This is a genomic window from Sphingomonas sp. NIC1 (genome assembly GCF_001638925.1).
GTDB classification, from domain to species: domain Bacteria; phylum Pseudomonadota; class Alphaproteobacteria; order Sphingomonadales; family Sphingomonadaceae; genus Sphingomonas; species Sphingomonas aquatilis.
This window is the reverse complement of record NZ_CP015521.1, coordinates 1021081-1076835: the sequence shown is the minus strand read 5'-3', so window position 1 is coordinate 1076835 and position 55755 is coordinate 1021081. Positions and strand designations below refer to the sequence as shown.

Below are 55755 nucleotides of genomic sequence, written 5' to 3'. Positions count from 1 at the left end.
TGGTCGCCGCGCATCCCAGCGCGAACACCATCCGCAACTTACTCATCTGAACCCATCCTCGCCGAAGCAATATCGGGCAATTCTAGATGGTTTTGGCGGGCGACCCAATCCCTGATTAAGCATGTTCCGGCAAATTTCGTCGCGAATGCGCCAAAGCGTTGCCCCGTTCAGCCATGGGTCTGTGCCAGAGCTACCGCAGGGCAGGCCGATACGAAAACGGCCGCCCGGTTGCCCGGACGGCCGTTTCGCAAATGAAATAACCCGAAGCGGGAAATTACATCGCGTTCGTGGTCGTGGTGGTGTTCGACGTCATCATGGTGTCGTTCGCCATCATGGTGTCGTTCGCCATCATGCCACCGTTCGACGCGCCGTCGACGGCGGTCATGTTGTCGCTCATGGTGCCCATGTCGTCGGTCGAGTTCATGTCGGTGACCATGGTGTTCTCGGTGGTCGTCTCGGTCTTCGGGCCGCAGGCCGACACGGCGAGAGCGGCGCCGGCGATCAGCGAGCCGGTCAGGATCTTGGAGATGGTTGCACGCATTGGAAGCTCCCTAGAATAGGATTTGGACGGCTTGCTGGCCCTTTAATTCCCAAATCACGGTAGACATTAATCGCATAACGGCCCGCCCTCAAGCCTCGTTTTCTCCCCGGGGGGATGCGGGGCAGGCGAGGGAGGACAGGAAGGCCGGGGCGGTCAACGCGAGCGCGGCGTCAAAGGTTGCGAGATCGGCGTTGCGTTCCAGGGCCTTAAGGCTGGTGACGGGGAATTCCGGCAGGCCGCAGGGCACGATCCCCCCAAAATGGGACAGGTCGGGCGCGACATTCACCGCCAGGCCGTGCAGCGTGATCCAGCGGCGCACGCGCACGCCGATCGCGCCGATCTTCGCTTCGGGGCCGCCGTCCGTCGTCCATATGCCGACGCGCCCCTCGACGCGGAACGCCGAGACGCCCAGTTCCGCGAGCGCCGCGATCACCCAGCCTTCGACGCCATGGACGAAGCAGCGCACGTCCTTCCCGCGCTGGCCGAGATCGAGCACCATATAGACGATGCGCTGACCCGGCCCGTGATAGGTGTATTTGCCGCCGCGGCCCGTCGCGACGACGGGAAAGCGCGCGTCGATCAGGTCGCCGGGCGCGGCGCTGGTGCCGGCGGTGTAGACCGGCGGGTGTTCGAGCAGCCAGATCAGCTCGCGCGCCTCGCCCGCCAGGACGGCGGCGGCGCGCGCCTCCATCTCGGCCAGCGCCACGTCATAGGGGGTGAGGCCGGGCGACACGCGCCATTCGATGCGGCCCCCGTCTATAGCGTTGGAATGCATCGTGCCGACGTCGATCTCGCTCATTGTCGCCATGTGTGGCAGCGGCGGCACGCTGGCAAGTCGTGCGGGACCGGTTGCGAGTGGCCAAGCCGCGGACGTTGGGCTAGTCCGGCGCGCGAACCGCGAAGGGGGCGAGCCGATGGTCAAGATGGGTGACGTGTGGGACCGGACCAGCGAGGTGCTGGGCGGGCGTGGCGGCATGCTGGCCGGCATCGCGATCCTGACCGTGTTTGTGCCGGGCGTGATCAATGCGGCCTATACATCCTATGCCCCGGCCGGCGGCCTGCGATCGGCGATCGTCGTGTTGCTGCTGATCGCGGTGACGATCGCGTCGATCTGGGGGCAGCTGGCGATCATCGCCGCCGCCACCGATCCGGCGACGACGCGCCCCGCGGCGCAGCGGCAGGCGACCGAACGGCTGCTGCCCGCGCTGGGCGTGATGCTGGTGCTTGGCATCGTCGCCACCATCGCCTTCCTGCCGGCGATCGGGCTGCTGGTGATGTCGCACCTGGACTTTGCCGCCATGGCGAACGGCACGCCGCCGGCCAGCCCCGAGGCGTCCGGGCCGCTGTTGCTCGCCGGCCTGTATATGCTGGTCGCCTTTGTCGTGCTGCTGTTCGTCGGCGCGCGGTTGCTGCCGCTGTACGCGGTGGTGCTGCGCGAGCGGCTGGGCCTGGGCGCGATCGGCCGCGCGTGGCGGTTGACGCGGCGGCATACGTGGCGGCTGGTCGGCGCGGTGCTGCTGTTCATGATCGTCGTGATGATCGCAGGCTGGGCGGCGCAGGCGGTCGCGGGCCTCGTCACCGCGCTGGTGCTGGGCGGCGATGCCGCGGCGACGGTCCGATTCGTCGGCACGGTGGCGGCACAGGCGGCATCGACGGCGCTCACCCTCGTGGCGATCGTCTTCTCGGCGCAGGCCTATGTCGCGTTCGTCGCGCGCGACGCGATGCTGCGGGCGCGGGCCGCCGCGTGAAGATCACGCTTGCCGCCTTGCTGAGCGATGCCTGGGCGCTGTTCCGGCGTGAGGCCGACGTGCTGGTGCGCGCCGCCGGCCTGTTCCTGTTCGTGCCGACCTATGCGCTGTTGCTGCTGGTCGGGCCGCTGCCGTTCCCCGATCCCGACATTGCCGACACGCAGGCGCGCGCGCAGGCATGGATGGACAAGTTGGACGTCTGGGTCGGCGATTACGGGCTGGGGTCGGTCGTCGCCTATGCGATCACCTATTTCGGTACGGCGCTGCTCTATTGCCTGCTGCTCGACCGTGCCCGACCGACGGTGGGCGAAGCGTTGAAGCGGACCGCGGTGATGTTTCCGCGCTACCTGCTGGCGATGGTGGTCGTGTCGATCCCGTCGGGGGCGGGCATGTATCTGCTGCTGCTGCCCGGTCTGTGGCTGATGAGCCGATTCATGCTGGCTGGCCCGATCCTGTTCGCCGAAGCGCCGGTGGGGGCGATGGCGGCGGTCGGTCGATCGTGGCGGCTGACGCGCAAGGCGCAATTCTCGCTGCTCGGCGCGATCGTCACCGTTTATCTGGGTGCGGTGCTGGCGGGGCAGCCGTTCATGCTGGTGGCACGCTGGCTGGGCGGGACGGCGGCGGAGGGTGGCGGGGCCAATCCGCTGGCCGTCGCGATCGTTCATGCGTTCGCGGCGGGCGTGGCGACGCTCGCGCAGATCGCGGGGGTGCTGATCGCGGTCGCGGCGTATCGGCGGGTGTCGGTGGCTGACTAACCTGCCCTGAGCGGCCACGCCCTCACCCTTCCCACGACCTTCGGTCGCGGGCCCCCTCCCTCTCCCGGGGGGGAGGGAGGGAGCGGCGCCGCCGCGGAAGGGTGAGGGCGGTAGCCTTAGGTTTGGGTCTTTATGCCGCGGTGAACACGCCGCACGCGATGCGGCCGCCGCTGTTGCCCGACGGATCGGTCATCAGATCGTCGGGGCCGGCGTGGACGACGATCGCGGCGCCGTCGGCATCCAGCATCTGCGCCATGGTCGCGCCGGGCACGGTCATGCCGATCGTGCCGCGGCCGGCGCTGTCGACGATCAAATTGGGCAGGTCGCCTTCGTGGGGCCCCTGCGGGTTCATGCTGCCGTGCTTCATCGCAGTCGGGTTCCAGTGGCCGCCTGCCGTGGTGAAGTCGGGCGCGTCGCAGCGGCCGACCGTGTGGATATGCGCGCCATGCGTGCCGGCGGGCAGACCCTTCACGTCGAGCGTATAGCGGATGCCGCCCGCCACTTCGGTCGCGGTCGCGCGGCCGGCATCGGCGCCGGTCGCGGTCTTCAGCATCGCGACGGCGCGCGCGCCACCGGCGACCGGGCTGCCCACCGCCACCTCGTCCTTGGGGGCACAGGCGGCCAGCGCCGCCGTGGACAGGCCGAGGATCAGCATCGTGCGCATCGGAAATCTCCCTGAAAGTTGTCCGGTTCTTACCCGGCCGAACCCGGCAGCGACAGTGCCGGTTCCGCCGCCGTCACCAGCGGCCAGCGCGCAACGGGTTCGTAACTGGCGCCGCCATGGCCAAGATGGCTCTGGTACAGCACGATATGCGGGCAGGCGAAGTCGACGCTGGCAAGGCCTGCATGCACCGCTAGCCAGCCCTCGATCTCGGGCGCCATGCCCGCACTGCGCGGCAGCCGGGCGAGTGTGATGTGCGGCAGATAGGCGCGGCGTTCCGGCTCCAGCCCGGCGCGCACGCACGCCTGATCGACCTTGCGCGCCAGATGGCGCAGCGCGTCGTGCGGGGCGAGGCCGGCCCATAAGGTGTCCGTCCGCCCCTTGTGCTCGAACCGCCCGACGCCCGCGATCCGCACCACCGGCGCGGGCGCGTGGATGCTGCCGAGCGCCGCCGCGACGTCTTCCGCCTGCGGCCGGTCGACTTCGCCTAGGAAGCGCAGCGTGCAGTGCAACTGCTCGTCGTCCTGCCAGCGCGCGTGCGGCACGCCGCCCATCGCGGCGATCAGCGATTCACGGATGGCGCGGGGCGGGCGGAGCGCGACGAAGAGACGCAACATGATGAACGAAAAGCCCTTTGTAATGTTCTGTTGCCGTATCGATCGATCCTAGCCGGTTTCGCTTGAAATGGGACGGGTCGGGGCCGATATTTCGGACAGCCGGCAGTGTCGCCGGCAAAGGAGTTTTGGATACCATGGCCAACTGGTCCGACCCCCGGCAGAGCGCCGCGCCGTTCGGGGCTTCACGCGCCGATGCCGCGCGCAGCGGCGCATATGACGCGGGTCTGCGCTCGTACATGCTGTCGGTGTACAACTACATGGCTTCGGGCGTGCTGCTGACCGGCATCGTCGCCCTGTTGTTCGCCACCAGCGGCGCGGTGAACGCGCTGGTCGGCCCGACCGGCCGTACCAACGGCCTGGGCTTCATCGTCGCCTTCTCGCCGCTCGCCATCGTGTTCGCGATGAGCTTCGGCCAGGGCCGCATGAAGACGCAGACGCTGCAGCTGCTGTTCTGGGCGTTTGCGGTGTTGATGGGCATGTCGCTCTCGACGATCTTCCTCGTCTACAGCGGCACCTCGATCGCCGGTGCGTTCTTCGCAACCGCGGCGGGCTTCGCAGGGCTGAGCCTCTACGGCTACACCACGAAGCGCGACCTGTCGGCGTTCGGCACGTTCCTGATCGTCGGCCTCGTCGGCCTGATCGTCGCCAGCCTGATCAACCTGTTCCTGCAGTCGGGCGTCATGAGCCTGGTCATCAGCGCGGTCGGCGTGCTGATCTTCGCCGGCCTGACCGCCTACGACACGCAGCGTACCAAGAGCCTGTATTTCCAGGTCGCGGGTACGGACATGGTCGGCAAGGCCGTGATCATGTCGGCGCTGTCGCTGTACCTCGACTTCATCAACATGTTCCTCTTCGTCCTCCGCCTGTTCGGTTCGCAGCGCAACTGATCGACGGTCCGGCGTAACGGATACGAGCCCGGTGGCGCTGCCGCCGGGCTTTTCTTTTGGGTGAAGGACGCCAAGCCATGCGGCTCACTATCGCCGTCGATCTCGATTATGCGATCATCGGCCCGCCGACCGACGTACTGTTGCAGATCGAGGCGGCGGCAACGCCCGACCAGCGTATCGTCGACGAACGGCTGACGATCTGGAGCGACCATCCGATCGCCGCGGTGGCGGGCGAAGATGGCGTCGGCCAGCGCTGCTGGATCCGCGCCGAGCAATGGCTGAAGGCGGAATATCGCGCGACCGTGGATGTGGAGCGGGCGCCGGTCGACCTCGCGCCGCTGCGCGCAACGCCGGTGCGGGAGCTTGCGGGCGCGCTCGTCCCCTATCTGCTGCCCAGCCGCTATTGCCAGTCGGACCGGCTGGAAGGCTTCGTCCGCCGCCGTTTCGCCGGGCTGGAGGGCGGGGCGCTCGCCGCCGCGCTCGCCACCTGGGTGCAGGCGGAACTGGAGTATCGCAGCAATACCAGCAGCGGCGAAACGACGGCGCTCGATACCTTCGCCAGCCGGTCGGGTGTGTGTCGCGATTATGCGCATCTGCTCGTCGCATTGGCGCGGGCGGGCGAGATTCCGGCGCGCTGCGTCGCCGCCTATGCACCGGGGGTCGATCCGCCCGATTTCCATGCGGTCGCGGAACTGTGGCTGGACGGCGCGTGGCGGCTGGTCGATGCGACCGGCATGGCGACGGCTGACACGATCGCGCGCGTGTGCGCGGGGCGCGACGCCACCGACATCGCCTTCATGACCGTGTTCGGCACCGCGCAATTCGTCGCGCAGACCGTGCGGGTGACGCAGGGCTGACGGTCCGCCGGCTAGGAACGGAAACGATCGGGCAATCGTTCTTCCCCTGTACTCACAGGAGGATGGGATGACGAACGGGATCGATGAGCGCGCGCTCGACAGCCTGTCTGTGGCGCCGGACGGCGAACAGGCAAGCAACCAGGAACGCAATCCGCGGCAGGATGCCGGGCAGGACGAAGCCATCAACGCGCGTCTGGAAGAGAATCCGGAAGACCAGGACGCACGGCTCGACGCCGGGCTGGACCAGTCGATGGACGCGAGCGATCCGCTCTCGTCGACGCAGCCGGTCCACAGCCAGGACCCCGCGCCCTCGTCGGGCTATGACGAAGACGCGGAGCGCGCGCGGCAGAAGTGACGCGGTTTGCTTTGGTGTAAAGAGCGGCGGTCCCGGAAGGGGCCGCCGTTTTGTATTCGGGACCTCGCCCCACCCACTCCGTCACCCCGGACTTGTTCCGGGGTCCACTCTGCGGCGAGGGGGGGGGGTGGAGACTCTTGCCGTCCCCCTGCGGCCCGGTGGACCCCGGAACGAGTCCGGGGTGACGGAAGAGGGTGTCACGCACGATAATTACGCCACGGCGACACAAACCTGCTTTTGCGACGAGCCGCACTCCACCCATCGCAAAGCATGTTGCGATGCAGCGCGTTTCATGATGCTTTTGTGACTGCTTCGACCCCCGCCATTCATCGGGTTGTTAACCAACCTGTGGCAAGGTCGGGCGATTGGTAAGGCATGGGGCGGGGTAGACGGATCATGGGTGCCAAGAGAGCCGAAGGCGCGATGACGCTGGCTGAAATGAAGGAATTCGCGAGCTTTCCGGCCGCGACGCAGCGCTACATCCGGCGCAGTCTCGATATCGGGCTGGACCGCGACGACGCCATGGCGCGCTGGTCGCGCGATGTGGTCGAGGCGGCGAGTATTCGCGCGCAGGCGCGGTTGTATCGCGGGCTGCCGGCGCTGCGCCAGATGGTGCCCGACGATGCCGATCTCGCACTCGTTGAACCATTCCTCGCGCCGCTGGTGACGCTGGCCGGGTTCGACCTGGGGCAGGGGCGGCTGACCAGCTTCTCGGCGTTCCGCTTCCTCTACGAACGGCTGATCGGCGCCGAGGCGCGGCCGTGGCTGCCCAGCGCCTTCTGCGCGGCGGCGGCGCTGCCGCACCTCCATCCCGAATTGCGGCGCAAGCTGCTCCAGTCGATCAGCGAGGCGGCGGCGACCGCATCGGGCTGGTCGAACCGGCAGCCGGCGTTCTTCCCGCATTGGGTGGAAAAGGTCGACAACGGCTCCGCCGCGCTACCGCACTGAAGGCCGGTAACGGCCTCAGCGGCAGGCCCGCCAGCCCATCGCGCCGCGATCCGCCTGATCGAGGTGCAGGTGATCGCGGTGCGCGGCGTTATAGTCGGGGGACAGCGTCGTCGCGAACAGCCGGCACGCCCCATCGCGTACCTCGCGCAGGAAGGCGGGCTTGTCCCCCGACCCCGTCCAGTCGCCGACAACGGTGATCCGCCGGCCATCGGCGAGCCGGAAGCCGGCGATATCGACCGCATCGGCAGTGGCATGTTCGCTCCACGTACCCGCGTCGCGCCCATAGATGCGGCGGCAGGAATAGCTGCCGAAATGGTCGATGGCGGTGACCCGGCTGCGCAAATGCCGTTGTGCCGCGGGCTGCACCACCTGCCATTCCCACACCGACAGTGCCGCCGCGACCGGGCAGGCGATGCCCAGGCCCGCCGGGCGAAACCTGATCTGCCGCGCGCCGCCCGCGGTAAGGCGCACGCCATCGTCATAACCGCATTGCGCGCCGTCGCGCCGCGGCGGCAGGGCGGTGTAGCGGACGCCCGCCGCGTCCAGCTTGGCGCGGCACTGCGGGAAGTCGCGGCCCAGCGCGGTGAGCTTCGCCCCGGTGAACATCCCGATCGGCGCCCCCAGGTCGAGCGGCGTCCACGGCAGGTCCTGTGGCCGGCCCCGCGCCATGCCCCAGAGCAGCAGCGCCACCGTGCCGATCACCGCGATCGCGGCGATCCAGCCGATCGTACGGCGGAGGGCGCGCTGCGCGCTCACCCGCGCCGCACCGCCTCGATCGGTTCGGCGGTGACGGGATAGCCGCTATCGTCGGGCAGGCAGAGGTGCGGCACGCCGTCGCGCACCTCCATATGCGGCGTGATCGTCCGCACCGGATAGGCGCGGGCATTCGCCACGGCGGCATCGAAGCTGTCGAATTGCGCCAGGCGTTCGAGGTTGCGACGCGTCGGGAAGATGATCGCGGCATCCCCTCTGTCCGCCGCCGCCAGCATGTCCGCCGCGGTCGTCCAGAGCAGCCGCACCGTTTCGGTGGCGTCCACCTTCGGCGCGGCATCGTGCGGCGCGCGGGCGAGGAAGAAGAGCGTGTCGAAAATGCGGATGCCGGGATGGTCGGGCAGCCAGCGCGCGAACGGCACCAGCGCCTCGAGGTCCAGCGTCAGGCCCGCCGCGTGCAATATGTCCGCAAACGCCTCGCCCGCATGAAGCCCCGCGCGCATCGTCGCGAGCCGTTCGGCCGATGGCGCCGGCGTGACGCCTACCGCAACGCCCGCCTCCTCGATCGTCTCGCGGATCGCGGCGATTCGCGCGGCGGCATCCGCGCCCCCGCCGATCAGCGTCGCGAGCGCGTGGTCGCCCGGATCGATGCGCCCGCCTGGAAACACCATCGCGCCGCCGGCAAAGGCCATCGCCCGCGCGCGTTCGGTCATCAGCACTTCGGGCGGCGCCCCAGCCCGCTCGCGGAATAGGACAAGGGTAGCGGCGGGAATGGAAGTGTCGGCCATCGCGTATCCTAACGCGTCATGCGTGCGATGGGAGCCGGCGATCGTGGGATAGCGAGAAACGGGGTGGTGGTGGAGCTGAGGGGAATCGAACCCCTGACCTCTGCAGTGCGATTGCAGCGCTCTCCCATCTGAGCTACAGCCCCGCACCCCGGGCCCGGGTCGTGCCCGGGAGCGCTGCCCTTAGCCGCCCCATTCGGGCGATGCAACAACGGCGATACGTGTCCCCACAAAAAATGCGGTCGATCCCGCCTGCGGCAGCCCGTTCGTCCGGCACGACGCAAAGTCGTTCCGCAGGTTTAATGACAGGAACGAAGCCCTCTCTTGATGCTTGTTAGGTCCGGAGCAGGCGCACGCGATACGATGTGCCCACCCCGCAGGATGTTTGCTTTCAAGGAGACGATCATGGGTTACGACCGCTATCCCGGCGCCAGTTTTTCCGGTGGTGACGACTACACCCGGGACTATGGCTCAGGCCGCGACTACACCTATTCGAGCGCACGCGATTACGAATCCGCAGGCATGATGGGCAACCGCGATCGCCAATCCAGCGATGATCGTCCCTATGGCGGCCGCGACTATGGCAACCAGCGCTACGGCCAGCGCGATCGGCAGTCGCGCTACGAAACCGGCCGCAGCGGTGGCGGCTATGGTATGCAGAACGACCGCTACGGCGAGCGTGGCCGCTATGGCGCGGACGCGAGCCGCGGCTATTCCAGCGAATATCACGGCAGCTACGGTTCGGGTGGCCGCCGGTTCGAAGACTTCGGTGCCTCGAAGCATGCCGACGATGACAATTATCGCGACCGGTATAGCCGCGACTATCGTGGCGACCGCGGCGATCGTGGTCAGCAGGCCTATGGCCGCTCGCAGCAGCAGGGTTATGGCCGTCAGCCGCAGGGCTATGACTATGAAGAGCGGGGCTTCTTCGCGCGCGCCGGGGACGAGGTCCGCTCGTGGTTCGGTGACGAGGAGGCGGAGCGTCGCCGCGAATATGATTCGCGCATGGACGAGCGTTCCTATGGCGCGCAGGACGATGATTACCACAGCTGGCGCCGTGGCCAGATCGACGCGCTGGACCGCGACTATCACGAATATCGCCAGGAAAACCGCACGAAGTTCAGCAATGAATTCAGCGCGTGGCGCACCGGCCGTCAGGGCCAGCGCGACCTGCTGAACAAGGTCGACGAGCATATGGACGTCGTCGGGTCCGACGGCGAGCATGTCGGCACGGTGGACAAGGTGCGCGGCGATCGCATCATCCTGACCAAGAACGATCCCGCTGCCGGTGGTCATCACCACTCGATCCCGTCGAGCTGGCTCGACTCGGTCGACGGCAAGGTGACGCTGCGCAAGACCGCCAGCGAGGCGAAGGCCGCGTGGCGCGATGAAGAGCGCAACGGCGCCATGTTCGGTGACGATCGCGACCGCGACCAGAACCGCACGACCAATCCGTATGGCGGCCAGTCGACCGGCTCGACCAGCACCACGACGTCCAGCGCAACGACCACCGGCACGACGGGAACGAGCGGTTCCGCCGATGCCGATGGCAAGACGCTCAACCGGAGCTTCTCGGGCACCTACTGATCCCGAGCGGTAACGACGGAAAAGGCCTGGGAGCGATCCCGGGCCTTTTTGCGTTGCATATTGCAACTTGTTGCGCCAGATCATGCTGAGATTCTTGCAGGAGAGACATGATGGCCCGTGCCTGGACGCTGACCTCACGCCCCCAGGGGCTGCCGACGATGGACAATTTCGCGCTGGTTGATCTGCCCGCGCGTGACCTGAACGATGGCGAGGTACGCATCGCCAACACGTGGCTGTCGGTCGATCCCTACATGCGCGGCCGGATGAACGACGTGAAGAGCTACACGCCGCCGTTCGAACTCGACCAGCCGATGCAAGGCGGTGCGATCGGCACCGTCGTCGAAAGCCGTTCCGACCGGTTCAAGCAGGGCGACACCGTCCAGCATTTCGCCGGCTGGCGCGACGAAGCGATCCTGCCCGCCGAACAGGTGCAGGCGCTGCCCCAGCTCGACGTCGATCCGCAGGCGTTCCTGGGCCAGCTCGGCATGCCCGGGATGACCGCCTATTTCGGCCTGCTGGAGGTCGCGGGCGCGAAGGAAGGCGACACCGTCTTCGTCTCGGCAGCGGCGGGCGCGGTCGGGTCCACCGTGGTGCAGATCGCCAAGGCCAAGGGCTGCCACGTCATCGGTTCGGCCGGTGGCGCGGACAAGTGCGCCTGGGTCCAGTCGCTCGGCGCGGATGCGGTGATCGACTATAAGAGCGGCACGCCGGTGGTGAAGGCGCTGGGCGAGGTCGCGCGCAACGGCATCGACGTCTATTTCGACAATGTCGGCGGCGACCATCTCGACGCCGCTTTGGCGCACGGCAACCTGCACGCCCGCTTCGCGATCTGCGGCATGATCGACGTGTACAACAGCGCCAAGCCGACCGAGCTGCGCTATCTCGCCCGCCTCATCGGCATGCGGATGCGCATCCAGGGCTTCATCGTCAGCGATTACATGGGCCGCGCGGGCGAATTCTACCGCGACATGGGCGGCTGGCTGAAGGACGGCAAGCTCAAGCGCAACGAGACGGTGTTCGACGGTCTGGAGTCGACCCCCGACGCCTTCCTCGGCCTGTTCTCGGGCGGCAACACCGGCAAGATGCTGGTGCGGGTTTAATCCACCCGACGATACAGCTGGTCGACCCGTTCCGAGAGCGCGAACTGGTCGACCAGCCGGTAATGGCGTGCAAGCTGCCGCATCACGAAGTCGCGCGCCTCTCTATCCGTGGCTTCGGGATCGACGCTGCTGATGACGACATAGGCTGGGCGGGCGGCCATGACGCGGGCGAGTTCGGCATGCGGATCGATGCCCAGCGTGCGGCTGTCGCCCATTTCGCTGAGGAAGGTCGTGAAGTTGTACGCGGTCGGCACGCAGGCGTTGGTCAGCTGATACAGGATCGGATCGCCCTGAAAGACGAACAGGCAGCCATCCGGTGCCCGGCCGATCGTCGCGGCGAGGCGATAGGCTCCGCGGCCATCGCCGCGCGTGCCGCGCAGCACGATGGTATTGACCAGCACATAGCACAGGCCGACCGCCAGCACGGGCACAGCGACGGGGACGGAACGGCGCAGCGCTCGGATCGGTCGCCCGAGTACCGGCGCGGCGAGCACGGCCAGCGGCACGACCAGCGGCAGGGCGTAATGGTCGAAATAGGTGCCGAACAGCAGCAGTCCGGCGATCGCCGCCCCAGCCCAGCCGATCAGCAGGCGTCCCGCCGGCCTCAGACGCGTGACGCCGGTCACGCCAAGTCCCGCGACGATCAGCAACGGCAGCAGGTGCAGCGCGATCATCCCTAGTCGCTCCGCCATCAGCGCGCCTTCTGGTGCCTTGCGCAGGAACACCGACTGGAAATTGGCGAAGATCAGCGCGTCGACCTCGTCCACATGCCAGTAGAGCGCGAACACCGCTGCGGTCGGCAGCAGCGCCAGCAAGCACCATAGAAGCGCCCAGCCCGCGATCCGCAACACCGGCAGTCTGCGAGCCGCGACCAGCAGCGCGACGCCGAAATAGACGCCTTCGAACAACACGGAATATTTGATCTGTAGCGCTACGCCGAACAGCACCATCGCCAGCGCGGAAAATCCGGCCGCCGTGCGATCGAACGCGGACCGTTCGTAGACGCGGACCACCGCCCAGGCCGCCAGCGCGACCGGCAGATTGTAGAAGACCGGGCTCTGCCCGCCATCGCCACCGTTGACCGACAGATAGACGAGATAGGCGATCCCGGCGAACAGCGGGCCCCAGCCGTCCGCGATCCGGCATGCCAGCCGCTGCACGACCCACGCCGTTGCTGCCGCACACAGCGTCGCGGCCAGCTGATAGGCGATCACCGCATCGCCACCGAACATCCGGGTCGCCGCATAGACCAGAAACAGGCCGAACGGCTTGCGATCCCAGAAATCGACGAAGGGCAAACCGCGCCCTTGCCACAGCCGGTCGCCGACCAGCAGGTAGAATTGCTCGTCGATATGAACCACCGGATTGCCGAACTGCCACGCCCGGATGGCGAGGGCGACGGCAAGCAGGATGGCGGCGGTCGCCGGTGGGGATCGCAGGGAGGAAGGCAGCGTCATGAACCGCCACCCTCGCAAGGGGGCACCGCGGCGTCCAGTCTTCGTCGCACCACCCCCTCGGCAAGCGTCCGTCGCGCCCTATATTGGCGGCGATGACTGCCTGTCCCGTCGCCGCATGACCGCGCTCACCGCCCGCATGGTGGAGGGCGTGCGCGCCATTCCGGCCGCGCAATGGGATGCGTGCGCCGGCACTGCCAATCCCTTCGTGTCCCACGCGTTCCTCGCCGCGCTGGAGGAATCGGGCAGCGTCGGCGGGCGATCCGGCTGGCAGCCTGTGCCGATCGTGGTCGATGGGGCGGACGGCGCGCCGGTCGCCATCGCGCCGGCCTATGCCAAGAGCCACAGCCAGGGCGAATATGTCTTCGACCATGCCTGGGCGGATGCGTGGGAGCGGGCGGGCGGGGCCTATTACCCCAAATTGCAGGTCGCCGCGCCGTTCAGCCCGGTGCCGGGGCCGCGCCTGCTGCTGCGCGATCCCGCCGCCGCGCCCGCGCTGATCGGCGCGCTGGAGGCGGTGACCGAGCAGAACGGCCTTTCCTCCGCGCATGCCACTTTCGTCGCGCCCGATCAGGTGGCGGCGTTCGAGGCGGCGGGCTGGCTGATCCGCGAAGGCACGCAATTTCACTGGGCGAATCAGGGCTATGCCAGCTTCGACGATTTCCTGGGGCAACTCGCCAGCCGCAAGCGCAAGGCGATCCGCAAGGAGCGCGCGGCGGCGGTCGAGGGCCTCACCATCCGCCACCTGACCGGAGCGGACATCGGCGAGGCGGAATGGGACGCCTTCTGGACCTTCTACCAGGACACCGGCAGCCGCAAATGGGGCCGGCCCTATCTGACGCGCAGCTTCTTCCCCTTGCTGGGCGAGGCGATGGGGGATCGCGTCCTGCTGATCCTCGCGATGCGCGACGGCGAGCCCATCGCGGGCGCGCTCAACCTGATCGGCACCGACACGCTCTACGGCCGCTATTGGGGCTGCACCGAGGACGTGCCCTTCCTCCATTTCGAACTCTGCTATTATCAGGCGATCGACGCCGCGATCGCACGCGGGCTGAAGACGGTCGAGGCGGGTGCGCAGGGCGAGCACAAGCTCGCACGCGGCTATGTGCCGGTGCCGACCTGGTCGGCGCATTATCTGCCCGATGCGGGGTTCCGCCGGGCGGTCGCCGATTTCCTGGCGCGCGAGCGCGCCGCCGTCACCGAGGAGCAGGCGTATTTGGCGGAGCTCGCCCCGTTCAGGAAGGGCGGGGCGTAAGCATCGCCCGGCGGCGCGGCGGCAGCAGCGCCGGGTCCAGCGTCACGGCCGGCGGCGTGCGATCGTCGATCCTATAGAGCACGTCCTTGCCGCTGCGCCAGATCGGCGTCAGGCCGGTCAGGAACTCAGGCCCCACGGGCGGCGGATTGACCAGCCAGACGTAATCGAATGCCTGTCGCGGCAGGAAGGCGAGCGACACCTTGAGCGGCCGCCACCATTCGCCGCGGCAGCGCCGGTCTGTGACGAGCTGCGAGGGATCGTGCGCGAAGGCGCCGGCCGGCGTGTAGCGCACGGTCAGCAGCTGCCCGCCCGCCATCGACCATTGGTCGTTGGCGTAGGCGAGCTTCCGCTCCAGCGCGATGCCGGCGATATGCTCCTCACGCGAATAGAGCCATTCGTCATGGCAGGTACGGCCGACCATGGTCAGCAGCCGCGCGCCCTGGGGCACATGGTCCAGCGCGGTCAGCGTGCGGTCGTATTCGCGGCTGAACTGCCAATAGCTGATCGTCGTCGCCGCGAGCCGTACGCCGAAGAAGGCGAGGCCCAGGGCCGCCAGCGTCGCGGCGCCGCGGAACGACAGGCCGCGCTTCGGCCGCAGCGCGATCAGCAGGATGGCGAGCACGAACGGCGCGAGCCGCATGTCGGCATAGGCCGATCCGAACACGATCCGCGGCAGCACGACGTAGATCACGGACAGGAACAGCGCCGACAACAGCAGGTTGCGCGAATATTCGATCCGCTCGTCGCGCACGCCCTTCAGCAGGATGACGAACAGCACGGTGACGGAGGCGAGGTCGAACGCCATCCAGCGGTCGCGGAGGGACATGATCACCCAGCCCACCTTCGCGCGCCAGTTGAACCAGTCCATCGTCTTGCCGGTGACATGGTCGCCCGAGCGCCACAGCACCATCATCAGGAAGGGCAGCGCGAGCGGCAGGCAGCCGATGCCGGCGCGCACCCAGCTTTCCAGCCAATGGCCGCTATGGCTGTCCTTGCGCCGGTCGTGCTGGCGGATCATCTCGGCCGAGAAGGCGAGGATGCCGAGCACGCCCCAGCCGAAGGTGTGGCAGATCCACAAGGCGCACGACAGCGGCACGAACAGCACCGCGCGCAGCCGCACCTTGCCCAGCCGCCCCATGCGCAGCCACAACGCGAACAGGTTGAGCGCCAGCGCCATCGACAGCGCGAAGTTCACGAAGCCGAACTGGAAGGGGTAGCAATAGGCGAGGGGGAGGGCGAACAGCGCGGTCGCCGGGATGCGCCCGTGCACCTCGCGCGCGATCCACAGCAGGCCCGACACGGTGAGCGCCGGGATCGCCATCACGATCAGCTTGACCGCCAGTTCGAGGCCGAAGATCGGCGCCAGCGGCTCGATGAGCAGATCGACGCCCAGATTGCCGATCATCGACCACTGGAAATTATACCAGTCGTACAGCCAGCGATGCGCGCCGTCGTCCAGCTGCACGCGATAGCGGCCCATATGGCCGGGCAGATCGACCAGCGGCGGGATCGTCGGCCACACGAGCGGGATCATCGTCGCGATCACCACCGCCACGACGAACGTTCGCGTTTGCCACCAGTGCAGCCTAGGCCCCTGCATCGCGCCGCCTTAGGGGCTACGGGGTGGCCACGACAAGCATTGTCGCAAAAAGTTCCCGCACGCGTGCGATGAAGCGAGGATTTTGTTGATCTGCGTTGGGGGGACGCGGGCCTCCTCCGTCACCCCGGTCTCGAGCCGGGGTCCCGCTTCTTTCCGCCGGCGAACTCCAAAAAGCGGGACCCCGGGTCAAGCCCGGGGTGACGGGAGGGGGAGGGCATGCGCCTCGCCCCAGTTACACCGTCACCCCGGACTTGGTCCGGGGTCCACTTCGCGGCGTGGGGGGGGCAGAGGCTGCAGCCGCGCCCTCGCGGCGCGGTGGACCCCGGAACGAGTCCGGGGTGACGAGGAATGAGAGGCGAACGCCCACCCCCAACCGTCATTCCCGCCTTCGCGGGAATGACGGTAAAGGGCGTCGAAGCGAGAGGTCGTTAGGCGTCCCGCCGCCCCAGCAGGCGCAGGCGCAGCGCGTTCAGCTTGATGAAGCCGGCCGCATCGCGCTGGTCGTAGGCGCCCTGATCGTCCTCGAACGTCACGACCTTTTCCGAATAGAGCGAATTGGGCGACTTGCGGCCGACAATGTACACGCCGCCCTTGTACAGCTTCAGGCGCACGGTGCCGCTGACCTTCGCCTGGCTGTGGTCGATCGCGGCCTGCAGCATCTCGCGCTCGGGCGAGAACCAGAAGCCGTTGTAGATCAGCTCGGCATAGCGCGGCGCGAGCTCGTCCTTCAGATGCGCGGCGCCGCGATCCAGCGTGATCTGCTCGATGCCGCGGTGGGCGAGGTGATAGATGGTGCCGCCCGGCGTTTCGTACATGCCGCGGCTCTTCATGCCGACGAAGCGGTTCTCGACCAGGTCGAGCCGGCCGATGCCGTGGCGACGGCCCAGCTCGTTGAGCTTGGTCAGCAGCGTCGCCGGGCTGGTCGCCTCGCCGTTCAGCGCCACACCGTCGCCGCGCTCGAAATCGATCGTGATGTACTCGGGCGCGTCGGGCGCGTCCTCCGGGTTCACGGTGCGCGAATAGACGTAGTCGGGCACCTCCTGCCACGGATCCTCGAGCACCTTCCCCTCGGACGAGGTGTGCAGCAGGTTCGCGTCGGTCGAGAAGGGCGATTCGCCGCGCTTGTCCTTGGCGACGGGGATCTGATGCTGTTCGGCGAACTCGATCAGCTTGGTACGGCTGGTGAGGTCCCACTCGCGCCACGGCGCGATCACCTTGATGTCGGGGTTGAGCGCATAATAGCCCAATTCGAAGCGGACCTGGTCGTTGCCCTTGCCGGTCGCGCCGTGGCTGACCGCGTCGGCGCCCACCATCTTCGCGATCTCGATCTGGCGCTTGGCGATCAGCGGGCGCGCGATCGACGTGCCGAGCAGGTACAGCCCCTCGTACAGCGCGTTCGAGCGCATCATCGGGAAGACGTAATCGCGCACGAATTCCTCGCGCAGATCGTCGATGAAGATGTGCTCGGGCTTGACGCCCGCCATCTGCGCCTTCTGGCGCGCCGGCTCCAGCTCTTCGCCCTGGCCCAGGTCGGCGGTGAAGGTGACGACTTCGCAGTTATACGTCTGCTGCAGCCATTTCAGGATCACGCTCGTATCCAGACCGCCCGAATAGGCGAGGACGACGCGGTTGATCTGATCGGTCACGGCACGGGTTCCTTGGACCATGGAATGGATGGCCGCGCCCCTACGGCCCACAGCGCTGCGGTGCAACGTCTGCGTTCACCGCGGGTTTAGGCGCGGCGGCCTACAGGCCCGTTTCGAACATGTATTCCGGAGTTCCCATGATCCGCACCGCACTCGTCATCCTGCCGCTGCTCGTCGCCACCCCGGCGCTCGCCGCGGGCAAGGCCGATCCCAAGGCGGCAGCGAAGATCGATCCACGTATCAAGGCGGATTTCGATAAGACCGACACCAATCACGACGGCTTCATCAGCCGCGCCGAGGTCGACGCCCGCGTCGCGCGCATGGATGTCGGCAAGACGCAGATGCCCGCCGCCAAGGCGAAGGCGATGGCGGATGCGTGGTTCAACACCGCCGATGCCAACCATGACGGCAAGGTGTCGCCCGCCGAGATGCAGGGCCTCTTCCGCGCGATCGCCTCGCGCTACGACCTCAACCACGACGGCGTCATCAGCCTCGACGAACGCGCCGCCGCCCGCGCCGCGGTGATGGGCGGCCCCGCCAAGGCGCTGCCGCAGGGGCGGTAATTCCAGTCTATCCGTCACCCCGGCTCAAGGCCGGGGCGACGGGAAGGGTAACGTGCCCACCACACCCGTCATTCCCGCGAAGGCGGGAATCCATAACCTCTGACGTCTCGGCAAGAGGCGCGACGGTAGCGCGTCTGGATGCCCGCCTGCGCGGGAATGACGACCGTTGGGAGAGGGCGCGTTACCGCCCGCGGAGCGCCCGCTCGCCCTCGACCATATAGTCCCGCACGATCGGCAGCTCCGTCCGGCTGCGGCTGAACTGGATCTGGAAGTTGCACAGCCCGCCATTCTCGAACGCCATCGCGGCGCCGGCGAGATAGAAGGTCCACATCCGGTAGAAACGCTCGTCGTACAGCGCGACGATCGCATCGCGCGCCTTCAGCGTCCGCGCATACCATTCGTGCAGCGTATAGGCATAGTGCAGCCGCAACACCTCGACGTCGGTGAGGAACATCGACAGCCCCTCGAACGCCGCGATCGTTTCCGACAGCGCCGGGTTGTAACCGCCGGGGAAGATGTACTTGGTCGTCCAGTCGTCGGTGACGCTCGGCGGCCCGAACCGGCCGATCGTGTGGACCAACGCAACGCCGTCGTCGGTCAGCAGATCGCGGCACTTGCGGAAGTACGTCTTGTACTGCGGCGGCCCGACATGTTCGAACATGCCGACCGACACGATCCGGTCGAACCGGCCTTCCACACGACGGTAATCGATCAGCTCGAACTTCACCTTGTCGGCGACGCCGGCCGCCGCGGCCCGCTCCCGCGCGATCTTCAGCTGTTCCTCGGACAAGGTGACGCCCAGCACCTCCACGCCGAAATGCCGGTTGAGGTATAGCGCCATCCCGCCCCAGCCGCAGCCGATGTCGAGCACGCGCATGCCTGGCCGCAGCGCCAGCTTGGCGGCGATATGCGCCAATTTGTCGCTCTGCGCCTGCTCCAGGTTGTTGTCGGGGTCGGTGTAATAAGCGCAGCTATATTGTTTGTCCGCGTCGAGGAACAGGTCGTACAGCCGCGCCGACAGGTCGTAATGGTGCGCGACATTCTGCTTCGATCGCCGCTCCATGTTGATCCGGTCGAGCCGGTGCTTCACCGCGCCCAAACCCCGCACGAAGGCGGAGGGCTGCAAGGCGTTCTGCCCGCGCTCCCAGGGCGAATTGCCGGTCATCAGCTTGACCAGCCCCATGATGTCGTCGCCGTCGACGGTCAGCCGCCCGTCCATGTACATCTCGCCGGCGGCGAGCGCGGGGTTGCGGATGATGCGGCCGGCGACGCCCGAATCGGCGAAGCGGATGGTGATGTGCCCGAACGCCGGGTCGGGCGTTCCGAAGGTCGCGGGGGCCTTTCCGGGCCGGTGGAGGGTGAGTTGGCCACGCTTGACGGCGCGGCTGAGGAACATGTCGATCAGCGCCATGAGGAAGCTACTATGCCCTAGATGCCGGCATACCAATCGTAATCGACATTGTCCTCCCAATAGCCGCCTTTGCCTTTGCCTATGCTCTTGAGATCGCTGACCGCGGTGATTCCGGTGACGTATTTGGCGTGCTTGTAGCCCAACTGCCGCTCGACGCGCAGCCGCACCGGCGCGCCGTGCGGCACGGTCAGCCGCGCGCCGTTCATCTTCAGCGCCAGGATCGTTTGGGGGTGGAAGGCGTCGATCGTGTCGATCGATTCGTAATAGGGTTCGCCATTGTACAAATCGGCGCAGGTGAACACGACGTAGCGCGCGCTCTGGCGCATCCCCGCCGCCTTCAGCACGGTGCCGAGCATCGGCCCCTGCCACTGGCCGATCGCGCTCCACCCCTCGACGCAATCGTGGCGCGTGATCTGCGAGCGTGACGGCATCGACGCGAGCTGCGCGAGGCTCAAAGACAGCGGCCGGTCGACCAATCCGCCGACCTGCAACCGATAGCTCGCGAACCCGTCCGCGACCATCGCCGCATAGGCCGGCGTCCCCGGATCGCGCGTGCCGTTGGCGCGGAACACCGGCGACATCTGATCGCGCGTGAACTCGGGCGCCAGCGCGCCCCGGTTCATCAGCGCACGCTGCAAGCCCTTGTGCATGTCCTCGCCCGCAAACAGGATCTTGCGCGCCTGCGGGTTCGCCACGATCTTGTCGCACCCGGCGAGCAGCAGCCCCGCCGACCCAACGATCAGATTGCGCCGTGCCAGAATCATTCCGGCACCCGCCATTTACCGGTCAGCATCGATCGCACCTCGTTCCACGCGCCCGCCAGAATCACGAGCACCAGATGGACGACGATGAACCCGCCGATCAGGCTCGCCGCGATGAAGTGGATCGAGCGCGCCGACTGCCGCCCGCCGAACACATCGAGCAGCCACGGCCACGCCGCATCCATCCCCGGCGACAGCGCGAGACCGGTAAAGATCATCACCGGCAACGCGACGAACAGGACGAGGATGTAGCTCCATTTCTGCAAGCTGTTGTACGCCTTGGGATCGTCCGCATCGTGGAAGCGGAAGTTCCAGTGATCGCGCACGTCCGCGGCCAGGTGCGCGGCGCTTACGTCCTTGCGGGTCAGCTTCAACCGCGCGAAATGCCGGTTGAGCAGGCTTACGATCATGAACGCCAGCAGCCCGAACGCGAACACCAAGGCGAAGAACAGGTGCCAGCGCCGCGAGATCGCCAGATTGTAGTTCGCCGGAATCGTGATCCACGCCGGAAAGCGGGGCAGCTGCGCCCAGGCATGGTCGAAGTTGGCGCCGTATCGTCCCCAATACAGCCGCGGATGGGCGTTGGAGATGCCGAGACCGCTGCCCAGCAGGATGAACACGGACACCGCATTCACCCAATGCCACAGCCGCGTCGCGAGCGCGTGGCGCAGGATCGTCGTTCCGGGCGTTTGCGCAGCCATATCATCCGTGTAGCAGGGGCAGCACCATGACGACTAGCTGGCATTTCTACGAACCCGCAAACGGCCATGGCTTGGCCCACGACCCCCTCAACGCGATCGTCGCGCCGCGCCCGATCGGCTGGATCGGCAGCGTGTCGGCGGACGGCGTGCCAAACCTCGCGCCCTACAGCTTCTTCAACCTGCTCAATTATCGTCCCCCGCTGATCGGCTTTTCGTCGATGGGGTGGAAAGACAGCGTCGCCAATATCGACGCGACGGGCGAGTTCGTCTGGAACCTCGCGACGCGTGACCTGGCCGAGGCGATGAATGCGACCTCGGCCGGCGTCGGGCCGGAGGTGGATGAACACATGCTCGCCGGGCTGGAGACCGCGCCCTCGCGCCTCGTCGCCCCGCCGCGCGTCGCGGCCAGCCCGGTCGCGTTCGAATGCAAGCTGACCCAGATCGTCCGCCTGCAGACCAAGGAAGGGCGCGAGCTCGACCAGTATCTGGTCATCGGCGAAGCGGTGGGAATCCACATCGACACTGCGCTGCTCGACGACGGCGTCTACCAGACCGCCCGCGCGCGTCCGATCCTGCGCGGCGGCGGCCCGGCGGACTATTTCGAGATCACCGAGGCCAATCGCTTCGCCATGCGCCGGCCGGGGTAGGGGCGACGCTCTTCCCAAGCGCACCGCCACCGCTTACGCACGCACGACGAGAGGGGAGAGCCGCGAGTTGACCAAGAGCGAACGGCGCGAGCCGTCCCACACGCTGATCGCCCGCGACCTCGGCATCGCGATCGTCACCGGCCGCTATCCGCCCGGCGGCATCATCCCCGGCGAGGTCGATCTCGCCGCGCAGCGCGGCATCTCGCGCAGCGTCGTGCGCGAGGCGTTGCGCATGCTGTCGGCCAAGGGGCTCGTCGAAAGCCGTCCCAAGGCCGGCACGCGGGTGCGCGAACGTGCGCAGTGGAACCTGCTCGATCCCGACCTGCTCGCCTGGATGTTCGAAGGCGAACCGCCCGCCAGCTTCGTGCGCAGCCTGTTCCAGTTGCGCATGATCGTCGAACCCGCCGCCGCCGAAATGGCCGCGACCTTCCGCACCGACGAACAGCTCGCGCGGATGGCGGCGGCGCTCGACGGGATGCGGCGTCATGGCCTCGGCACGGCGGAGGGGCAGGCGGCCGACCAGAGCTTCCACAATACGATCCTGGAGGCGACCGACAACGAACTGCTCGTCAGCCTGTCGGGCAGCATCGGCGCTGCGGTGCGCTGGACGACGATCTTCAAGTTCCGCCGCCGCACCAAGCCGCGCGATTCGATGCCGCAGCACCACCGCCTGTACGAAGCGATCCGCGCCCGCGACACCGTATCGGCCCGCGCCGCGACGCTCGTCCTGCTGGAACAGGCGCACGAGGACACGGAACGCTCGCTGCTGGAATAGGGGGCGGCTATCCTCCCGCCGAATGTCGGGATGGCGGAAAGAGAGGGCGCACAGCCCAACCCACCCCCGTCATTCCCGCGCAGGCGGGAATCCATAACCGCTACCGCTAGTAATTGAGCTGAAACGGTAGCGCGTCTGGATTCCCGCCTGCGCGGGAATGACGGGGGTAGGGGTCTGCCGCCGCACCGCCTAACGGCGGGCAGCCTGCCGTGGTTAAGGAGGTAGAGGCCGCCACCCCTATTCGTCATCCCGACGAACGTCGGGATCCATGGACGCGGTGAACTATCGTCGCTGCACAACCATGAGCCGAGCGTATCCAGGGATCCCGGCGTCCGCCGGGATGACGATGGAGGAGCGGGATGCGCTTCCCAATCGTCATTCCCGCGGAGGCGGGAATCCAGATGCGCTACCGTTCCGGCTCCATCAGCAGCGGTAGCGGTTATGGATTCCCGCCTGCGCGGGAATGACGAAGAGGGTAGGGGGCGTGTCCTCCACACCCGCATCAATGATTGTCGCGCGGCAGGCCCATCGTCTGCGCGATGCGTTGGTACTTTTCCGCACCTTCCAGGATCGCACCGGTGTTCATCTGACCGACGACGGCGCGCTGGATCTCCTGCCACGGCGTTTGCGACGCGGGATAGGCATAGCCCCCCGCCGCCTCCAGCGCGGCGCGGCGTTCCATCAACTCCGCGTCCGAAATCAGCACGTCGGCGCTGCCGGTGTTGAGGTCGATCCGCACCCGGTCGCCGGTCTTGAGGAGCGCGAGGCCCCCCATCGCCGCCGCTTCAGGCGAGGCGTTAAGGATCGACGGCGATCCGCTCGTCCCCGATTGGCGGCCGTCGCCGATGCACGGCAGCGCATGCACGCCCTCGGTGATCAGATACGCCGGCGGCCGCATGTTCACGACCTCGGCCGCGCCGGGATAGCCGATCGGCCCGGCGCCGCGCATGAACAGCAGTGTCTCCGGCGTGATGCCGGTGGCGGGATCGTCGATCCGGTGGTGGTAATCCTCCGGCCCGTCGAATACGACCGCCGGCCCCTCGAACGCATTGGGATCGTCGGGGTTGGAGAGGTAGCGGTCGCGGAATTCCTTCGAGATCACGCTGGTCTTCATCACCGCCGCGTCGAACAGATTGCCCGACAGCACGATGAAGCCCGCGTCCTTGACCAAAGGCTGGTCGAACGGGCGGATGACCTTTTCGTCCTCGATCGCGACGCCGCGGCAATTGTCGCCCATCGACCGGCCGTTGACGGTCAGCGCGCCCTCGTGGATCAGGCCCTGGCCGATCAATTGGTTGACCACCGCGGGCACGCCGCCGGCGCGGTAATAATCCTCGCCCAGATATTCGCCAGCCGGCTGCAGATTGACGAGCAGCGGCACCTTATGCCCCTCCGTCTCCCAATCCTTGATCGGCAGGTCGACGCCGATATGGCGCGCGATCGCCGCTAGGTGGATCGGCGCGTTGGTCGATCCGCCGATCGCCGAATTAACGCGGATCGCGTTGTGGAAGGCCTCCTTGGTCAGGATGTCGGACGGCTTGAGGTCCTCCGCCACCATTTCGACGATGCGCTTGCCGGTGAGGTACGCGACCTCTTGCCGGTCGCGATACGGTGCGGGGATCGCTGCCGATCCGGGCAGCGACATGCCGAGCGCCTCGCACAGCGAATTCATCGTCGTCGCGGTGCCCATCGTGTTGCAATAGCCCGTCGACGGCGCCGAGCTGGCGACCAGGCGGATGAACTCGGCATCGTCGATCTCGCCCGCCGCCAGCAGCTGCCGCGCCTTCCACACGATCGTGCCCGATCCGGTGCGCTCGCCCTTGTGCCAGCCGTTCAGCATCGGCCCCACGGACAAAGCGATTGCCGGGATGTTCACCGTCGCGGCGCCCATCAGCATGGCGGGCGTCGTCTTGTCGCAGCCGATCGTCAGCACCACGCCGTCCAGCGGATAGCCGTACAGCGTTTCGACGAGGCCGAGATAGGCGAGGTTGCGGTCCAGCCCCGCAGTCGGGCGCTTGCCCGTCTCCTGGATCGGATGGACGGGGAATTCCAGCACGATGCCGCCCGCCTCGCGCACGCCCTCGCGCACCCGCTCCGCCAGCACCAGATGGTGGCGGTTGCACGGGGACAGGTCGCTGCCCGTCTGCGCGATGCCGATGATCGGCTTGCCCGAGCGCAGTTCATCGAGGCTAAGGCCGAAGTTCAGATAGCGCTCCAGATACAGCGCCGTCATGTCGATATTGTCCGGATTGTCGAACCAGGCGCGGGACCGCAGGGCGCTGGGGCGTTTGGGCGTGTCGGTGGTCATAAAAGCTCCGGTCAGCGCGCCACGGAGACGCGATAGATCATCTGATGGTGATATGGCTTGCCCGGATCGACGCGCGCCGATCCGAACGCGGGCTGGTTGGGCGTGTCCGGAAAGGTCTGCGGCTCCAGCGCGAAGCCATCGCCCATCCGATAGACGTGGCCCTGCTTCCCCACGAACGTCCCGTCGAGGAAGTTGCCCGAATAGAATTGTACGCCCGGCTCAGTCGACAGCACTTCGAGCACGCGGCCCGATACCGGATCCTCGACACGCGCGGCGAGCTTGGGCTGCGCGGTTCGGCCAGCATCGAGCACGAAATTATGGTCGTAGCCGCGGCCGATCACGATCTGCGGATCGCGGCCGTCGCGGATGCTCTGGCCGATGGCGCGCGGCTTGGTGAAGTCGAACACGCTGCCCGCCACCGGTTTCAGCTCGCCGGTCGGGATCAGCGCAGCATTGACCGGCGTGTAGCGCGCGGCGGGGATCGTCATCCGCTGGGCGTAGATGCCGCCCGCCGATCCCTCGCCCGCCAGATCGAACAGCGCATGGTTGGTCAAATTGACGATCGTCGGCGCGTCGGTCTTCGCGGTGAAATCGATCGTCAGCGCGCCCGCGTCGTCCAGCGCATAGGTCACTTCGACGTCGAGTTTGCCCGGATAGCCCTGGTCGCCCGCGGGGCTGGTCAGCGCCATCGTCACGCTCGCGCGGGGGCCGCTCGGCGTGACCGAGACGATCCGCCACACCGCCTTGTCGAAGCCGGTGGTGCCGCCATGCAGCGAGTTGGTCTTGTCGTTGAGCGGCAGCTGATACGTCTTGCCGTCCAGCGTGAAGCGGCCGCCGGCGATCCGGTTGGCGTAGCGGCCGACGGTCTGGCCCCAGAAATTGGGCTGCGTGACATAAGCGGCGGCGGTGTCATGGCCCAGCGTGATGTCGGCGAGCCTGCCGTTGCGGTCCGGCGCCTCGAACGCCTGCAACGTCGCGCCCAGCGTCATCACCCGCGCGCGCACGCCATTCGCACCGGTCAGCGTCACCGCCTCGATCCGGGTGCCGTCGGGCAATCGGCCGAAATCGGCGCGCGTCGCGGTCGCGGCGCAGGCGGCATCGGCCGCCGCGATCGTCAATATCCCCGCACAGGCCATCTGGAACGCGAAACCCACTTTCATGTTGCGCCTCTCCCCGTTCGTCCCCGGCATTGACCCGGTGGTTCTTCGCTATATAGTCAGACAAATAGCCGGGGCGCAAGGCAGCCTGTGGTAGCGATACAAATAGGGGAGAGGACATGGCTGGACCGATGATGGCACCACCGCCCGCGGCCGCAGGCAGCGGCGTGGCGGGCGGACGCAAGGCGGGCGTCGCGCTCGCGCTCGTCTATGTGACGACGCTGTTCTTCATCTGGGCGTTCGTGACGAACCTGATCGACCCGCTCGTGAAGAGCATGAAGGTCATCTACACGCTCAGCGACTTCGAAACGCAGCTCAACCAGTTCGCCTTCTTCATCGCTTATGGCGTCATGTCGATCCCGTCGGCCTGGTATCTGTCGCGCCGCGGCTACGCCAATTCGATCGTCCTCGGCCTGCTGGGCGTCGTCGCCGGCTGTCTCGTCGCCTGGTCGACCGCCTGGTCGAACAGCTTCGTCACCGTGCTGCTCGGGCTGTTCGTCGCCGCGTCGGGCGTCACCTTGCTGCAGGTCGCGGCCAACCCGCTGATCGCGTCGATGGGCGACCCCAAGGGCTCGCACTTCCGCCTCAACCTCAGCCAGGCGTTCAATTCGCTCGGCGCCTATGTCGGCGGCACGTTCGGCGCGGCCTATCTGCTGCGCGGCGATCTGTTCGCCAAAGATGCGGTGCTGACGCCGGCGCTGAAGGCGGACAGCCTCGGCTTCGTCACCCACGTCTATCTGATGATCGCGGTGATCCTCGCCGTCTTCACCGGCCTCGTTTTCTTCGCCAAGCGCACGATCAACGCGCACGCGCCGGCGCTCGCCACCAACGTCGAATCGCCGCTGTCGGCGCTGCGCTCGCGCTGGGCGAACCTCGGCTCGGTCGCCATCTTCCTGTACGTCGGCGCCGAGGTCTGCGTGATCTCCGGCATGATCTTCTTCCTCGAACAGCGCCACATCCTCGACGTGCCGGCGCAGATCGCCGGCTATATCGCGCCGCTGTTCATGCTGCTCGCGATGATCGGCCGCTTCGGTGGCAGCGTGTTGCTGCGCTATGCCAAGGCGACGACGCTGCTGACGCTGGTCGGTGCGGGCGCATCGATCCTGTGCCTCGTCATCATCGCGACCTACGACATGGCGGCGACGCCGCTCGGCGGCACGATCACATTGCCCGGCGGCTATGTCGCGCCGCTGACGATGGGCTTCGTCCCCGCGGTCGCGGCGCTGCTGCTCGGCCTGATGAACTCGATCATGTTCCCGACGATCTTCACGCTGACGCTGGAGCGGTCGACCGCGCCTGCCTCGGCGACGTCGGGGCTGATGTGCATGGCGATCTGCGGCGGTGGCTTCGTGTCGATCCTGTACGGCGCGGTGATCGACGCCTTCACCGGCTTCGCACCCGACGGCGCCCGCTCGCTCGCCTTCGTCGTGCCGCTGGTCTGCTATCTCTACGTCCTCTGGTATGCGCGCGCGGCGCTGAAGGCCCCGACGCACGTCATCGAGGAAAATGTCGAGCCGACCGTCTGAGGCGATGACGCAGGGCATGACCAACGGCGCGGTGATCGCGATCGACTGGGGCACGACCAACCGGCGCGCCTATCGGATCGAGCCCGATGGCCGCATCGGGGACCGTGTCGAGGGCGGGGTAGGCGTGCTCGGGTTGGCGCCGGGCGACTATGCCCCGGCGCTCGCCGATCTGCGCGCGCGGCTCGGCGACCTGCCGGTGATCGCCGCCGGCATGGTCGGCTCGACGCGCGGCTGGCACGAAGCACCCTATGCGGCCGCGCCCGCCGATCTCGCTGCGCTCGCCGCCGCGGCGCTGCGTATCGAGACCGAGCGCGCGACGATCGTCCCCGGTGTCGCGCTGCTGGACGGCCCGCGCGCCGACGTGATGCGCGGCGAAGAGGTGCAGGTGCTGGGCGCGATCGCCGCCGGCCTCGCGCCCGCCGACGCGCTGTTCTGCCAGCCCGGCACGCACAACAAATGGGTCGCGACCGACGGCGGCCGTATCACCGACATCGCCACGGTGATGACCGGCGAACTGTTCGGGCTGCTGAAAAGCCACGGCATCCTCGCCGGCATGCTCGACGGCGCGGTGACGGACGGGCCGGCCTTCCGCGACGGCATCGCGCGCGGGGCAGGGGCGTGCGACCTCGGCGCCGCAGTGTTCGAAGTGCGCAGCGGCGTGCTGCTCGGCCGTAGCCCGGCGGAGGAGGCCGCCGCCTATGCCAGCGGCGTGCTGATCGGCAACGACGTCGGCGCCCGTGATGTGGCCGGCCGCGCGGTCCACCTGCTCGCCACCGGCGCGCTGGCCGACCTCTACGCCGCCGCGATCGTGACGCGTGGCGGCGCGGTGGTGCCGATCGACGCGACGGCGGCGTTCGTCGCCGGCATCCACCACTTGCGGGCGTTTCTCGCGTGACGCTCCCCCTCCTCCCGTCGTCATCCCGGCGGACGCCTGGATCGATGGTCCCGGCACGGCCAGCGATAGCGCGCTCCTTCGGCGGCCCGCATCCATGGATCCCGGCTTTCGCCGGGATGACGAAAGAGAGGAAACACCGTTCGCCCCACCCACATCGTCACCCCGGCCTTGAGCCGGGGTCCCGCTTTTCTCACCACCGCCCGGATGAAGCGGGACCCCGGCTCGAGGCCGGGGTGACGAAAGGGTGGGTCACCCGCCCCGCATTCCACCCGGAGCCCCAAGCATGACCGACCCCGCCACCCGCTTCGCCGAGGCCTTCGCCGCCTGCCCGCTCGTCGCGGTCCTCCGCGGCCTCACGCCGGACGAAGCCGCCCCTATCGGCGACGCTTTGGTCGATGCCGGCTTCACGCTGCTCGAAGTCCCGCTCAACTCGCCCGACCCGCTCGCCAGCATCGCCGCGATGGCCAAGCGCTACGCCGGGCGCGCGATCGTCGGCGCGGGCACCGTCCTCACCCCGCAGGACGTCGCCGCCGTCGCCGACGCGGGCGGCGCCCTCATCGTCTCACCCAACACCGACGCCGCCGTCATCCGCGCGTCGGTGGAGCGGGGCCTCATCTCGCTCCCCGGCTATTTCACCCCCAGCGAAGCTTTTGCCGCGCTCCACGCCGGCGCGCACGGCCTGAAGCTCTTCCCGGCCGAAGGCGCCGCGCCAGCCTTCCTGAAGGCCCAGCGCGCCGTCCTGCCCAAGGCGACCAAGGTGCTCGCGGTCGGCGGCATCACCCCCGACACGATGCCGCCATGGCACGCCGCGGGTGCGGACGGCTTCGGCCTCGGCTCCAACCTCTACCGCGCCGGCAAGTCCGCCGCCGACGTCGCGCGCGATGCCGCGGCGTTCGTCCAAGCCGCAAAGGATCTCGCATGACTGCTGCCCGCCTGCTCCAACAGCGCCTGCCCGACGGCACGCGCCGCGTGATCCTGGCCGAGGAGGCCGCCCACGTCCTGACCGGCGTCGCCACCACCCGTGACCTCGCCCAGGCGGCGATCGCCGAGGGCGTCAGCCTGCTCGACGCCGCCCGCGCGCGCCGCTCCGACGACAGCGTCGATCTCGTCGCCGCGCTGGAGGCGGGCGAACTGCTCCCCGCGATCGACCATCTCGACAGCGCGCGGCTGATGCTCGCCGGCACCGGCCTCACCCACTTGGGCTCCGCCGCCGGTCGCGATGCGATGCACAAGGCCGCCGCCGAGGGGAAGCAGACCGATTCGATGCGCCTGTTCCTCGAAGGCATGGAGGGCGGTCGCCCCGCCGCGGGCGTGATCGGCGCGCAGCCCGAATGGTTCTACAAGGGCGACGGCCAGGGCCTCGTCGCGCCCGAAGCGCCCTTCGCCTCGCCTGCCTTCGCGCAGGACGGCGGCGAGGAACCCGAACTCGCCGGCATCTATCTGATCGGCGACGACGGCACACCCTTCCGCCTCGGGATCGCACTCGCCAACGAATTCAGCGACCACGTCACCGAACGCCACAATTACCTGTGGCTCGCGCATTCGAAGCTGCGTCAGGCGTCATTGGGGGCGGAGCTGCTGCTTGGGGAGCCGCCGGCCGATATCCGCGGGACCAGCCGTATCATCCGCGATGGCGAAACATTGTGGGAAAAGCCGTTCCTCACCGGCGAAGCGAACATGTCGCACAGCCTCGCCAACCTCGAACACCATCACTTCAAATACGCCGCCTTCCGCCGGCCGGGCGATATCCACGTCCACTTCTTCGGCACCGCGACGCTGTCGTGCGCGGACGGCGTCCAGACGCAGGACGGCGACGTCTTCGAAATCGAGGCGGCACCCTTCACCTTGCCCTTGCGCAACGCCCTTGCCACCGCCCCGGCCGACACCGTCACGGTGAAGCCGCTGTGAGCGCCCCGATCCGCCTCGCGCTGATCGGCATGGGCAAGATCGCCCACGACCAGCACGTTCCCGCCATCGCCGGCGAGCCCGCCATCGCGCTCGCCGCGACCGTCAGCCGCAACGGCGAAGGCGTCGAGGGCGTGCCGCACTTCCACGACATCGCCGATCTGATCGCGAGCGGGCAGGGGATCGATGCCGTCGCGCTCTGCACGCCGCCGCAGGTGCGCCGCGCCATCGCGATGCAGGCGATCCAGGCCGGCTGGCACGTCTTCCTCGAAAAGCCACCCGGCGCGACGCTGGCAGAGGTCGCCAATCTCGAAGCCGCCGCGCGGGCGGCGGGCGTCACCCTCTTCGCCAGCTGGCATTCGCGCTACGCCCCCGGCGTCGAACCCGCCCGCGCCGCATTGGCTGACGCGCGGATCGACCGGGTCACGGTGACGTGGCGCGAGGACATTCGCGTCTGGCACCCGGGCCAGGCATGGATCCTCGACGCGGGCGGCTTCGGCGTGTTCGATCCCGGCATCAACGCCCTCTCGATCGTCACCCGCATCCTGCCGCGCCCGTTCTTCGTCACCGAGGCGGAGCTGGATTACCCCGAAAACCGCGATTCCCCGATCGCCGCGCGCATTGCCTTCACCGACGATGCCGGCCTCAACATCGTCGCCGACTTCGACTTCCGCCAGCAAGGTCCGCAAAGCTGGGACATCGTCGTCGAGACGGACAGGGGCACGCTGACGCTCCACGACGGCGGCGCCCGCCTGATCCTGCCTGACGGCAGCTCCCCGACGACGGCGGCCGCGCTTCACGGCGAATATGCCGGCCTCTACCGCCGCTTCGCCGAGATCGTGGCAGCGGGGGAGAGCGACGTCGACATCGCCCCTCTGCGCCACGTCGCCGACGCATTCCTCCGCGGTAAGCGCAACGTGGTGGATGCATTTATCGAGTAGGTTTTCACGCGAAGACGCGAAGGCGCGAAGAAGGTTGGTTCACGCGGAGGCGCGGAGACGCGGAGATGTCGTTCCTGCGGCGAAGCCGCTTTCTCCCACGGACGCTCGGCCAAGCGGAACGGTTGGTGAGGAAGGGCGCCGTCGGCGCCGGACGAAACCCCTCCGCGTCTCCGCGTCTCCGCGCGAACCAACCTTCTTCGGTTCGCGGCTTTGCGCGAACAAAAAACCGCTGGCAATGTTGGAACAGCTATGACAGCCCGGCAGTATGCCGCGCGCGTCCTCACCCGCCGCATCCTTCCAGCAATCGGTCCGAACATTCACCCCGCCCCACCAAAGGGTGACGTGCCGTCAACATCGTCCACTTTGGAAACCGCGGTATGTCGCGACTCGGGGCTCACGCCAGCGCCGCTGCCTCGCCGATCGCCGCATAGATCGCGTCCAGATCGGCATCCTCGATGCAATAGGGCGGCATCACGTACACCGTATTCCCCAGCGGTCGCAGCAGCAGGTCGCGCTCCCGGAAAAACGCCAGCAAGCGCGGCCCCAGCGTCGACAGATAGGCCGCCGCCTCGGTCCCCAGGTCGATCGCGGTGATCGTGCCCAGCGCGCGTGCGTTGCGCACGCCCTCCAGCGCCGCCAGCCGCTCGGCCTGCCGCGCCGCCAGATCGGCGACGCGCGCCAGCACCGGCTCGTCCTCCCAGATCGCGATATTCGCCGCCGCCGCCGCGCAGGCGATTGGGTTGGCGGTGTAGCTCGACGAATGGAAAAACATCTTCGCGCGATCATCAGAATAATGCGCCTTATAGATGTCCTCGCGCGCCATCGTCACCGCCAGCGGCACCGCGCCGCCGGTCAGCCCCTTCGACAGGCACAGGATATCGGGCACGACATCGGCCTGTTCGCAGGCGAGCAGTGTGCCCGTCCGACCCCAGCCGGTCATCACCTCGTCGGCGATGAACAGCACGTCGTGCCTCGCGCAGATGCGCCGCATCTCGGCGAGCACCCAAGGCGGATAGATCAGCATGCCGCCCGCACCGACGATCAGCGGCTCGACGATCAGCGCCGCCGGCCCCGCGCGGCATGCCGCCTCCAGCGCGTCGAGCGTCGCCTGCTCCGCGCCTGCGCCAGGGAAGGGGATCGTCTCCACGTCGAACAGCAGCGGCTCATACGCGCGGTTGAACGCGCCGCGCGCGCCGACCGACATCGTGCCGATCGTGTCGCCGTGATAGCCATGTTCCAGTACCAGGATACGGTGCCGGTCCTCGCCGCGGTGAAGCCAGAAGCCCAGCGCCATCTTCAGCGCCACCTCGACCGCGGTCGATCCCGAATCGGAAAAGAACACCCGCGTCAGCTCGGCGGGCATCATCCGCCGGAGGCCTGCTGCCACCGCCTCGGCCGGCTCGTGGCTCCAGCCGGCAAAGATGATCTGGTCGAGCTTCCCCGCCTGCTCGGCGATCGCCGCCATGATCCGGGGCTCGCGGTGTCCGTGCGTCGTCACCCACCAGCTGGAAATGGCATCGACGATCCGCCGTCCGTCGACGGTGTAGAGCGCCGCGCCCTCCGACCGCGCGACCACCGGGATCGGTTCGCGCAGGCCATGCTGCGTGAAGGGGTGCCAGATCGACGAGCTCACCGGAAATCCTCCACATTAAATCCGGCGGCAAAGGCGGCAGCGAGGCTGGCGGCGTCGAGATGCTCCACCCGGTCGAGCCGCCCCAGCCGTTTGACCCGTCCGATGCGGGCGATCGTCGCTTCGCTGTCAGGTTCGGGCGGACCATTGAACGCGATGCCCAGCACCGGCACGCCGCGGGCGCGCAACGCCTCCAGGCTCAGCAAGCTGTGATTGATCGTGCCCAGCTGCGTGCGCGCGACCAGCACCACCGGCGCCCCCCAGCGGGCGAACAGGTCGGCGTAGAGCAGGTCATCGGTCAACGGCACCAGCGCGCCGCCGGCGCCCTCGACGACCAGCGGGCCCGCGACCTGCGGCAGCGCCAGCCGATCCGCATCGATCGTCACGCCGTCGAGTCTCGCCGCGCGATGCGGCGAACAGGGCGTCACCAGCCGATACGCCTCGGGCAGCACGTGGGTCACGCCCAGCCGCCGCACCGTGCCTTCGTCGGTGCCGTCCGCCAGCCCCGCCTGCACCGGCTTCCAATAGGTCGCCCCCAGCGCGGCGGCGAGCGCGGCGGCGAACACCGTCTTGCCGACATCGGTATCCGTCCCCGTCACCACGATCGTATCGGTCATCGCAAAGCCTCCGCCAGTCCCGTAATCGCCGCCGCGTCGACCTGCGTCGTGATCGACAGCCGCAGCCGTGCCGTGCCCACCGGCACCGTCGGCGGCCGGATCGCGCGCACGTCATATCCCGCCGTTTGCAGCCGTGCGGCCCGCTCCACCGCCGCGCCGTCGTCGCCGACGATCACCGGCAGGATCTGCGATCCCGTCGAAAAGCCCAGTGCCGCTTCGGCGAGCCGTACCAGCTCCCACAGCCGCGCCTGCCGTTCGGGCTCGTCGGCGATCATCCGCAGCCCCTCGCGCACCGCGGCCGCCATCAGCGGCGACGGCGCGGTCGAAAAGATGAAGCCCCGCCCGCGGTTGACCAGAAAGTCGCGCAATACGGCGGGCAGGCACAGCAGCCCGCCCTCCGCGCCCAGCGCCTTGCCGCAGGTGTGCAGGCTGACGACATTGTCGCGGCCATGAAGGTCAGCCGCCAGTCCGCGCCCGCCTGCGCCGAACACGCCGGTCGCATGCGCCTCGTCGATCACCAGCATCGCGCCGGACCGGTCGGCCAGCGCGGCGAGTTCGGCCAGCGGCGCGCGGTCGCCATCCATGCCGTACACGCTTTCGACGACGATCCAGGGCAGGCCCATGCCACCATCGCCACGCCACGCCCGGATCGCATCCTCGAACGCGCCGACATCATTGTGCGCTACCGACCGGACGGGTGCCCGGCCCAGCCGCATGCCGTCATGCGCGCTGGCGTGGATCAGCGCGTCGTGCAGGACGATATCGCCGCGCTGCGGCAAGGTCGCCAGCGCCGCCATATTGGCCCCATAACCGTTGGCGAAGAACAGCGCCGCCTCGCTACCGAAATACGCCGCCGCCTCGGCTTCCAGCGCCTCATGTTCGGGATCGTTGCCGCGCAGCAGCCGCGATCCACCCGATCCCACCGCCACGCCGCGGTCGAGCGCTGCGGCTACGGCGTCCCGCATCCGCGCCGACTGGGCGATGCCGAGATAGTCGTTCGAGGTGAAGTCCTGCCCCGTCCGTCCGCGCAGCCGGCGCAATCGTCCGGAACCATCGAGTCGGGACAAATCGTCGCGGTAGAAGTCCAGCATCGCGCCGCCTTAGCAACTCGCCCGTCCCGTTCCAGTCCGCGACGACGGGGCTGGTCTTGTAGGGCTGCGATCCGGTAGGCGGCGGGCGATATCACGGCAGGGTGGATGATGATGGCGAGGATGCGGCTGCTGGGGATGATGCTGGCCATCGCGTTGGCGGGTCACACGGCGGCGGCCGACGCGAAGAGTGGGGCGCAACAGGTCCCCGTCGTCGCGCCGCCGCGGACGATCCTGTTCCTCGGCAACAGCTTTACCCAGGGCGCGCATTCGGCGGTGCGCAACTGGCACGCAAACCGCGTCACCGATCTCAACCGCGAAGGCTATGGCGGTGTGCCAGCGCTGTTCAAGGAATTCGCCGACGAATCCGGCCTCAACTATGCCGTCAGCCTGGAAACGCAGGGCGGGCAGAGCCTGACCTTCCACTACGACCAGCGGCGCCAGCTGTTCGACCGGCCGTGGGATGCGGTAGTCCTGCAGGAATATAGCACGCTCGATCGCGACCGGCCGGGCGATCCCGCGGCCTATATCCGCGCGGTGGGCCTGCTCGGCACCCTCTTCCGGGCCCGCAATCCGGCGGTGCGCGTCCATCTGACCGCGACGTGGAGCCGCGCGGACCTGACGTATCTGACCGCGGGCCGCTGGTATGGCCGGCCGATCGCGGCAATGGCGGACGACCTGCGCCGCGGAGCCGACCGCGCCCGCCGCGCGCATCCCTGGGTCGCGGGCGTCGTGCCGGTGGGGCAGGCCTGGACCCGCGCCTTCGCGCTCGGCATCGCCGATCCCAACCCCTATGACGGCATCACCTTCGGCCAGGCGAATTTATGGTCGTACGACCAATATCACGCCAGCACTGCCGGCTATTATCTCGAGGCGCTGACCGTCTTCGGCGCGGTGACCGGCGTCGATCCGCGCAGCCTGGGCCGGGGCGAGCGGGCGGCGGATGAACTGGGCCTGTCGCCCGATCTCGCCGCGTCGCTGCAACGCGTGGCGCACGAACAGCTGCGCGATCGGGCGGACAGGCTTACAGCGTCTTGATAATGCCGGAAAAGTCCGTGCCGCCGTGGCCGTCGGCGACGAACGCCTCATAGAGCTGTGCGGCGTGCGCGCCGAGCGGCGTCGATGCGCCGGCCTCGTCCGCTGCCTGCATCGCGAGGCGCAGATCCTTCAGCATCAGCGCCGCGGCGAATCCGCCCTGATAATCGCGATCGGCGGGTGTTTCGGGACCGACGCCGGGAAGCGGGCAATAGCTGGTCATCGACCAGCTCTGCCCCGAACTGACTGACGAAATGTCGTAGAAGGTCTGCGGGTCGAGGCCCAGCCGTTCGGCAAGGCGGAACGCCTCGCACGTCGCGATCATCGTCGCGCCGAGCAGCATGTTGTTCGCCATCTTGGCCGCCTGGCCTGATCCGCTGGCACCGGCGTGGATCACCGCCTTGCCCATCTGCGCCAGATAGGGCTGCGCGCGATCGAACCCTTCGGTGCTGCCACCGACCATGAAGGTGAGCGTGCCGCCATTCGCCGCTGCGATCCCGCCCGAGACGGGGGCGTCGACCGCCGTCAGCCCCTTGGCCGCGGCGGCTTCGGCGACGCGGCGCGCGGTGGCGACGTCGATCGTCGAACAGTCGATCAGGATCGCCGACGGCTGCGCGCGGCCGAAGACCGCGTCATTGTAGACGCCCTCGACGTGGCTGCCGGCGGGGAGCATCGTCACGATCGCCTCGGCGCCCTCGACCGCCTCGGCCGCGCTGGCGACGGGCAGGCAGCCTGCCGCCTTCGCCTTGTCGAGCGCATCCTGACTGAGGTCGAAGGCGCGAACGTCATGCCCCGCCTTCGCTAGGTTCGCGGCCATGCCGCCGCCCATGTTGCCCAGGCCGATGAAGGCGACGCGTGCCATTGATGCTCTCCTCAAGTGTGCCGTTCGGCCTGAGCTTGTCGAAGGCCCTGAGACTCACCTGTGCTTCGACAGGCTCAGCACGAACGGTCGGATGGTGTTCTGTTGTCTTACTGCCGCAGCAGGTCGCGGCCGACGATCATGCGCATGACCTGATTGGTCCCCTCCAGGATCGAATGGACGCGCAGGTCGCGCCAGAAGCGCTCGATCGGATAATCTTTCAGATAGCCATAGCCGCCGTGGAGCTGGAGCGCCGCGTCGACGATCGCCGAGCCGTTGTCGGTCGCCAGCCGCTTGGCCATCGCCGAAAAGCGCGACTTGTCGGGTGCGTTGGCGGTCACCTTGGCGGCGGCGAGATAGAGCAGCGCGCGCGCTGCTTCGAGGTCGGTCGCCATGTCGGCAAGCGTGAACTGCGTGTTCTGGAATTCCGCGACCGGCTGGCCGAACTGCTGGCGTTCCTTGGTGTAGCGGATCGCCTCGTCGAGGCAGCGCTGTGCGCCGCCCAGCGAGCAGGCGCCGATGTTGAGCCGGCCGCCGTCGAGCCCCGCCATGGCGATCTTGAACCCCTCGCCCTCGCCACCGACCAGATTGGCGGCCGGCACGCGGCAATCCTCGAAGATCACCTGCGCGGTGGGGGAGGCGTTCCAGCCGAGCTTCTTCTCGGGCGCGCCGAATGACAGGCCGGGCGTGTCCTTCTCAACGACGAGCGCGCTGATCCCGCGGCTCTTTTCCTCACCCGTGCGGACCATGACGACATAGACGTCGTTATAGCCGGCGCCCGAGATGAACTGCTTGGTGCCGTTGAGGATGAAATCGTCGCCGTCGCGGCGGGCGCTCGTCTTCAGCGCCGCGGCGTCGGAGCCCGAACCCGGCTCGGTCAGGCAATAGCTGGCGATCTTTTCCATGCTGACGAGGTCGGGCAGGAACCTTGCCTTCAGTTCGGCCGAACCGAAACGGTCGATCATCCACGCGGCCATGTTGTGGATCGAGATGAACGCGGATGTGGCGGGGCAGCCATAGGCCATCGCCTCCATGATCAGCGCCGCCTCCAGCCGCCCGAGCGCGATGCCGCCCGATTCCTCGCTGACGTAGATCGAGCCGAAGCCGAGGTCGCCCGCCGCCTTCCAGACGTCGACGGGATAATGGTGCGTTTCGTCCCATTCCGCCGCGAACGGCGTGATCCGATCGGCGGTAAAGCGGCGCGCGAGATCCTGTATCTCGCGCTGGTCTGCGGTCAGGTCGAACTGGTCGGTCATGATGGTCCTAGGCCGGGCAGCGGCTGTAGCGGTCGGTGGTGGCACGATCGGCGGGGCTTTTCACCACACGGACCAGCGTCTTGCCGTTGTCGAGCAGGGTGAGCGTGGTGGGTTCGCTCCACGTCATGCCTTCGCCGCTCATCGGCAGGTCGAAGGCGATCTGGTCGGCCTGGGTGCGCGTGATCGTCGTGGCTTGCCCACGCGATTCGAAGAAGGACAATGTATTGCCGGTAATGGTCAGCTTGCCCTTGTCGGCGCCGGTCGACGGATCGCAATCGCCGGCGTTGACGCCCCAGCGGCCCTGGAACCCTTGCGGGATCGCGGTCAGCGCCACGGGCGATGCGGTGGGCAGCGGCACCGGCGCCGCCTGGTTGCCCGGTGCCTCGAGCGGCACGACCATGTTCTGCGGATCGTCGGTCAGGTTGGACGGTGTCGGCTCGACGGCGGCGCTGCCGCCCGACTGATTGTCGAGGCTCTCGCCACCCGAACAGGCGGCGAGACTAAGCGCGGTGGCGAGGATCAGTGTCGTGCGCATTGTCTTCATCCCATGGTGGGAATGACGAACGCATTGCCGCCCTCGACCGCTCCATCGGGCCAGCGCTGCGTCACCGTCTTCACCTTGGTCCAGAATTTGACGCCCTCCATGCCGTGCTGGTTGGTGTCGCCGAACGCGCTGCGCTTCCAGCCGCCGAAGGTGTGATAGGCTACGGGCACCGGGATCGGCACGTTGATGCCGACCATGCCGACGTTGACGCGTGCGGCGAATTCGCGCGCGGCATGGCCGTTGCGCGTGAAGATCGCGACGCCGTTGCCATATTGGTGCTCGCTCGGCAAGCGCACCGCATCCTCGAAGCTCGCCGCGCGGACGATCTGGAGGACGGGGCCGAAGATTTCCTCCTTGTAGGCCGACATGTCCGGCGTGACGCGGTCGAACAACGTCGGGCCGACGAAGAAGCCCTCCTCATGCCCCTGGAGCGTGAAGCCGCGGCCGTCGACAACCAGCTCGGCGCCTTCGTCGACGCCGGTCTGAATCCAGTTTTCGACGCGCTGCTTGTGCGCGGCGTTCACGACCGGGCCGTAATGCGCCTCCGCATCGGTCGAGACACCGACACGCAGGGCCTCGATCGCCGGGATCAGCTTGGCGCGCAGCGCATCCGCCGTCTTGTCGCCGACCGGCACCACCACCGGCAGCGCCATGCACCGCTCGCCCGCCGAGCCGAAGGCCGCGCCCGACAGATCGGCGACGACCTGGTCGAGATCGGCGTCGGGCATGACGATGCCGTGGTTCTTGGCGCCGCCCATCGCCTGGACGCGCTTGCCCGCCTCGACACCGCGGCGGTAGACGTAATGCGCGATATCGGACGAGCCGACGAAGCTGACCGCGCTGATCGCCGGGTGATCGAGGATCGCGTCGACCATCGCCTTGTCGCCATGGACGACCTGCAGAATGCCCTCGGGCGCGCCCGCTTCCAGCATCAGTTCGGCGAGTCGGACGGGCACCGACGGGTCGCGTTCGCTGGGCTTCAGGATGAAGGCGTTGCCGCAGGCGATCGCGACGCCGAACATCCACATCGGGATCATCGCCGGGAAATTGAACGGCGTGATGCCGGCACCGATGCCGAGCGGCTGGCGCATCGAATAGACGTCGATGCCGGGGCCGGCGCCCTGCGTGTACTCGCCCTTCAGGACGTGGGGGATGCCGCAGCAGAATTCGATGACCTCCAGGCCACGCTGGATGTCGCCCTTGGCATCGGCGATGACCTTGCCGTGTTCGGAGCTGAGCAGGTGGGCGAGCGCGTCCATGTTCGCCTCGACCAGTTCCTTGAAGCGGAACATAACGCGGGCGCGGCGCTGCGGGTTGGTCGCCGCCCAGCCGGGCTGCGCCTTCTGCGCGGCGGCGATGGCACGGTCGAGGTCGGCCTGTTCGCCGAGCACGACGCGGGCCTGCACGCTACCGCTATTGGGGTCGAACACGTCGCCATGGCGCGTGGCGGTGCCGCCGGCATGGCCGACGATGAAATGGTCGATGTCGCGCATGATGCCTCTCCGTTTGTGTATAGGATCGGCCTGCGCAGGATTGCAGGCAAGGGCGTAAAGTGCGACCCATAGCTGCAATTATGCAGCCGCGTTGGGATGACCTTCAGGATTTTCTCCGCGTCGCCCGCGCCGGCCAGATCGCGCGCGCGGCGGCTGCGGCTGGGGTCGATGCGACGACGCTGGCGCGGCACCTGCGACGGCTGGAGGGCGCGCTCGGCCAGACGCTGTTCGAGCAGTCGCGCGAGGGACAGGTGTTGACCGCAGCGGGGGAGGCGCTGCTGGTCGCGGTGGAGGCGATGGGGCAGGCGGCGGCGGGGATCGTGCCGACCGACGACGATCCCGACCGGTTGTCCGGGGTGCTGCGAGTGAGCGTATCGGAGGGGTTCGGCACGTGGTTCGTGGCGCATCACCTGCCCGATTTCACCGCGCGCCATCCCGACCTGACGATCGACCTCGTCGCGTCGAGCGGTTTCCTCAATCCGTCACGCCGCGAGGCGGACGTCGCGATCCTGCTCGCCCGGCCGCAGACCGGGCCGCTCGTCAGCAGCAAGCTGACCGACTACACCCTGGGGCTATATGCCGGCGAGCTGTATGCCGCCCGCCACGCCCTGCCGACGACCGCGGCGGAGGTGCGCGACCATCCGCTGGTCGGCTACGTTCCCGACCTGCTGTACGCGCCCGAGTTGCGCTATCTCGCCGAGATCGAGGAGGGGCTGTCCCCACGTATCCGCAGCTCCAGCATCAACGGCCAGTATCGGCTGATCGCCGCGGGGGCGGGGCTGGGAGTGCTGCCGCGCTTCATCGGCGATGCGGACAAGTCGCTCAGGCGCGTGCTGCCCGAGCGGACGATCCGCCGGTCGTTCTGGCTGGTGACGCATCAGGACACGCGCGGCGCGAAGCGGGTGCGCGCGTTTCGGGAGTGGCTGACCGCGCTGGTGACGGCGCAACGTGGACGTTTCGTATAGCCAAATCCTCCCCCGCCAGGGGGAGGTGGCGCGCCGAAGGCGCGACGGAGGGGGCGGATACGGCATGCGCCGCGTTCGCGGAAACGCCCCCTCCACCATTCGCTGCGCGAACGGTTCCCCTCCCCCGCTGAAGCGAGGGAGGAATTTGACGGATTACACGTCCAGATTCGCGACGTTCAGCGCATTGTCCTGAATGAATTCGCGGCGCGGCTCCACGACTTCGCCCATCAGCTGGGTGAAGATCATGTCGGCGGCCGAGACGTCGTCGCTGGTGACGCGCAGCATGGTGCGGTTTGACGGATCGAGCGTGGTTTCCCACAGCTGTTCCGCGTTCATTTCGCCCAGCCCCTTGTAGCGCTGGATCGCAAGGCCCTTGCGGCCTGCGGCCAGGATCGCCTCGAGCAGCTGCGACGGGCGCGCGACCAGGCTTTCGCCGCGGCCGACGGTGGTGTTGACGCTGCCGATCTGGCCGTCTCCGTCCGCGACGGGGTCCGCCTCCACGGCGGCGGCACCCTTGGCCGGGATCAGCTTGCCGGCATGGGCGAAGCTCTCCGCCTGTTCCGCGGCCAGCCCGTGAAGCTTGCGCGCCTCGGCGCTGGCGATGAACGTCGCCTCGACAATGTGGTGGTCGGTAACGCCGCGCCACAGCCGTTCGAAGTGGATGCCGCCGTCCTCGGTCAGGCGCGCGGTCCACTTGGCTTCCTCGTCGCCCGCGTCGAGCCGGCGCGTCACCTCGGCGACAGTCGCGGCGCGCTGGTCACGGGTGAAGGTCGGGTCGAGCGCACCGGCCAGCGCCAGCACCTCGATGATCCCGGCGTCGTAGCGGCGCGGCACGTAGCGCATCAGCGTGCGCATACGGCGGGCATGGTCGACCAGATGCTTGAGGTCGGCGCCCGAACGCGGTCCGCCCGGCGCTTCGAACACCATGGAGGATGCGCCCGCCTCGACCAGATAATCGTCGAGCGCGGCATCGTCTTTCAGATACACTTCCGACCGGCCGCGCGTCGCCTTGTACAGCGGCGGCTGCGCGATGAAGAGGTGCCCGCGCTCGATCAACTCGGGCATCTGCCGGTAGAAGAAGGTCAGCAGCAGCGTGCGGATATGCGCGCCGTCGACGTCTGCGTCGGTCATGATGACGATCTTGTGGTAGCGCAGCTTGTCGGCGTTGAAGTCGTCGCGGCCGATGCCGGTGCCCATCGCCTGAATCAGCGTACCGATTTCCTTCGACGAGATCATCCGGTCGAAACGCGCCCGTTCGGTGTTGAGAATCTTGCCGCGCAGGGGAAGGATCGCCTGGAAATGGCGATCGCGGCCCTGCTTCGCCGATCCACCTGCCGAATCGCCCTCGACGAGGAACAGTTCGGACTTCGCGGGGTCCTTCTCCTGGCAGTCGGCGAGCTTGCCGGGCAGGCTGGCGATATCCATCACGCCCTTGCGGCGGGTGAGTTCACGCGCGCGCTTCGCCGCCTCACGTGCGGCGGCGGCGTCGATGATCTTGCCGACGATCGATCGACCGTGCGCCGGATTCTCCTCGAGCCATTCCGCAAGCTTGTCCGCCATCAGCGATTCGAGCGGCTGGCGCACTTCGGAGCTGACCAATTTGTCCTTGGTCTGGCTGCTGAACTTGGGGTCGGGCAGCTTGACCGAGACGATCGCGGTCAGGCCTTCACGCATGTCGTCGCCGGTCAGCGTCACCTTCTCCTTTTTGAGAAGGCCCGACTTTTCGGCGTAATTGTTGAGCGTGCGGGTCAGCGCCGCGCGGAAGGCGGCGATATGCGTGCCGCCGTCGCGCTGGGGGATGTTGTTGGTGAAGGCGAGGACGTTCTCGTAATAGCTGTCGTTCCACTCCAGCGCCACGTCCATGCCGATCGCGTCGCGCTGGCCGTTGATCGCGATTGGTTCGGGGAAGAGCGGCGTCTTGGCGCGGTCGAGCCACTTCACGAATGCGGCGATGCCGCCTTCGTAATAGAGTTCCACCGTCTTTGGCTCGTCATGCCGCGCGTCGGTGAGGAACAGGCGCACGCCCGAATTGAGGAAGGCGAGCTCGCGATAGCGGTGCTCGAGCTTGTCGAAGTCGAATTCGGTGATCTTGAACGTGGCGGGCGAGGGCAGGAAGGTGACCCGCGTGCCCTTCTTCCCCTCCGACGGGCCGACGACCTTGAGCGGTGCGACCGCGTCGCCGTGCGCGAATCGCATGTAATGCTCCTCGCCATCGCGCCAGATGGTGAGGTCGAGATATTCGGACAATGCGTTGACGACCGAGACGCCGACGCCGTGCAGGCCGCCCGACACCTTATACGCGTTGTCGTCGCTGGTGTTTTCGAACTTACCACCGGCGTGGAGCTGGGTCATGATGACCTCGGCCGCCGATACGCCCTCTTCGGGATGGATGCCGGTCGGGATGCCGCGGCCGTTATCGGTCACGCTGACCGATCCGTCGGCGTTCAGCTGGATATCGATCCGGTCGCAATGGCCGGCGAGCGCTTCGTCGATCGCATTGTCGCTGACCTCGAACACCATATGGTGCAGGCCCGATCCGTCGTCGGTATCGCCGATATACATGCCCGGCCGCTTGCGCACCGCGTCGAGGCCCTTCAGCACCTTGATCGACGAGGCGCCGTATTCGTTCGCATTCTGGGGTTTTGCCATCGTGCCGATATAGGGGCGGGACGGCTGTAACGAAAGCGAAATGGGGTGGGCAACGTCCTCCCCCGCCAGGGGGAGGGGACCATTCGGCGTGAGCCGAATGGTGGAGGGGGAGGGCGGCGGTCACGCTTACCGATAAAGCTCTATGCTTACCTCCCCCTCCGTCAGCGCTGCGCGCTGCCACCTCCCCCTGGCGGGGGAGGAACTGGCCGATCAATAGCGCGCGAATTCCGTCGCGCGGCGGCCGAGCAGCGTTACTTCGACGCGGCGGTTCTGGCGCATGCCGGCAGCGGTGGCGTTGGTCGCGACGGGGTCGCGCTCGCCGTGGCCGACGACGCTGAAGCGGGCGCGCGTCACGCCCATGGCGTCGAAAGCGGCGCGGACGCTGGCGGCACGGCGTTCCGACAGATCCTGGTTGTGGGCATCGGTGCCGCGCGAATCGGTGTAGCCGTCGATCGCGACGCGCACGCCCGGATTGTCCCGCAGATAGCGCGCGAGCGGGCGCAGCTTCTCGATCGCGCCGGGACGCAGACGGTCGCTGTCGGTCGCGAACAGCACGTCTTCGGACAGCGTCAGCGTCGCGCCGCGCGGCGTCTGGCGGAAACCGTAATCGTGCATCGCGCGGCGATCCCAACCGGGGGCGAGCACTTCTCGCGTCTCGACCACCACGGTACGGTCGCGCGCATCCCAGTCGAAGCGATCGCGGCGCGGGCCGGCGATCCGCAGAAAGGCGCCGTTGGCGTCGGCCGCCTCGGCAGGCGAGATGCGGCCGTCACGATTGCGATCGAAATTGCGCATCACGAACGCGCGGCCGCGGGGCGTGTCGCGCAATTCGGGGATCAGGCCCTGCACGCCCGCGCCGATCAGGCGATAGGGGCGATCGCCCGGCCGGCCGCCGCTCCAGTCCCAGCGATCCTGCGCCAGCGCCGGGGTGGCGATACCGGCTGCCAGCATGGCGGCGAAGATGATGGATTTGCTCATGATACTCTCCATTGGCCCCACGCCCGATGGCGAGCCGAATGGCCGATGTGGCTTGAACGTTCCGTGAGCCGCGCCGACAGCCGGGGTTCAGCCGCGCGTGCGCTTCCAAGGGCCGCTCAGCCGAGCGCGATGCGCGTCGCTTCCGGGCCGATCGCGGCGAACAGCGCCGGCTCCGTGCCGGTCATCCACACCTGCCCATGGCCCCCAAGCCGTTCGAACAATGCGGCACGACGAAGGGGGTCGAGGTGCGCCGCCACCTCGTCGAGCAGCAGGATCGGCGCATGGCCGGTGCGGCTGGCGACCAGTTCGGCATGCGCGAGGACGATGCCGAGCAGCAGCGCTTTCTGTTCGCCGGTGGAGGCCAGCGCCGCGGCCTGCCCCTTGCCGAGGTGTGTCACCGCAAGGTCGGCGCGGTGGGGCCCGGCAAGCGCGCGGCCGGCGGCCGCATCGCGCGCTCGGCCGCTTCGCAGATCGGCAAGCAGTGCATCGGCGGTGCCGCTCCACCCCTCCAGCAACAGTGCCGCGCGCGCGAACGGCCCGTCGGGTTGCTCCGCCAGCCGCTCGCCGAGCGCCGCCACCGTCTCACGCCGCGCCGCATCGACCGCCGCGCCATGCTGCGCCATCTGCGCTTCGAGCGCGGACAGCCATTGCGGATCGGCCGGTTCGTCCGCCGTCAGCAGCCGGGTGCGGGCGCGCATCGCGGCGTCGTAGCGCGCGGCATGTTGCGCATGCGCGGGCACCAGCGCCAGAGTCAGCCGGTCGAGGAAGCGGCGGCGCTCGCCCGCCGGCTCGACGAACAGCCGGTCCATGGCAGGCGTCAGCCACAGCACGGTCAGCCATTCGGCCAGCGTATTGGCGGTCGCGGCGGCCCCCTGGATACGCAGCTGGCGCCGTTCGGGCGCCGCCGCCAGCGTGCCGGTCGCGATCTCGACATCGCCCTCGGGCAGCGCCAGCGTCGCCGCGATGCCGAACCCGCCCGGCCCGTGCTGCCGCTGCATCGCCGACAGTGCCGCACGGCGCAGGCCGCGCCCGGGGGACAGCAGCGACACCGCCTCCAGCACATTGGTCTTGCCCGCGCCATTCTCTCCGGTCAGCACGACGAAGCCGGGGGCGGGCGCCAGCACCAGCTCCGCATGGTTGCGGAAATCGGTGAGGATCAGGCGCGACAGCATCGCGGTCGCGCCTAGCAGGTTCTGAAGCGCTTAGGCGAGCGCGGCTTGCGCCCGCGCCTTTTGCGTGGAGGCGTAGGAGGCGAGCTGCGGCCCCAGCGCGACCTGCGCATGGCGGTAGATCACGGGATCGGCGATCCCGAGCCGCGCGCGCGCCGCGTCGAGCGGTTCGTGCATCAGCGCCTCATAATCCTCGCCCAGCAGCCACGCGGCGCGTTTGCCGTTGCGATAGCCTTCGCGCACCGCCTTCGCGAGCAGGGTGCCGCCGGTCTCGCGGATCGACTTCAGCGCCGCGCCGGTGGCGATGAACGCCCAGCCGAGGCCCCGCGTCTGTGCGTAGGAGAAGGCGACGAGACACGCTTCGCCCATCGTCTCATCGGCCTTGTAGCCGGTGAGGACGTGCCAGATGTCATGCACGTCGCGGGTGCGCCGCCCCATCCAGGCACAAGGGTGGATGACGTCGGTTTCGGACGGATCGAGCCGGCTGACCTCGACCAGTCCGTCGGCGGAATAGCCGGTGGTGTCGAGGAAATCGCGATAGGCGGCGCCCACCGTGCCGGGCGCGAAGCCGTCCACCCAGTCGCGATCCGCAAAGCGGCGTGCCAGTTCGACCCGCTCATAGGCCATGCGGCCGCCCTCGGGAGTCGCGATCAGGCGGGCATAGGCCTCTGCCGTGTCACCCACGTTCAGCGAGCGCATGATGCGGAACACCTGGCCGGTGTCGTCGCCATTGGCGAGCAGCTTGCGCAACGCGCCGAAGGCGGTGCGCCAGTCGCGGCGGCCGGTCGTGCCGGGGAAGGGAGGAAGCTTGGCCATCGGACCGACTCCTTTACTGACAATGATGTCAGCATGGCGCGGAAGTCGTGGCTTGGCAAGCGGTTGCCGCACCGATGATGCAGCCGATCGCACATCGATCGGAACAAGCGGTCGCAGCCTGTGGTTGGTTGGGCTCGAGATTGCGAGCAACGACGGGACGATATGCCATGGATTACAAGAAGATCGGCTTTGGCCTCGGGGCCTTTGCAGTGGGCGCGGCGGCCTGGACCGCCGGGACGGCGCTGATTGGCCCGAAGGTCGGGGCACGGCGCGCGGCGTCCAACGACGACGATGGCGCGGGCGCCGTGCCGGGTGACAGCACGACTAGCCCGATCGCGCCGCGCCCTGCGACGATGGCGGCGGCCCCGGTCGGCATGGCGGAGACCGACAAGCATTTCACCGAACGTGCCGGCAATCCCGCGGCGGAGCATGTGCCGACCGATCTGATGGGCGACACGCACCCCGGTAAAGACAGCCGGGCGGCCGAACCCTTCCGTCCCGACCCCACCGCGGTGCCGACCGAGGATGAGAAAGAGGCGCTGCGCCCCGCCACCGGCCCCGCCCCGACACTGGTCGCCGATCGCGGCAGCGGCTTCAGCGAAGCGACCGGAGCGGCCTGATCGCGTGAAACCTTTCAGGGGGCCGGGACATTCTGGCCTCACTGCGGGGAACAGGAGGATGCAATGCGGACAGCGATTTTGGCGGTAATGGCGGCGGCGACGACGCTGGCGGGATGCGCGACCTATGGCGACGATCGCTATCGGAGCTATTCGGCCTATGACTATGACCGGGTCGATCCGAGCTACAATGGCTATTATGCCGATCGCTATTACGTCGACAATGCGCGCTATCGCGAACGCCGCCTGTCGTCGAACGATCGCATCTATCGCGGCCAGGATGGTCGCTATTACTGCCGTCGCAACGATGGCACGACCGGCCTGATCGTCGGCGCAGCCGCCGGCGGTACGCTGGGTGCGGCGATCGCGCCGGGTGGATCCGGCCTGCTCGGGGCGCTGCTTGGCGGCGCGGCGGGTGCGGCGCTTGGGCAGTCGGTCGACCGCAACAACGTCCGCTGCCGCTGATCGACGGCGAATGACGCGACGAAGGGCGGCCTTGGCGGGCCGCCCTTTTCGTGTCAGTCGTTCCCGAGCAACGAGGATTTGCGCGGGATCGTCTCGCCCTTGGGCTGTCCCTTGTCGAGCGTTTCGCTGGGCCGGCGTGCGTCGCCGTCGCGCTGATGTTCGGTCGACAGATTGGGTGCGCGCGTTTCGGTGGTGGGCGCGGTGGCGTCGTCAGACGAATGGGGCATGCTGTCTCTCCTTATGCCGGCACGAACGGCTGGTGGCAGGGCGCCGTTCCGCTTGCCGCGCCGCGCTCTTCGGTTAAGCATGGCGGGGATATCCTGCCTTGCCCGGAGTTCCGATGCGTCAGACCCTGTTCGCCGCCCTGCTCGCCACCGCCGTCGCTGCGCCCGCCGTCGCGCAGGGGCTTCACCAATATTACGGCCTGGCCATCGCCCCCGACGGCAGCCGTACCGCGACGATCGAAAGCAGCGGCGGCCACACCGTCATCACGCTGCGCAATGCGACCGACGGGCGCGTGCTGCGAACGATCGATCCCTGTGCGACCTGCGGCTATTCGGACCTGAGCTTCGCGCCCAATGGCGACCTCGTGTTCCTGGCGCGCGATCCGGCCAGCAAGGGCGTGATGCTCGACTATGCGAGCGGCACTGCGACGCGGACGATCGCGACCATCCCCGGCATCGCGCAGACGCCGCGCGTCTCCCCCGACGGCAAGCGCATCGCATTGCTGGTAACGCTGGGCGCCGAAAAGGAAGCGGGCGCGACGCAACCGGGCGTGCGCATGATCGGCGAGATCGGCGAGAAGAACGACGAACAGCGGCTCGCCGTGTTCGATGTCGCCAGCCCGTCGTCGACCGTGACGCCGCTGTCGCCGGCTGGCCGCTACGTCTACGAATATGACTGGACGCCCGACGGGCGCGGCTTCGTCGCGACGACGGCGCTGGGCAATGGCGACAACAATTGGTGGGTGGCAACTCTCGACGCCATCGACGCGCAGAGCGGCGCGGTCCGCTCGATCGCCAAGCCCGCGACGCAGATCAAGCATCCGCGCGTATCGCCCGACGGCCGAACGGTGGCCTATATCGGTGGCCTGATGAGCGATTACGGCTCGATCGGCGGCGACGTCTTCACCGTACCGCTCGCGGGCGGTACGCCGACCAACATCACGGCGGGCGCCAAGTCGACGGTGACGACGCTGGACTGGACCGCGGGCGGCCTGCGTACGGTGACGCTGGCGGGCGACGCGACGCAGTTCGGCACGCTGGTGCCCGGCAAGCCCGTCGCCCCCGGTTTCGCCAAGCCTGCCACAGCCAGCGCGGGTGACGGCCGCGCCGCCTTCTCTGCCGACGGGCGCTCGGTCGCCGCGGTGGTGCAGGATTACGAACATGCGCCGGCGATCTATGCCGGGCCGATCGCGGCGGTACGGCAGGTCACGCACGACAATGACGCCGCGCCTGCACTGACCCGCGCGAAGAGCGTCAGCTGGAAGAACGAGGGCTATGACGTGCAGGGCTGGCTGCTCGCGCCGTTGAATGCGCCCACCGGCAAGGCGCCGATGATCACGATGGTCCACGGCGGCCCCTCGTCGGCGTCGGTGCCGGGCTATGTCACGCCCAATTCGATGAACGGCGCGCTGTTGAAGGCGGGCTATTACGTCTTCCTGCCCAACGCCCGCGGCAGCTTCGGCCAGGGCGAGGCGTTCACCGCCGCCAACAAGCGCGACTTCGGCGGCGGCGATCTGCGCGATATCCTCGCCGGGATCGACGCGGTCGAGCGCGTCGCGCCGATCGACGACAACCGGCTGGGGCTGGGCGGGTGCAGCTATGGCGGCTTCATGACGATGTGGGCGAACACCCAGACGAACCGGTTCAAGGGCATCGTCGCGGGCGCCGGCATTTCCAACTGGATCAGCTACTACGGCACCAACGGCATCGACCAGTGGATGCTGCCGTTCTTCGGCAAGTCGATGTACGACGACATGAAGGCCTATGAGGACGTGTCGGCGGTGTATCGCCTGAAGACCGCGCAGACGCCGACGTTCATCTATGTCGGCGAGCGCGATATCGAGGTGCCGCCGACCCAGTCGGTCGAATGGTGGCACGCGCTGAAGGCCAAGGGCGTGCCGGTCAGCCTGGTGATCTATCCCGATGCCGGCCATTGCGTGACCGCGCCGGCACAGGCCGCCGACGTCCGCGCGCGGGCGATCGCGTGGTTCGACACGTACGTGAAGAACGCGAAGTAAGGCGTCAGAGCAGGGGCTTGCCCGAATCCTTGAACCGGTCGAGCACCTGGGGTGCGGCGGGCAGGTTGTCGGTTGGGCGCGCCTTGTCCGGTGTGGCGGCGGGCGGAGCGATGGAGCTGCCGCTCGCCGCATAGCCGGGCTGGACCTGCTCGGGCCGCGTCATCGGCGGCACCGGCGCGACACTGGCGATCAGCGCCGGCGACGTCGCGACAGGCGGCGCGATCAGGGGCATGTGCGGGCCGGGGACCGGCTCGCCGCCGCGATAGGGCGCGCTGAATGCGGCGCTGGTGCCCCAATAGCCCTTCCATCGATGGAACAGATGCGCGCCGACCACGTCGGTCATCACCAGGCTGCGGTTCCAGGCGGGCGTCACGGCATAGGTGTGGTAATGCGTCGCCAGCCCGACCGGTGCGTAGACATAGCCGGCGAGCGCCATGCCGGCATGGCGTGCCGCCCTGATCCAGGCCGCCCGCGACGGCACCCGGGCCATGGCGCCATCGCAGGCGAAGCTGAACTGGCAGCCTGACCGCTCGGACCCCTGATAGACGACGCCGCACACCGTATGCGGGAAGGCGGGATGGCGCACGCGGTTCAGGATCACCTGCGCCACGGCGAGCTGGCCGGCGTCGGGTTCGGACGCGGCCTCGTAATAGATGGCGGCGGTGAGGCATTCGAGCGCGCGGGCGCGATCGACGCTGGAGGCGGATTTCGTGGAAAAGGGCGCCGCGGCGACCACGCCGGCATCGGCGCGCATCGCTGCGGCTGCGAGCGACGGCGAGACCGGCGTGGCGGGCAGCGCAATCGTACCGGTCACGCCCGGTGCGGGGGCGGCGCCGTCGCTCGCCGTCGACGCTACGGGAAGGGCGACATCGGTGTAGAGCAGGGCCGCGCCGGGGAAATGATCCTCCGCCTCATAGCCGGCGGGGGCGGGCATCGGCGGCGGATCGCCCGCCCCATGCGCCGCGATCGCCCGCCATGCGCCCTGAGCCGCGAGCAGCGCGAGGATGCCGAGCCCGATGGCCACGAGCGCGATCCACGCCCGCGTCAACCTCCGGATCGTCTGCCTGCGGACCTGCATGCCGCCGCCATAGCGTAAGGCACGTGCGGCGTCCGCCATGGATTTCCGGACGTGCCGGACTGGTACGACGGGGCGGTGCGGTAGGACTTTTGGGGGACGGGCTCTCCCCTCAATGCGTCACCCCGGAACATGGCCGGGGTGACGCGCCGGGCGGGGCAGACGTCGGCTGCCCCCGCTGCCCATGCGGTTACTTGAGCGTCGGACTGTCCAGCTTCAGTTCGCTCTCGGTCAGCGTTTCCGTGGCCGGACGCGCGGCCTTGAGCGGCGTGAGGAATTGCTTGGCGTCGCCCACCACGGCGACGCTCGCTGCCTTGGGATCGAGCAGCGCGGCCGATGCCGCCTGCACCGCCGCCGGCGTCACCGCCTCCACCTTTGCGGTGTAGCGCTGCAATTCGGTCAGCGGTACGCCGTCGAGCACATATTCGCCGATGATTCCGGCGATCCCGTCGGTCGTCTCGACGCCACGGCCGAAATTGCCGACCAGCACCGCCTTGCGCGTCGACAGCTCCGCCTCGGGCACCGGCGTCGCGCCCATCCGCGCCATTTCGGCGGTCATCAGCGAGACGACCTCTGCCGCGGTCTGGTTTTTGGTCTGCGTTCGCGCCGCGATGCTGCCCGTGGTCCGTGCCGCATCGACGCTGCTGCCCGCGCCATACGCGAGGCCACGCTTGATCCGCACCTCCTGGTTCAGGCGCGACGAGAAGCCGCCGCCCAGCACCGTGTTGGCCACCGCAAACGGGTAATAACGCGGATCGGACCGCGGGATCGCGACGCGTTCGACGACGACGCCTGCCTGGCCCGCGCCCGGCATATCGACGACGACGGTACGCGGTGCCGGCAGCGTGCCGACCGCCGGCAGTGGCATCGGCGCGCCGGCCGGCGCCCGCCAGCCGCCGAACTGCGCCTTGGCGAGCGCCTCCGCCTGTGCCGGCGTCACGTCGCCGACCAGGATCAGCGTCGCCTGATCGGGCCGCCACGTGCGCGCATAGGCGGCGGTAACGTCGGCGCGGGTGATCGCCTTCAGCGATGCCGGCGTGCCCGATCCGGGCGCGCCATAAGGCGAGGCGCCGAAGGTCGCGCGATCGGCGACCAGCGCGGCGAGCTGCGCCGGGTTCTTCATCGCGACCTTCACCGCATCGACCTGCTGCGTCCGCGCACGCTCCAGTTCCTCGGGCGCGAAGACGGGATGCTGCGCCACGTCGGCGAGGATGTTGAGGGCCGGGGCCAGCTGGTCGGACTTTACCGTCACCTCGACGCTGCCGCCCTCGCTTGCCGCATTGGCACCGATCGAGCCGCCCAGGCTTTCGACCTGACGCGCGATCTCGGTCGCCGAGCGGGTCGTCGTGCCCTTGGTCATCAGATTGGCGGCGAGGCTGCTGACGCCCGAACGATCCGCCGGATCGAGCGCCTGGCCGCCCGTGCCGACCAGATAGGCGGTGGCGATCGGCAGGTCATGGCGTTCGACCGTGACGACGCGCAGGCCGTTGGCGAGCCGCGTCTCGACCGGCTGCGGCAAATTGGCGGCGACCGGCGCGCCGGGTGCGGGCGGCAGGATACGCTGGCCCTCGGGCGCGGGCGTGACGATCGCGATGTCGGCAGGCGGGGTCAGTGCTTCGGTCTGCACGGTCGGCGCGACCGCGATCCTGTCGCCGGTCTGCCCGGCGGGCTTGGCGCTGTCGGGCAGATAGCGGATCGTCGCGGACTGGGCGTCGCCCAGATACTGACGCGCGACGCGCTGGACGTCGGCGGCGGTGACCTGCTGGATTGCGGCGAGCTGGCGATCGGCGGCCCGGGGATCGCCATCGATGATCACCGACGAGGCGAGCAGGCGTGCCTTGCCCTCCGCGGTTTCGCGGCTCTTGATCGCGGCGGTGACGATCTCGTTCTTCGCTTCGGCGAGTTCGGCGGCGCTGACCGGCGCGTTCCGGAAGCGCGCGATCTCGCGCTTCAGCGCGGCCTCGCCCTGATCCGCGGTCTTGCCGTCGGCCAGGATCGCATAGGCGACGAGGTTGCCCGTGCCCTGCTTGCTGTCGAGGAAGGACGAGGCATCCTGCGCCAACTGGTCGCGGTAGACGAGGCTTTCGTACATCCGGCTGCTCTCGCCCGTCGACAGGATCGTGTTGAGCACGGTCAGCGCGGGAATGTCGGCGCTCCGGTCGGCGGGGACGTGCCAGGTCATGACGACCGCGGGCAGAGGCGTATTGGGTTCGTAGACGGTGTAGCTTACCGGCTTGGCGCGCATTGGCTCCTGCACGGTGACGCGCGGGATCGCCGTCGTCGGCCGCACGATCTTGCTGAAATAGCGATCGACCCAGGCGTCGAGCTGCTTGGGATCGAAATTGCCGGCAACGACCAGGATCGCATTGTCTGGGCGGTAATAGGTGGCGTGGAAGGCGCGGACGTCGTCGATCGAGGCCGCTTCCAGATTCTCGATGCTGCCGATCGTCGAGCGCGCATAAGGGTGCGTCGTGTAGGACGCGGCCGACAGATAGGTCGAGAATAGCTTGCCATAGGGGCGGGCCAGCGTGGACTGGCGCAGCTCTTCCTTCACCACGTCGCGCTCGGATGCGAAGCTCTTGGGTTCGACCACCAGGCTCGCCATGCGATCGGCCTCGGCGAACAGCAGTCGCTGCAGATGGTTGGCGGGGACGACCTCGTAATAATTGGTGTAATCGTCGTTGGTCGACGCGTTGTTATAGCCGCCGACGTCCTCGGTCAGGCGATCCATCTGTTCGGAGACGAGGTTGCGCGTCGCCTTGAACATGAGATGCTCGAACATGTGCGCGAAGCCCGAACGGCCCTTGGGATCGTCCTTCGACCCCACGTCATACCATACCTGCACCGCGACATTGGGCGTCGACGTGTCGCGCAGCGCATAGACGCGCAGGCCGTTCGCCAGCGTGCGTTCGGTATAGGCGATCGGCTTGACGGCGGTCGCGGCAGGCGCGGCGGTCTGCGCAGTGGCGGCGAGGGGGAGCAGCGCGGCCCCGAGCAGAAGGGCGGCACGAACGAGGCGCATGGGATGCTCCGGTTAGGACGGGATGATGCCGTCGGTTGAACCGGAGCTTGGGGATCGTGTCAATCGCCCCTCAGGCTGCGTCGTCATTCCCGCGCAGGCGGGAATCCAGAACCGCTACCGTCTCGGCCCCATCGCGGGACCTGCGCGTATGGATCCCCGCCTCCGCGGGGATGACGATGGCTTGAGGTCAGTCCTTCTTCTTCCCCGAATTGGCGAACAGCACCGCCGCGGCGACCGCGGCTGATCCGATGCCAACGCCGATGATGCGCATCGGCCAATGGCTCTTGCGGCCCTGCACCTTCGCCTGCGCGGCGGCATCCTGCTGCGCCTTGGCGGCAGCGGCGGCTTCGAGGATCTCGTTGGGCTGATCCGACATACTCACTCTCCCTTGCCCCGTTGATACGCTGCGCGAAAACCATTCGCGAACGAGGTCAGTTCACCAGCCGCAATGGCGGCTCTCAGGTCCGCCATCAAGGCTTCGTAGAACCAGATGTTATGTTCGGTCATCAACATCGCACCCAGAATTTCGCCCGCACGGACGAGGTGGTGGATATAGGCGCGACTCCAAGTCGCACAGACCGGACAGCCGCACGTCGGGTCGAGCGGTGCCTGATCCTCGCCGAACTTCGCGTTGCGCAGGTTGATCGGGCCGTTGCGGGTGAATGCCTGGCCGGTCCGCCCCGAGCGCGTCGGCATCACGCAGTCGAACATATCGATGCCGCGCTCCACCGCGCCGACGATATCGTCGGGCTTTCCGACGCCCATCAGATAGCGCGGCTTGTCCTGCGGCAATTGCCCGGGTGCGAAATCGAGACAACCGAACATCGCCTCCTGTCCCTCGCCGACCGCCAGGCCACCGACCGCATAGCCATCGAAGCCGATGTCGATCAGCGCGTCGGCGCTCGCCTTGCGCAGGGGCTCGTCGAGTGCGCCCTGCTGGATGCCGAAGATCGCATTGTTCTCGGCATGCTCGCCGCCGCTGTCGAACGCATCGCGGCTGCGCTTCGCCCAGCGCATCGAGCGTTCCATCGCCGCGGCCTGCACCTCGCGCGTCGAGGTGGTCGGCACCAGTTCGTCGAACGCCATCACGATGTTGGAGCCCAGCAATCGCTGGATCTCGATCGATCGCTCCGGGCTGAGCAGGTGGCGCGTGCCATCGAGGTGGCTCTTGAACGACACGCCCTCTTCGGATCGCTTGGTCAGGTCGGCGAGGCTCATCACCTGATAGCCGCCCGAATCGGTCAGGATCGGCTTGTCCCAGCCCATGAAGCCATGGAGACCGCCCAGCCGCGCGACCCGTTCGGCGCCCGGGCGCAACATCAGGTGATAGGTGTTGCCGAGGATGATGTCGGCGCCCGCATTGGCGACGTCGGCGGGCTTCATCGCCTTCACGGTGGCGGCGGTGCCGACCGGCATGAAGGCGGGCGTGCGGATGACGCCACGCTGCATCTGGATCGTGCCAGTGCGGGCGCAGCCGTCGGTGGCGGCGATGGTGAAGGCGAAACGGGAAGACATGTCGTGCGCTTTGGCGAAAGCGGTCAGCGGTGTCGAGCCGCCGCTACCGCTTGCGCTTGCCGCCACGCGGGTCGGGGGCGCGGGTCGCCATGCTGCGGATCGTCAAACATTCTTTCCGCGTGACGACGCCATCCTTATCGACGTCGAGCCGCGCGAACACCCGCGCCATCGCCGCCTGCAATTCGGCGAGCGTGATGCGATTGTCGCCGTCGCTATCCACTTCGAACGGGCTGGGCAGCGCATTGGGGTCACCCAGCCAGCGCGTCGACCAGTCAGCGAAGTCGATATAGCCGAGCGAGCCGGTGTGAGCGGTGTCGATCGCGGCAAAGCTGCGCGCCACGCCGGCGGCAAGCTCGGCGCGGGTGGTGCGGCCGTCGCCGTCGCTGTCGAACGCCGCGATCGCCATTGCGACCGGCTCGACCACCAGCGTTGCGGGCGGTTGGACCGGGGCGGTAACAGGCGTTGCCGCCTGGAGAAGAAGCGTCAGCAGCATCGGCGGCGATCATGCCAGCGGGCCGCCCCGCGCGCCATCGCTATCCGCGCGCCGGCAGCAGCAGCGACGCGTCGCCATAGGAATAGAAGCGGTAGCCGTTGGCAATGGCATGCGCGTACGCTGCCTGCAT

The 55755-nt window shown here is 68.2% G+C and carries 55 protein-coding genes and 1 tRNA gene (2 of these 56 cut by a window edge); 22 read left to right on the top strand and 34 right to left on the bottom strand.

Going from position 1 to position 55755, the window contains the following annotated elements:
• From A7E77_RS05190 to lipB, 3 genes are all read right to left on the bottom strand, one after another.
• Positions 1-46, bottom strand: the 5' end (the start) of a protein-coding gene (locus A7E77_RS05190) for a hypothetical protein (RefSeq protein ID WP_226341858.1). 683 nt of this gene lie to the left of the window's left edge; only the first 46 of its 729 coding nucleotides appear in the window; it begins with the start codon at positions 44-46; the stop codon falls past the left edge of the window.
• Positions 47-274: 228 nt separating this feature from the next.
• A complete protein-coding gene (locus tag A7E77_RS05185; protein WP_017979986.1) occupies positions 275-541 on the bottom strand; it encodes a hypothetical protein in 267 nt (88 codons plus the stop codon).
• An 88-nt stretch (positions 542-629) separates the two neighbouring features.
• On the bottom strand, positions 630-1340 hold the full coding sequence (gene lipB, locus A7E77_RS05180) for a lipoyl(octanoyl) transferase LipB (RefSeq protein ID WP_183949497.1): 711 nt from the start codon (positions 1338-1340) through the stop codon (positions 630-632).
• 115 nt (positions 1341-1455) lie between these two features.
• Between lipB and A7E77_RS05175 the strand changes: the two genes are divergently transcribed.
• Both A7E77_RS05175 and A7E77_RS05170 read left to right on the top strand, forming a co-directional pair.
• On the top strand, positions 1456-2289 hold the full coding sequence (locus A7E77_RS05175; RefSeq protein ID WP_063686360.1) for a hypothetical protein: 834 nt from the start codon (positions 1456-1458) through the stop codon (positions 2287-2289).
• The gene (locus A7E77_RS05170; RefSeq protein ID WP_063686358.1) at positions 2286-3044 is read left to right on the top strand and encodes a hypothetical protein; all 759 of its coding nucleotides are present in this window, start codon (positions 2286-2288) and stop codon (positions 3042-3044) included. The genes A7E77_RS05175 and A7E77_RS05170 overlap by 4 nt, the downstream gene beginning before the upstream one ends.
• Positions 3045-3174: 130 nt before the next feature.
• On the opposite strand, the gene A7E77_RS05165 is transcribed toward A7E77_RS05170, so the two are convergent.
• Positions 3175-3708 carry a superoxide dismutase family protein gene (locus A7E77_RS05165; protein ID WP_063686357.1) on the bottom strand — a complete coding sequence of 178 codons (534 nt, stop codon included), beginning with the start codon at positions 3706-3708 and terminating at the stop codon, positions 3175-3177.
• A 29-nt stretch (positions 3709-3737) separates the two neighbouring features.
• Positions 3738-4322 (bottom strand): RNA 2',3'-cyclic phosphodiesterase, encoded by a 585-nt coding sequence (gene thpR, locus A7E77_RS05160; RefSeq protein ID WP_063686355.1) that lies wholly within the window; start codon positions 4320-4322, stop codon positions 3738-3740.
• Between the two features lie 134 nt (positions 4323-4456).
• On the opposite strand from thpR, the gene A7E77_RS05155 reads away from it, so the two are divergent.
• The 4 genes from A7E77_RS05155 to A7E77_RS05140 all read left to right on the top strand — a co-directional run bounded on the left by A7E77_RS05155 (position 4457) and on the right by A7E77_RS05140 (position 7369).
• The gene (locus tag A7E77_RS05155; protein WP_043060200.1) at positions 4457-5209 is read left to right on the top strand and encodes a Bax inhibitor-1/YccA family protein; all 753 of its coding nucleotides are present in this window, start codon (positions 4457-4459) and stop codon (positions 5207-5209) included.
• A gap of 77 nt (positions 5210-5286) precedes the next feature.
• Positions 5287-6066 carry a transglutaminase-like domain-containing protein gene (locus tag A7E77_RS05150; RefSeq protein ID WP_063686353.1) on the top strand — a complete coding sequence of 260 codons (780 nt, stop codon included), beginning with the start codon at positions 5287-5289 and terminating at the stop codon, positions 6064-6066.
• Positions 6067-6133: 67 nt separating this feature from the next.
• A complete protein-coding gene (locus tag A7E77_RS05145; RefSeq protein ID WP_043060174.1) occupies positions 6134-6421 on the top strand; it encodes a hypothetical protein in 288 nt (95 codons plus the stop codon).
• A gap of 396 nt (positions 6422-6817) precedes the next feature.
• Entirely contained in the window at positions 6818-7369 is a 552-nt protein-coding gene (locus A7E77_RS05140; protein ID WP_017979977.1) for a hypothetical protein, read from the top strand.
• A gap of 15 nt (positions 7370-7384) precedes the next feature.
• Here the strand turns inward: A7E77_RS05140 and A7E77_RS05135 are convergent, their stop codons facing one another.
• The 3 genes from A7E77_RS05135 to A7E77_RS05125 form a co-directional block, all read right to left on the bottom strand.
• Positions 7385-8125, bottom strand: coding sequence for an extensin family protein (locus tag A7E77_RS05135; protein ID WP_063686351.1), 741 nt, complete (start codon positions 8123-8125; stop codon positions 7385-7387).
• Positions 8122-8868, bottom strand: a complete 747-nt coding sequence (locus tag A7E77_RS05130) for an NUDIX hydrolase (RefSeq protein WP_063686349.1) — start codon at positions 8866-8868, stop codon at positions 8122-8124. Before A7E77_RS05130 ends, A7E77_RS05135 begins: the two co-directional genes overlap by 4 nt.
• Positions 8869-8935: 67 nt before the next feature.
• A tRNA-Ala gene (locus tag A7E77_RS05125) sits at positions 8936-9011 on the bottom strand.
• 259 nt (positions 9012-9270) lie between these two features.
• Here A7E77_RS05125 and A7E77_RS05120 point away from each other — a divergent pair.
• Positions 9271-10452 carry a DUF2171 domain-containing protein gene (locus A7E77_RS05120; RefSeq protein WP_226341857.1) on the top strand — a complete coding sequence of 394 codons (1182 nt, stop codon included), beginning with the start codon at positions 9271-9273 and terminating at the stop codon, positions 10450-10452.
• A 107-nt stretch (positions 10453-10559) separates the two neighbouring features.
• The gene (locus tag A7E77_RS05115) at positions 10560-11552 is read left to right on the top strand and encodes an NADP-dependent oxidoreductase (protein ID WP_063686345.1); all 993 of its coding nucleotides are present in this window, start codon (positions 10560-10562) and stop codon (positions 11550-11552) included.
• On the opposite strand, the gene A7E77_RS05110 is transcribed toward A7E77_RS05115, so the two are convergent.
• Complete coding sequence (locus A7E77_RS05110) at positions 11549-13009, bottom strand: hypothetical protein (RefSeq protein WP_063686327.1); 1461 nt, start codon at positions 13007-13009, stop codon at positions 11549-11551. The genes A7E77_RS05115 and A7E77_RS05110 overlap by 4 nt on opposite strands.
• 115 nt (positions 13010-13124) lie before the next feature.
• Between A7E77_RS05110 and A7E77_RS05105 the strand changes: the two genes are divergently transcribed.
• Entirely contained in the window at positions 13125-14261 is a 1137-nt protein-coding gene (locus tag A7E77_RS05105) for a GNAT family N-acetyltransferase (RefSeq protein WP_063686325.1), read from the top strand.
• Here A7E77_RS05105 and A7E77_RS05100 read toward each other — a convergent pair.
• Complete coding sequence (locus A7E77_RS05100; protein WP_226341856.1) at positions 14242-15861, bottom strand: hypothetical protein; 1620 nt, start codon at positions 15859-15861, stop codon at positions 14242-14244. The genes A7E77_RS05105 and A7E77_RS05100 overlap by 20 nt on opposite strands.
• A 428-nt stretch (positions 15862-16289) precedes the next feature.
• Positions 16290-17507 carry an argininosuccinate synthase gene (locus A7E77_RS05095; protein WP_063686321.1) on the bottom strand — a complete coding sequence of 406 codons (1218 nt, stop codon included), beginning with the start codon at positions 17505-17507 and terminating at the stop codon, positions 16290-16292.
• A 137-nt stretch (positions 17508-17644) separates the two neighbouring features.
• Here A7E77_RS05095 and A7E77_RS05090 point away from each other — a divergent pair, with 137 nt between their 5' ends.
• Complete coding sequence (locus A7E77_RS05090; RefSeq protein ID WP_063686319.1) at positions 17645-18070, top strand: EF-hand domain-containing protein; 426 nt, start codon at positions 17645-17647, stop codon at positions 18068-18070.
• A gap of 181 nt (positions 18071-18251) precedes the next feature.
• Here the strand turns inward: A7E77_RS05090 and A7E77_RS05085 are convergent, their stop codons facing one another.
• The 3 genes from A7E77_RS05085 to A7E77_RS05075 are packed head-to-tail and all read right to left on the bottom strand — an operon-like array spanning position 18252 to position 20943.
• Positions 18252-19481, bottom strand: a complete 1230-nt coding sequence (locus tag A7E77_RS05085; RefSeq protein ID WP_063686317.1) for an SAM-dependent methyltransferase — start codon at positions 19479-19481, stop codon at positions 18252-18254.
• Between the two features lie 17 nt (positions 19482-19498).
• Positions 19499-20245, bottom strand: coding sequence for a molybdopterin-dependent oxidoreductase (locus tag A7E77_RS05080; protein WP_063689728.1), 747 nt, complete (start codon positions 20243-20245; stop codon positions 19499-19501).
• On the bottom strand, positions 20242-20943 hold the full coding sequence (locus tag A7E77_RS05075; RefSeq protein WP_063686315.1) for a cytochrome b/b6 domain-containing protein: 702 nt from the start codon (positions 20941-20943) through the stop codon (positions 20242-20244). Before A7E77_RS05075 ends, A7E77_RS05080 begins: the two co-directional genes overlap by 4 nt.
• Before the next feature lie 26 nt (positions 20944-20969).
• Here A7E77_RS05075 and A7E77_RS05070 point away from each other — a divergent pair, with 26 nt between their 5' ends.
• Together A7E77_RS05070 and A7E77_RS05065 are read left to right on the top strand one after the other, a co-directional pair.
• Positions 20970-21590: a flavin reductase family protein gene (locus tag A7E77_RS05070; protein WP_063686313.1), complete on the top strand. Its 621-nt coding sequence runs from the start codon at positions 20970-20972 to the stop codon at positions 21588-21590.
• A gap of 67 nt (positions 21591-21657) precedes the next feature.
• Entirely contained in the window at positions 21658-22365 is a 708-nt protein-coding gene (locus tag A7E77_RS05065; RefSeq protein WP_043060185.1) for a FadR/GntR family transcriptional regulator, read from the top strand.
• Positions 22366-22867: 502 nt separating this feature from the next.
• On the opposite strand, the gene A7E77_RS05060 is transcribed toward A7E77_RS05065, so the two are convergent.
• Positions 22868-24673, bottom strand: a complete 1806-nt coding sequence (locus A7E77_RS05060; protein WP_063686311.1) for an IlvD/Edd family dehydratase — start codon at positions 24671-24673, stop codon at positions 22868-22870.
• A gap of 11 nt (positions 24674-24684) precedes the next feature.
• Entirely contained in the window at positions 24685-25833 is a 1149-nt protein-coding gene (locus tag A7E77_RS05055; protein ID WP_063686309.1) for an aldose epimerase family protein, read from the bottom strand.
• 116 nt (positions 25834-25949) lie between these two features.
• On the opposite strand from A7E77_RS05055, the gene A7E77_RS05050 reads away from it, so the two are divergent.
• The 5 genes from A7E77_RS05050 to A7E77_RS05030 all read left to right on the top strand — a co-directional run bounded on the left by A7E77_RS05050 (position 25950) and on the right by A7E77_RS05030 (position 31097).
• The gene (locus A7E77_RS05050; protein WP_226341855.1) at positions 25950-27356 is read left to right on the top strand and encodes an MFS transporter; all 1407 of its coding nucleotides are present in this window, start codon (positions 25950-25952) and stop codon (positions 27354-27356) included.
• Between the two features lie 4 nt (positions 27357-27360).
• A complete protein-coding gene (locus A7E77_RS05045) occupies positions 27361-28251 on the top strand; it encodes a 2-dehydro-3-deoxygalactonokinase (RefSeq protein WP_063686305.1) in 891 nt (296 codons plus the stop codon).
• A gap of 283 nt (positions 28252-28534) precedes the next feature.
• Positions 28535-29173, top strand: coding sequence for a 2-dehydro-3-deoxy-6-phosphogalactonate aldolase (locus A7E77_RS05040; protein ID WP_063686304.1), 639 nt, complete (start codon positions 28535-28537; stop codon positions 29171-29173).
• Complete coding sequence (gene araD1, locus A7E77_RS05035) at positions 29170-30159, top strand: AraD1 family protein (RefSeq protein ID WP_063686302.1); 990 nt, start codon at positions 29170-29172, stop codon at positions 30157-30159. Before A7E77_RS05040 ends, araD1 begins: the two co-directional genes overlap by 4 nt.
• Positions 30156-31097: a Gfo/Idh/MocA family protein gene (locus A7E77_RS05030; protein ID WP_063686300.1), complete on the top strand. Its 942-nt coding sequence runs from the start codon at positions 30156-30158 to the stop codon at positions 31095-31097. The genes araD1 and A7E77_RS05030 overlap by 4 nt, the downstream gene beginning before the upstream one ends.
• A gap of 394 nt (positions 31098-31491) precedes the next feature.
• Here the strand turns inward: A7E77_RS05030 and A7E77_RS05025 are convergent, their stop codons facing one another.
• Genes A7E77_RS05025 through A7E77_RS05015 form a run of 3 tightly spaced genes read right to left on the bottom strand, consistent with a single transcriptional unit; the run spans position 31492 to position 34435 of the window.
• Positions 31492-32730: an adenosylmethionine--8-amino-7-oxononanoate transaminase gene (locus A7E77_RS05025; protein ID WP_063686298.1), complete on the bottom strand. Its 1239-nt coding sequence runs from the start codon at positions 32728-32730 to the stop codon at positions 31492-31494.
• Positions 32727-33344 carry a dethiobiotin synthase gene (gene bioD / locus A7E77_RS05020; protein ID WP_063686296.1) on the bottom strand — a complete coding sequence of 206 codons (618 nt, stop codon included), beginning with the start codon at positions 33342-33344 and terminating at the stop codon, positions 32727-32729. Before bioD ends, A7E77_RS05025 begins: the two co-directional genes overlap by 4 nt.
• The gene (locus tag A7E77_RS05015) at positions 33341-34435 is read right to left on the bottom strand and encodes an 8-amino-7-oxononanoate synthase (RefSeq protein WP_063686294.1); all 1095 of its coding nucleotides are present in this window, start codon (positions 34433-34435) and stop codon (positions 33341-33343) included. The genes bioD and A7E77_RS05015 overlap by 4 nt, the downstream gene beginning before the upstream one ends.
• A gap of 105 nt (positions 34436-34540) precedes the next feature.
• On the opposite strand from A7E77_RS05015, the gene A7E77_RS05010 reads away from it, so the two are divergent.
• Positions 34541-35470: a hypothetical protein gene (locus A7E77_RS05010; RefSeq protein WP_063686292.1), complete on the top strand. Its 930-nt coding sequence runs from the start codon at positions 34541-34543 to the stop codon at positions 35468-35470.
• Here the strand turns inward: A7E77_RS05010 and mmsB are convergent.
• From mmsB to A7E77_RS04990, 4 genes are all read right to left on the bottom strand, one after another.
• The gene (gene mmsB / locus A7E77_RS05005) at positions 35457-36329 is read right to left on the bottom strand and encodes a 3-hydroxyisobutyrate dehydrogenase (RefSeq protein ID WP_063686290.1); all 873 of its coding nucleotides are present in this window, start codon (positions 36327-36329) and stop codon (positions 35457-35459) included. The two genes, A7E77_RS05010 and mmsB, sit on opposite strands and share 14 nt — an antisense overlap.
• A 107-nt stretch (positions 36330-36436) precedes the next feature.
• Complete coding sequence (locus A7E77_RS05000) at positions 36437-37582, bottom strand: acyl-CoA dehydrogenase family protein (protein ID WP_063686288.1); 1146 nt, start codon at positions 37580-37582, stop codon at positions 36437-36439.
• A gap of 7 nt (positions 37583-37589) precedes the next feature.
• Positions 37590-38117 carry a hypothetical protein gene (locus A7E77_RS04995; RefSeq protein ID WP_226341853.1) on the bottom strand — a complete coding sequence of 176 codons (528 nt, stop codon included), beginning with the start codon at positions 38115-38117 and terminating at the stop codon, positions 37590-37592.
• Positions 38118-38122: 5 nt separating this feature from the next.
• Complete coding sequence (locus tag A7E77_RS04990) at positions 38123-39619, bottom strand: CoA-acylating methylmalonate-semialdehyde dehydrogenase (protein WP_063686284.1); 1497 nt, start codon at positions 39617-39619, stop codon at positions 38123-38125.
• Between the two features lie 80 nt (positions 39620-39699).
• Between A7E77_RS04990 and A7E77_RS04985 the strand changes: the two genes are divergently transcribed.
• Entirely contained in the window at positions 39700-40584 is an 885-nt protein-coding gene (locus A7E77_RS04985; RefSeq protein WP_017979947.1) for a LysR family transcriptional regulator, read from the top strand.
• A 153-nt stretch (positions 40585-40737) separates the two neighbouring features.
• Here A7E77_RS04985 and gyrB read toward each other — a convergent pair whose 3' ends face one another.
• From gyrB to A7E77_RS04965, 4 genes are all read right to left on the bottom strand, one after another.
• Complete coding sequence (gene gyrB / locus A7E77_RS04980; RefSeq protein ID WP_063686282.1) at positions 40738-43233, bottom strand: DNA topoisomerase (ATP-hydrolyzing) subunit B; 2496 nt, start codon at positions 43231-43233, stop codon at positions 40738-40740.
• Positions 43234-43443: 210 nt separating this feature from the next.
• Positions 43444-44211: an OmpA family protein gene (locus A7E77_RS04975; protein ID WP_063689726.1), complete on the bottom strand. Its 768-nt coding sequence runs from the start codon at positions 44209-44211 to the stop codon at positions 43444-43446.
• A gap of 116 nt (positions 44212-44327) precedes the next feature.
• Positions 44328-45383: a DNA replication/repair protein RecF gene (gene recF / locus A7E77_RS04970; RefSeq protein ID WP_063686280.1), complete on the bottom strand. Its 1056-nt coding sequence runs from the start codon at positions 45381-45383 to the stop codon at positions 44328-44330.
• A 30-nt stretch (positions 45384-45413) separates the two neighbouring features.
• Positions 45414-46196, bottom strand: coding sequence for a Coq4 family protein (locus A7E77_RS04965; protein ID WP_063686278.1), 783 nt, complete (start codon positions 46194-46196; stop codon positions 45414-45416).
• A gap of 167 nt (positions 46197-46363) precedes the next feature.
• Between A7E77_RS04965 and A7E77_RS04960 the strand changes: the two genes are divergently transcribed.
• Both A7E77_RS04960 and A7E77_RS04955 read left to right on the top strand, forming a co-directional pair.
• On the top strand, positions 46364-46816 hold the full coding sequence (locus A7E77_RS04960) for a hypothetical protein (RefSeq protein ID WP_063686276.1): 453 nt from the start codon (positions 46364-46366) through the stop codon (positions 46814-46816).
• 63 nt (positions 46817-46879) lie between these two features.
• Positions 46880-47278 carry a glycine zipper 2TM domain-containing protein gene (locus tag A7E77_RS04955; protein ID WP_024310365.1) on the top strand — a complete coding sequence of 133 codons (399 nt, stop codon included), beginning with the start codon at positions 46880-46882 and terminating at the stop codon, positions 47276-47278.
• Between the two features lie 53 nt (positions 47279-47331).
• Here the strand turns inward: A7E77_RS04955 and A7E77_RS17895 are convergent, their stop codons facing one another.
• On the bottom strand, positions 47332-47505 hold the full coding sequence (locus A7E77_RS17895) for a hypothetical protein (protein WP_017979940.1): 174 nt from the start codon (positions 47503-47505) through the stop codon (positions 47332-47334).
• Positions 47506-47618: 113 nt separating this feature from the next.
• Here A7E77_RS17895 and A7E77_RS04950 point away from each other — a divergent pair, with 113 nt between their 5' ends.
• Positions 47619-49520, top strand: coding sequence for a S9 family peptidase (locus tag A7E77_RS04950; protein ID WP_063686274.1), 1902 nt, complete (start codon positions 47619-47621; stop codon positions 49518-49520).
• Positions 49521-49524: 4 nt separating this feature from the next.
• Here the strand turns inward: A7E77_RS04950 and A7E77_RS04945 are convergent, their stop codons facing one another.
• The 6 genes from A7E77_RS04945 to queA form a co-directional block, all read right to left on the bottom strand.
• Positions 49525-50637 carry a cell wall hydrolase gene (locus tag A7E77_RS04945; protein WP_413243589.1) on the bottom strand — a complete coding sequence of 371 codons (1113 nt, stop codon included), beginning with the start codon at positions 50635-50637 and terminating at the stop codon, positions 49525-49527.
• 148 nt (positions 50638-50785) lie between these two features.
• Entirely contained in the window at positions 50786-53617 is a 2832-nt protein-coding gene (locus tag A7E77_RS04940) for a M16 family metallopeptidase (RefSeq protein ID WP_063686270.1), read from the bottom strand.
• Positions 53618-53804: 187 nt separating this feature from the next.
• On the bottom strand, positions 53805-53993 hold the full coding sequence (locus A7E77_RS04935; RefSeq protein WP_017979936.1) for a hypothetical protein: 189 nt from the start codon (positions 53991-53993) through the stop codon (positions 53805-53807).
• A gap of 2 nt (positions 53994-53995) precedes the next feature.
• On the bottom strand, positions 53996-55132 hold the full coding sequence (tgt, locus tag A7E77_RS04930) for a tRNA guanosine(34) transglycosylase Tgt (RefSeq protein WP_063689724.1): 1137 nt from the start codon (positions 55130-55132) through the stop codon (positions 53996-53998).
• Positions 55133-55175: 43 nt separating this feature from the next.
• On the bottom strand, positions 55176-55625 hold the full coding sequence (locus A7E77_RS04925) for an EF-hand domain-containing protein (RefSeq protein ID WP_063686268.1): 450 nt from the start codon (positions 55623-55625) through the stop codon (positions 55176-55178).
• 40 nt (positions 55626-55665) lie between these two features.
• Positions 55666-55755, bottom strand: the 3' end of a protein-coding gene (gene queA / locus A7E77_RS04920) for a tRNA preQ1(34) S-adenosylmethionine ribosyltransferase-isomerase QueA (RefSeq protein WP_063686266.1). It continues 945 nt past the right edge of the window; 90 of the gene's 1035 nt are visible here — the last part of the coding sequence; the start codon falls outside the window, past its right edge; the stop codon is at positions 55666-55668.

Coding starts and splice junctions, on each gene's coding strand:
- A7E77_RS05185 (WP_017979986.1), bottom strand. CDS start 541: ATGCGTGCAACCATCTCCAAGATCCTGACCGGCTCGCTGATCGCCGGC.
- lipB (WP_183949497.1), bottom strand. CDS start 1,340: ATGAGCGAGATCGACGTCGGCACGATGCATTCCAACGCTATAGACGGG.
- A7E77_RS05175 (WP_063686360.1), top strand. CDS start 1,456: ATGGTCAAGATGGGTGACGTGTGGGACCGGACCAGCGAGGTGCTGGGC.
- A7E77_RS05165 (WP_063686357.1), bottom strand. CDS start 3,708: ATGCGCACGATGCTGATCCTCGGCCTGTCCACGGCGGCGCTGGCCGCC.
- thpR (WP_063686355.1), bottom strand. CDS start 4,322: ATGTTGCGTCTCTTCGTCGCGCTCCGCCCGCCCCGCGCCATCCGTGAA.
- A7E77_RS05155 (WP_043060200.1), top strand. CDS start 4,457: ATGGCCAACTGGTCCGACCCCCGGCAGAGCGCCGCGCCGTTCGGGGCT.
- A7E77_RS05150 (WP_063686353.1), top strand. CDS start 5,287: ATGCGGCTCACTATCGCCGTCGATCTCGATTATGCGATCATCGGCCCG.
- A7E77_RS05145 (WP_043060174.1), top strand. CDS start 6,134: ATGACGAACGGGATCGATGAGCGCGCGCTCGACAGCCTGTCTGTGGCG.
- A7E77_RS05140 (WP_017979977.1), top strand. CDS start 6,818: ATGGGTGCCAAGAGAGCCGAAGGCGCGATGACGCTGGCTGAAATGAAG.
- A7E77_RS05130 (WP_063686349.1), bottom strand. CDS start 8,868: ATGGCCGACACTTCCATTCCCGCCGCTACCCTTGTCCTATTCCGCGAG.
- A7E77_RS05120 (WP_226341857.1), top strand. CDS start 9,271: ATGGGTTACGACCGCTATCCCGGCGCCAGTTTTTCCGGTGGTGACGAC.
- A7E77_RS05115 (WP_063686345.1), top strand. CDS start 10,560: ATGATGGCCCGTGCCTGGACGCTGACCTCACGCCCCCAGGGGCTGCCG.
- A7E77_RS05110 (WP_063686327.1), bottom strand. CDS start 13,009: ATGACGCTGCCTTCCTCCCTGCGATCCCCACCGGCGACCGCCGCCATC.
- A7E77_RS05105 (WP_063686325.1), top strand. CDS start 13,125: ATGACCGCGCTCACCGCCCGCATGGTGGAGGGCGTGCGCGCCATTCCG.
- A7E77_RS05100 (WP_226341856.1), bottom strand. CDS start 15,861: ATGCAGGGGCCTAGGCTGCACTGGTGGCAAACGCGAACGTTCGTCGTG.
- A7E77_RS05090 (WP_063686319.1), top strand. CDS start 17,645: ATGATCCGCACCGCACTCGTCATCCTGCCGCTGCTCGTCGCCACCCCG.
- A7E77_RS05085 (WP_063686317.1), bottom strand. CDS start 19,481: ATGGCGCTGATCGACATGTTCCTCAGCCGCGCCGTCAAGCGTGGCCAA.
- A7E77_RS05080 (WP_063689728.1), bottom strand. CDS start 20,245: ATGATTCTGGCACGGCGCAATCTGATCGTTGGGTCGGCGGGGCTGCTG.
- A7E77_RS05075 (WP_063686315.1), bottom strand. CDS start 20,943: ATGGCTGCGCAAACGCCCGGAACGACGATCCTGCGCCACGCGCTCGCG.
- A7E77_RS05070 (WP_063686313.1), top strand. CDS start 20,970: ATGACGACTAGCTGGCATTTCTACGAACCCGCAAACGGCCATGGCTTG.
- A7E77_RS05060 (WP_063686311.1), bottom strand. CDS start 24,673: ATGACCACCGACACGCCCAAACGCCCCAGCGCCCTGCGGTCCCGCGCC.
- A7E77_RS05055 (WP_063686309.1), bottom strand. CDS start 25,833: ATGAAAGTGGGTTTCGCGTTCCAGATGGCCTGTGCGGGGATATTGACG.
- A7E77_RS05050 (WP_226341855.1), top strand. CDS start 25,950: ATGGCTGGACCGATGATGGCACCACCGCCCGCGGCCGCAGGCAGCGGC.
- A7E77_RS05045 (WP_063686305.1), top strand. CDS start 27,361: ATGACGCAGGGCATGACCAACGGCGCGGTGATCGCGATCGACTGGGGC.
- A7E77_RS05040 (WP_063686304.1), top strand. CDS start 28,535: ATGACCGACCCCGCCACCCGCTTCGCCGAGGCCTTCGCCGCCTGCCCG.
- araD1 (WP_063686302.1), top strand. CDS start 29,170: ATGACTGCTGCCCGCCTGCTCCAACAGCGCCTGCCCGACGGCACGCGC.
- bioD (WP_063686296.1), bottom strand. CDS start 33,344: ATGACCGATACGATCGTGGTGACGGGGACGGATACCGATGTCGGCAAG.
- A7E77_RS05015 (WP_063686294.1), bottom strand. CDS start 34,435: ATGCTGGACTTCTACCGCGACGATTTGTCCCGACTCGATGGTTCCGGA.
- A7E77_RS05010 (WP_063686292.1), top strand. CDS start 34,541: ATGATGATGGCGAGGATGCGGCTGCTGGGGATGATGCTGGCCATCGCG.
- mmsB (WP_063686290.1), bottom strand. CDS start 36,329: ATGGCACGCGTCGCCTTCATCGGCCTGGGCAACATGGGCGGCGGCATG.
- A7E77_RS05000 (WP_063686288.1), bottom strand. CDS start 37,582: ATGACCGACCAGTTCGACCTGACCGCAGACCAGCGCGAGATACAGGAT.
- A7E77_RS04995 (WP_226341853.1), bottom strand. CDS start 38,117: ATGCGCACGACACTGATCCTCGCCACCGCGCTTAGTCTCGCCGCCTGT.
- A7E77_RS04990 (WP_063686284.1), bottom strand. CDS start 39,619: ATGCGCGACATCGACCATTTCATCGTCGGCCATGCCGGCGGCACCGCC.
- A7E77_RS04985 (WP_017979947.1), top strand. CDS start 39,700: ATGCAGCCGCGTTGGGATGACCTTCAGGATTTTCTCCGCGTCGCCCGC.
- gyrB (WP_063686282.1), bottom strand. CDS start 43,233: ATGGCAAAACCCCAGAATGCGAACGAATACGGCGCCTCGTCGATCAAG.
- A7E77_RS04975 (WP_063689726.1), bottom strand. CDS start 44,211: ATGAGCAAATCCATCATCTTCGCCGCCATGCTGGCAGCCGGTATCGCC.
- recF (WP_063686280.1), bottom strand. CDS start 45,383: ATGCTGTCGCGCCTGATCCTCACCGATTTCCGCAACCATGCGGAGCTG.
- A7E77_RS04965 (WP_063686278.1), bottom strand. CDS start 46,196: ATGGCCAAGCTTCCTCCCTTCCCCGGCACGACCGGCCGCCGCGACTGG.
- A7E77_RS04960 (WP_063686276.1), top strand. CDS start 46,364: ATGGATTACAAGAAGATCGGCTTTGGCCTCGGGGCCTTTGCAGTGGGC.
- A7E77_RS04955 (WP_024310365.1), top strand. CDS start 46,880: ATGCGGACAGCGATTTTGGCGGTAATGGCGGCGGCGACGACGCTGGCG.
- A7E77_RS17895 (WP_017979940.1), bottom strand. CDS start 47,505: ATGCCCCATTCGTCTGACGACGCCACCGCGCCCACCACCGAAACGCGC.
- A7E77_RS04950 (WP_063686274.1), top strand. CDS start 47,619: ATGCGTCAGACCCTGTTCGCCGCCCTGCTCGCCACCGCCGTCGCTGCG.
- A7E77_RS04945 (WP_413243589.1), bottom strand. CDS start 50,637: ATGGCGGACGCCGCACGTGCCTTACGCTATGGCGGCGGCATGCAGGTC.
- A7E77_RS04940 (WP_063686270.1), bottom strand. CDS start 53,617: ATGCGCCTCGTTCGTGCCGCCCTTCTGCTCGGGGCCGCGCTGCTCCCC.
- A7E77_RS04935 (WP_017979936.1), bottom strand. CDS start 53,993: ATGTCGGATCAGCCCAACGAGATCCTCGAAGCCGCCGCTGCCGCCAAG.
- tgt (WP_063689724.1), bottom strand. CDS start 55,132: ATGTCTTCCCGTTTCGCCTTCACCATCGCCGCCACCGACGGCTGCGCC.
- A7E77_RS04925 (WP_063686268.1), bottom strand. CDS start 55,625: ATGCTGCTGACGCTTCTTCTCCAGGCGGCAACGCCTGTTACCGCCCCG.